A 57,671-nucleotide genomic window follows, 5' to 3' on the forward strand; every position below is an offset into this window, starting at 1 on the left:
GCGAGGAAGATCACGTCCTGCTCGCAGCTGGTACCCGAGTCTGGGCGATGATCTTGCCCGGCGCATCGGATATCGACAGATCGTTCTGCCCGCGCGGCGAGTGCGGCGCCGCATACGGCACCGCCCTCGCTCATCTCCGTTCTTAAACATAAGTTGCGAATTGAGGGCGGGCAGGTGATTTCCAAGCACGACATCGAGCGCATCATGCGCGAGACCGGTATGGACCGACTCCAGGCCTATCGCGCCGCCAAGGCGCAGCACGCGTTGCAATCGCTGTCCGGGCCGGCCACGGCCAATCGGCTCAAATAGGGAGCCGCTTCCTAACTCCTCTGCGGAAGCGCATAGGCGATCACGCTGTCGCCCGCCTTGGTCTCCATGAAGTGATGGCCGCCGGCGAAGATCACCAGATACTCGCGTCCGTTCTGCTCGTACACCGCAGGCGTCGCCTGTCCGCCGGCGGGAAGCGGCGCGCTCCACAACGTCTTGCCGGTCGCGATGTCGATCGCGCGGATCAGGTCGTCGGTGGCGGCGGCGATGAACACCAGCCCGCCCGCCGTCACCACCGATCCGCCGTTGTTGGGCGTGCCGATATGGAAGGGCAGCCCGCTGGCGATGCCGAACGGCCCGTTCTTGCGCGCCGTGCCGAACGGCCGGTCCCACAGGATCCCGCCGGTGGCGATGTCGATCGCGCGGATCCCGCCATAGGGCGGCTGCTTGCAGAGCAGGCCGGTGAACTTGACCCGCCAGCCGGCGTTGACCTTGACCGCATAGGGCGAATCCCACTGCGGATCGATCGAGTGCGCGTTGGCGAGCTGCGCCTTCGACTTCATCGCATAACGCGGCACGATGCCGAGCTTGTCCGCCTCGACGCGCGGCACCAGCCGGACGTAATTGGGCATGTCGTTGTAGTTGGCGACGATGATCCCGCGCGTCGGATCGACCGACACGCCGCCCCAGTCGCTGCCGCCGTTGTAGCCCGGGTACTCCACCGTATATTTGTCGGCGCGCGGCGGCGTGAAGAAGCCGCGATAGTCGGCCCGGCGATACTGGATGCGGCACACCATCTGGTCGATCGGCGACATGCCCCACATGTCGCGCTCGGTGAGCGGCTCCTTGCGCAGCGTATGCCATTTCGAGAAGAGCTGGGTCTTCGCGCGCTGCTCGGGCTCGACGCCGCCCTGGGGCACCGTCATCTGCGCCAGCGGCGTCAGCGAACGGCCGGTGGCGCGGTCGAGGACGTAGATGTCGCCCTGCTTGGAGGGCACCACGATCGCCGGCGTGCCCTTGTAGTCGATCAGCGTCGCCTGGCTGCCGAAGTCATAGTCCCACACGTCGTGCTTGACCGCCTGGAAGCGCCAGCGCGGCTTGCCGGTGGTGACGTCGAGCGCGACCAATGAGGTCGCATAGGCATTCTCCTGCGGCGTGCGCTTGCTCGACCAATAGTCGACCGCGGCATTGCCCATCGGCAGGTAGACCAGGCCGAGCCGCTCGTCGCCGCTGGAGCCGGTCCACATGTTGGGCGTGCCGCGCGCCCAGGTCTGGCCGGCGGGCGGGTAGCCGGTCCATTCGGGGTGCATCATGTCCCATGCCCAGCGCAGCCTGCCGGTGACCGCATCGAAACCCTGGATCACGCCCGAGGGCGCGAGACGCGTCTGACCATCGAGGATCTGGTGCCCGACCACCACCACGCCGCGCACGATCGTCGGCGCGGAGTTGATCGAGGCGAGGCCGGGATAGACCTCGCCCATGCCGATCTTGGTGTCGGTCTGACCGTTGTTGCCGAAGCCGCTGCAGGGCCGGCCGGTCAGCGCGTCGACCGCGATCAGCCGCGAATCGAGCGTGCCCATGATGATCCGCGCGGCGCACTCGCTGCCCGGCGCCGCGCCCGGCACCGCGTAATAATCGACGCCGCGGCAGGCGGTGGTGTAGGGAATCCACTCGTCCGGCACCTGCGGATCGTAGCGCCACGCCTGCTTGCCCGTCGCCGGGTCGAGCGCGACGATCACGTTCTTGGCGGTGCAGGTGTAGAGCAGGTTGCCGATTTTGATTGGCGTGTTCTCGGTCCCGTAGAGCTTGGCATAGGCGGGATCGGTCGGGTTGCCGCCGGTATGCGTCTCCCACACCTTCTCGAGCCTGGCAACGTTGCCCGCGTTGATCTGCGTCAGCGGCGAATAGCGGCGAGCGGCGTAGGTGCCGCCATAGGCGGGCCAGTCGGCGCCGGTCGCCTGGCCGGAGGGATCGCTCATCGCCGCGCCCGGAGCCGGCAACGGCAGCGCGATGTTGCGGTCGCGTCCGATCACGGCGAACAGCACTCCGGTCGCGACTACGACGGCGGCGACCGAACCCAGTGCGACCGCCCATTTGCGCGGCCGTGCGGTCAGCGTCGGCATGACGAGGATGACCGCCACCAGCAGCACGATCGGCGCCACGATCCGCGGGACCAGCGCCCAGGCGTTGTAGCCTACCTCCCAGAAGGCCCAGAAGATCGTCGCGACGACGATCGCCACATAGAGCCACGCGCCACTCATTCGCCCGCGCACCATCAACGTGCCGGCGACGATCATCGCGATGCCGGTGATCGCATAGTAGGACGAGCCGCCGATCGCGACGAGCCAGCCTCCTCCGATCGCCAGCACCAGCCCGATCAGGGCGACGATCAGGCCGACGACGATCGCGGCCCAGCTGCGGCGATGTGGCATGGAGGTGCTCCCGTACGGTTGTTCCGATCGGGCGAAGGAATCCGGCAGGCCCCTAACCTGTCGTCAGGCTCGCTCGTCTGCCAAACACGCTAGCCATGCAGTCGTTCCACCGAACGATTGCACCCGTCCGCCGCACCTGCTTTGGTGCGGCCATGCGCATCGTCCTTCTCGCCACCGCTCTGATCGCCGCTCCCGCCGCTGCACAGGAGCTAACCCCGGACGAAAGCAGCCGTGTCGACAAGATCGTCGCCGACGCGCTCGCCGGCACCGGCACGCCTTCGGCCTCGATCGCGATCGTGCGCGGCGGGCGGATCGTCTATGCCAAGGCTTACGGCAAGGCCGCGGAGACGATCCCGCAGGCGATGCCGGACCTGCCATACCAGATCGCGTCGATCTCCAAGCAGTTCACCGCGATGGCGATGCTGCTGCTGGAGGATGAGGGAAAGCTCAGCCTCGACGACAAGGTTGCGAAATATCTCCCTGAAATCACGGGCGCCGACCGCATCACGCTGCGCCAGCTCCTCGACCATACCTCGGGCATCCGCGATTACTGGCCGCACGACTACAGTCCCGCCAACATGGCGGAACCGACCACGCCGCAGGGCATCGTCGACCGCTGGGCCAAGCAGCCGCTCGACTTCGAACCCGGCACGCAATGGCAATATTCCAACACCGGCTATGTCGTCGCCGGCTTGATCATCGAGAAGGTATCGGGCCAGCCGCTGCTCGACTTCCTGCGCGCCCGCATCTTCAAGCCGCTCGGCATGACCAGCGTGCTCGATCAGGACAAGGCGATCGGTCCCAAATACCCGCAAGGTTACAAGCGTTTCGCGCTCGGTCCTGTGCGCGTCGAGCCGCCGGCGGCGCCCGGCTGGCTCTATGCCGCGGGGGAGCTGTCGATGACCGCGACCGACCTCGCCAAATGGGACATCGCCCGCATCGACCGCACGCTCGTTCCCGCCGAGGACTGGCAGACGCAGGAGACAACCACCAAGCTCAAGGACGGCAAGGACACCAACTACGGCCTCGGCGTATTCGTCGGCAAGCCCGACGGGCGCAAGATGATCGAGCATTCGGGCGAGGCGGTGGGCTTCCTGTCCGAGAACATGGTGTTCCCGGACGACAAGGCGGCGGTGGTGGTGCTCACCAACAGCTGGTTCGGCAACGCGACCGGCACGATCGCGCGGGGCATCGTCCGCGCGGTGATGACGGCGCCGCCGCTCCCGGGACCCGAAGCCGCGGCGGCCGCCAAGGCGCGGCAGGTGTTCGACCAGCTCCGCACCGGCACGCTCGACCGCAAGCTGCTGACCGAGGACGCCAACTATTATTTCGATGCGACCGCCCAGGCCGACTACGAGGCGAGCCTCGGCCCGCTGGGCGAGCCCACCGGTTTCGCGCCGGCGGGCGGCCCCCAGCTGCGCGGCGGTTTCGTGATCCGCAGCTATCGCATCACCTATCCCGACCGGGTGCTTAGGCTCTCGACCTTTGCGGAGCCGGGCGACAACGGGCGGTTCGAGCAGTTCCTGGTCAGTCCGCAGTCATGATGAAGCTGATCCCCAACACGCTCGAACGGTGCCGGAGACGGAAAGCCTCAGTTCGCCCCGATCAGTTCGCGCCCGATCAGCATCCGTCTGATCTCGTTCGTCCCCGCGCCTATGTCGAGCAGCTTGGCATCGCGGGCGAAGCGCTCGACCGGCCAGTCCTTGGTATAGCCGGCGCCGCCCAGCGCCTGGATCGCCTCCAGCGACACGCGCACCGCATTCTCGCTGGCGAGCAGGATCGCCCCGGCCGCGTCGAAGCGGGTGGTGAGGCCGGCGTCGCAGCTCCTGGCCACCGCATAGACATAGGCGCGCGCCGAATTGAGCGCGACGTACATGTCGGCGACCTTGGCCTGCATCAGCTGGAAATGGCCGATCGGCTGGCCGAACTGCCTGCGCTCGCGGACATAGGGCAGCACCACGTCGAGGCCCGCCTGCATGATGCCGAGCTGGATGCCGGCGAGCACGGTGCGCTCGTAATCGAGCCCGCTCATCAGCACGCCGACGCCGCCATTGACCGGGCCCATGACGTTCTCCTCGGGCACCTCGCAGTCGGTAAAGACCAGCTCGGCGGTCGGCGAGCCGCGCATCCCCATCTTATCGATCTTCTGCCCGACGACGAAGCCGGGCATGTCCTTCTCGATGATGAAGGTGGTGATGCCGCGCGCGCCGTCCCCGGTCTTGGCATAGACGACCAGCGTATCGGCATAGGCGGCGTTGGTGATCCAGAACTTAGTGCCGTTGAGGATGTAGCCGCGGTCGGTCTTCTCCGCGCGCAGCTTCATCGAGACGACGTCGGAGCCCGCACCCGCCTCCGACATGGCGAGGCTGCCGACATGCTCTCCGGAGACGAGCTTCGGCAGGTACTTCGCCTTCTGCTCCGGGTTGGCCCAGCGGCGGATCTGGTTGACGCACAGATTCGAATGCGCGCCGTAGCTGAGCCCGATCGAGGCGGAGGCGCGGCTCACCTCCTCGCAAGCGACGACATGCTCGAGATAGCCGAGCCCGAGGCCGCCCCATTCCTCCTCGACGGTGACGCCGTGCAGGCCGAGCTCGCCCATCGCGGGCCACAGCTCCTCACGCGGGAACCAGTCCTCGGCATCGATGCGGGCGGCGAGCGGCTCGATCCGCTCCTTGGCGAAGCGCCGGGTGGTTTCCCGGATCATGTCGGCGGTCTCGCCGAGGCCGAAATCCAGCGTGGCTTCCATGAAACATCCTCCTGCCGCCCCGGATGAGCGCCCGGCGCGAAAAGGGCAAGAGGCGGTACGAAATTATCGAATTTCGAATTAGTAATAAAAAATTATCATTGACACGATCAATCGCGATCGCGGATTAAAACCACGAAAAAGGTCGCCGCTAGAGCGATTCCAGGGAGGCGAGGTCGATGGGAAAAGGTCGGCCGTTCCGCCGTGCATCGACAGACGCCCGAACGGGCGAGGGGAAGGGGGAGGCGGTATGATCGGCATGTTCAGGACATCACGGAACCGGCGCGAGATCGCGCGCGGACTGTCGCTCTCGGCGCTGGCGGGGGCGCTGCTGTGGGCGGGGGCTGCGGAGGCGCAGGTTACGCCGGAAACGGCCGATCCCCGGCAGGATACCGTGCCGGGTGAGCAGATCGATCCCGCCGTCGGCCCCGACGAAGCGACTACGGCGGACATCGTCGTCACCGGCACGCTGCTGCGTGGCGTTGCGCCGACCGGCACCAACGTCATCGGCGTAACGCGCGACGAGGTGGTCGCCACCGGCGCCGCTTCCTCCAACGATCTGCTCGCCTCGATTCCGCAGATCGGCAATTTCGGTACGGTGCCGGCGGGCCTCGGCAATTACAGCAATCCGATCGTGCGCCCCAACATCCGCAATCTCGGCGCGTCGGGCGGCTCGACGACGCTGGTGCTGATGAACGGTCATCGGCTGGTCGGTGCCGGCATCCTCCAGACATCAGTCGATCCGTCGGTGATACCACCCGATGCGATCGATCGCGTGGAGGTGATCCCCGATGGCGGATCGTCGATCTACGGCTCCGATGCGATCGGCGGCGTCATCAACTTCGTCCTGCGCAAGCGCTACGACGGGATCGGCGTCAATGCGCGCTACGGCTTCGCCGACAATTACAAGACGTTCGACGCGAGCGCGATCGCAGGCAAGGATTGGGGATCGGGCTCGATCTACGTCTCCTATGCCTATGCCTGGCATGACAATCTGCTCGGCATCGATCGCGACTATGCGACCGCGAACAACCTCCCGCGCGGCGGCACCGACAATCGGTCGACCGCGTGCCCGCTGGCCAACATCACCATCGGCACCACTACCTATGCCATGCCGGGCAGGGTTCCGGGTACGCTCAATCGGTGCGACCAGACCGATCATGCCGATCTCTATCCGCGGGAGAAGCGGCACAGCGTCTTCGCCAGCCTCATGCAGCGGCTGAGCGACAGCATCAGTTTCTCGACCACGGCCTATTGGTCGCGGCGCGACACGGTGACGCGCACCGCGCAGGGAAGCGCGAGCGGCGCGATCACCGCCGTCAACCCGTATTTCTCGCCGATCGGGACCGAACTCGGGCATTCCGTCGCCTTCGCCTTCGACGACGTTTTCGGGCCGAGCAATGTCAGCCCGGCCTCCTTCACCTCATACGGCGTGACGCCCAAGTTCGATTTCGAGCTGGGCAGCGGCTGGCAGCTGCGCACCCAGGCCAATTTCGGCCGCAGCGAGAATGTCACGACCGAGGATTCGTTCAATGCGACCGCCGTCACCGCCGCGCTCGCGGGGACGAGCACGGCCACGGCGCTGAATCCCTATAATCTCTCCGCGACGGCGCCGGCGGTGCTTGCCGCGATCGACGATTATGTGAACTATGGCGATGCCGACCAGGAGCTGGCCGAGGGCCGGGCGGTCCTCGACGGGCCGCTGTTCGCGCTGCCAGGCGGCGACGTCCGCCTCGCGGTGGGCGCCGAATATCATTACGAGAACATCCGCTCGTTCACCGGCAGCGGCCCCCAGGCGGCGGTCGTGGGCGCCAGCTCCTTCGCGGACCGCGACGTCAAGTCGGTGTTCGGTGAAGTGCTGGTGCCGCTCGTCGGCGCGGACAACCGCAGCGGCGGCTTCTACAGCTTCGAGGTCTCGGGCTCCGTCCGTTACGATCATTACAGCGACGTCGGCGGCACCACCAATCCCAAGATCGGCGTGACCTATCGGCCGTTCCAGGCGCTGACGCTGCGCGGCAACTATGGGACGTCGTTCCATGCGCCGAGCCTCGCCGACCTCGGCAACTCGGTGGATTCGCGCGTTCAGGTCCTGCCGTTCAGCCCGTTCCGCGCGCCGAACAGCTCGCCGTTCGATATCCTGCGGCCGACCATGGCGATCGCCGGCGGCAACGCCGATCTTCGCCCGGAGACCGCCGACACCTGGTCGCTGGGCTTCGATCTCAAGCCGGCGGCGCTGCCTGGCCTGGTTGCCAGCGCGACCTATTACAACGTGAGGTTCAAGGATGCGATCAGCGTCCCGCCGTTCACCTCGCCCATCCTGTTTACCGACCCCAACTACGCGAGCTTCTACATCCTCAATCCGACCCTGGCCCAGGCGACGGCGGCGGCAGGGGATCTGCGGATCGACGGTGTGCCGAGCCTGGCGGCGCTCTACGCGGTCAGCTCCCCCTATGTGCTGTTCCTGGCGCGACGCGCCAATCTGGGCGCGGTGAACACCAGCGGCCTCGACTTCAGTCTCGCCTATGCTCATGACACTTCGTTCGGTTCGGTGAACGCGAGCTTTGCCGGTACCTACACCTTGAAGCGCAGGACGCAGGCGATCCAGGGCGGCGACTTCAGCAATGATCTGAAGAATGGTTACGGGCGCCTTCAATTCGTTGCGACGCTGGGCGGCAAGCTGGGTGATCTGATTGCCCGCGCGGCGCTCAATCATCGCAGCGGATATCCCCTGCTCGGGGTGCTTCCGCAGACGCGCGTCTCCGCCTTCGATACGATCGACCTGTTCTTCGGCTACGACCTCGGCAAGGTGGTGAAGGACACCATGCTGACGGTGAACGTGGATAACCTGTTCGATGAGGATCCTCCGTATCTGAACAACGCCGCCGGCTACACCAACGGCAGTACGCTGGGGCGGCTGGTGTCCTTCGGTATCCGGACCAAGTTCTAGGAGGGGACGGTTGCCGCACTGGTCGATAGCCGGAACGGGAAGGGGCGGCTCGCATATGGACCGTCTTGTCCTGTTGGTGGGAGCAGCGGGGCTGGTGCTCGGCGCGGCGCCTGAGGCGACAGCGCCCTCTGCGCTCGAGGTCGAATATGCCGCGGCACCGCTCGGGATCGACGAGCCGGCGCCGCGGCTTGCGTGGCAGGTGCCGACGGCGCGGCAGACCGCCTATCGCATCCGCGTCGCCGACGGTCCGGAGGCACTCGCGCGGGGACGATTGGTGTGGGACAGCGGCAGGGTCGCTTCCCATGCCAATGCGCAGGTCGCCTATGCCGGGCCGCCGCTCGCGTCGCGCACGCGCTATTGGTGGCAGGTTGCGACCTGGGACGGTGAGGGACACCAGAGCGGATGGAGCACGCCCGGCTGGTGGGAGATGGGGCTGCTGAGGCCGGAGGACTGGTCCGCGCAGTGGATAGGCGGGCCGAAGCGGACCGATCATGACTGGACGGACCTGACCTTCGAGAGCGAACTGACGATGACGGGAGCGTCGCTCGACCTGATCTTCCGCGCACGGCCGATCGGCAAGACCTATGGCGAGGCCTATGTCTGGACGCTCGCCGAGGAGAAGGATGGGCCGGTCCTGATCGAACGGGTACGGCGCTATCCGGGCGGGTCGAGCTCGACGGTGAAGGTGACCGAGCTCAAGCGGGTGCCGCTGGCCGGCGTGACACTGAAGGACGTGCGGCATCGCGTGACGATCACCGCGAAGGGCCTGACGATCACCACTGCGATCGACGGGAAGACCATCGATACCCTCATCGACGGAGCGCAGGCGCGTGGCACCGTCGGCTTCGCGGCGAAGGAGGCGCGCGCGGCGGTGATCCATCGCGTGAGCGTCGCCGGCAACGGGAGTCCGACCTTTGCGACGCGGTTTGAAGCGAACGACAACGCTTTCACCGGTGGCCGCGTCGAGGCCGAAGGGCTGATCGTTTCGAGCGGGCTGCCGACGGTCGACATCGTGCTGCCGATCGAATCCCCAGCGCCGCTGCTGCGCCGCGCCTTCACCCTGCCGGCGAAGAAGATTGCGAGCGCTCGGCTCTATGTCGTTGGAGCGGGCTGGCCGAAACTGCACCTTAACGGCACGACGGTGGGCGCGAGCGCAATGGGCGCGGGCTTCACCGCCTATGACAAGCGCGTCCTCTACTATACCTATGACGTGACCGACCGGCTGCGCCCTGGGGCCAATGTGATCGGCGCGGAGCTTGGGCGCGGCTGGTATGGCCTCACCGATCCCAACGAATGGTATTTCCAGCAGGCGCCGTGGCACGCCGAGCCGGCGCTCAGGGCACAGCTCGAGGTGACCTTCGCCGACGGCGTGCGGCAGGTCGTTGCGACCGATCGGAGCTGGAGGACGATCTCGGGTCCCACGCTGGCGGATTCGATCCACCGCGGCGAACGCTATGACGCGCGGCTGCTCCCGCTGGGGTGGGACAAGCCCGGCTTCTCGGACCGACGTTGGTTGCCGGCGACGCTGGCGGACGGGCCGAAGGGCAAGCTTCGCGCTGCCAATCTGGAACCGATCGCGCCTGTCGAGACCGTCGCTCCCGTATCGCTCAAGGAAGTCAAGCCCGGCCTCTGGGTCTATGATTTCGGCCGTATCTTCGCCGGCTGGGTCGCGCTCGACGTGGCCGGGCCGAGCGGGCGTACCGTCTCGATGGCGGCGAGCGAGCGGATCGGTGACGACGGGCTGATCGTCCCCGCCTCGGGCCTGATCGACGCGCAGCTCCAGACCGATCGCTACACGCTCGCCGGCAAGGGGCGCGAGCGGTGGGAGCCGAGCTTCGGCTACCACGGTTTCCGTTACGTGCAGATCGAGGGCTTCCCCGGCACGCCGATGTTGGCGACGCTGACCGGCAAGGTCGTGCATTCTGCCGTCGCGCGGACCGGCAGCTTCGCCAGCGCCGATCCGCTGCTGGGCGAGATCGACCAGGCGGCGATCCGCACGATCCTCAACAACATGCATGGTTTCCAGACCGACACGCCCACCTATGAAAAGAACGGCTGGACCGGCGATGCCCAGGCTTCGGCCGGCGCAGCGGTGCGGAGCCTCGACGTGGCGCGGGTGTGGAGCAAGTGGCTCGCCGATTTCCCCGACGCGCAGGCGCCGGACGGCGAGCTGCCGGAGATCGTGCCGGCGACACCCTACTACGGCTATGAGAGAACGCCGGGATGGAACCTGGTATGGGGGCCGACGACGCCGTGGGACGTCGCGGCGATGATCCTGCCCTGGGAGCTCTACCAGACCTATGGCGACGCCCGCGCATTGGAGCGGATGCACGAGGTGCAGCGGAGGCTGGTCGACTATACCGCCACCAAGTTCGCCGCGCCCGACTTTCGCGGACCCAGTATCTCGCTCAGCGAGTGGAGCGCGCCGGGCGCGCTCGACTTCATGAACGCGCGCGGCGGCGGGATCGACGCGGTGACCAGCGCCTATTTCTTCCTCGAGACGAAGCTGCTCGCGCAATCGTCGCGGGTGATCGGCAAGGCTGCCGATGCGGAGCGCTACGGCGCGCTCGCCGAGGCGATCCGGGCGGCCTACAACAAGCGCTACTGGGACGACGCGCGTGGCTGGTACCGCACCGTCGGCGACACGGGCACGGCAGGCAAACCGACGCAGATCCAGAACGTGCTCGCGCTCGCCTTCGGCATGGCGCCCGCGGGGCGCGAGCAATCGGTCGCCGATGCGATCGCCGCCGATGTCGCGGCGCAGGGGCTGAAGACCGGAGTGTTCGGCACCCGCTACCTGCTCGACCTGCTCAGCGACTACGGCCATGCCGATCTCGCCTACAAGATCGCCACGCGCACCGACGAGCCGAGCTGGGGCTTCTGGCTCGCCAACGGGCATAAGACGATGCTCGAGAGCTGGAGCCTCGGCTCGCGCTCGCGCGATCATCACTATTTCGGCTCGATCGCCGATTGGCTGCGGCAACGGCTCGCGGGACTGCGGCCGGGGGCACCGGGATATCGCACGGTGCTGGTGCGGCCGGCGATACCGGCAGGGCTCGCCTGGGCCTCGGCGACGATGGCAACGCCGCAGGGTGAGGCGACGTCGGCGTGGAAGGTCGAGGATGGCCGGCTGACGCTGACCGCGACTGTCCCGATGAACAGCGCGGGCGAAGTGTGGGTGCCGACCCGTTTCGGCGCGGTCACCGGCGTCCCGGCGGGCGCGATGCGGATGCGGGAGGAGAAGGGTTCCGTCGTCTACAGCGTCGGCGCCGGCACGTTCGAGTTCACCACGGGAGGAGCGCGATGAGAGCGATGATGCCGGCGCTGGCGGTGCTGCTGATGGCGGCATCCCCGGTCGCGACGACCGACAGCGGTGCGCTGCGCGGCGCCGAGGCGGAGGGAGTCGCGAGCTTCAAGGGGGTTCCCTATGCCGCGGTTCCGATAGGCCCGCTGCGCTGGCACGCCCCCGAGCCTGCTGCGCCATGGCAGGGCGTGCGCGACGCGACCGCGCTCGGCAGCGACTGCTTCCAGGTGCGGCTGCCAGGCGACAAGGCCAACACCAGCCAGCCTATGAGCGAGAACTGCCTGTTCCTCAACGTCTGGACGCCGAAGCCGCGGGCGGGCGCGAAGCTGCCGGTGATGGTGTGGATCCACGGCGGCGGCTTCACCAACGGCAGCGGCGGGGCAGCGATCCTCGACGGCAGCCGGCTCGCAGCGCGCGGCGTGGTGGTGGTGACGTTCAACTACCGGCTCGGCCGCTTCGGCTTCTTCGCGCATCCGGCGCTGACGCGGGAGAGCGGGGCCGGGCCGACCGGCAACTGGGGGCTGATGGACCAGATCGCCGCGCTGCAATGGGTCAAACGCAACATCGCGGCGTTCGGGGGCGACCCCGGCAACGTTACCATCTTCGGCGAATCCGCGGGCGGGGAATCGGTCAACCGGTTGATGACGTCGCCGGCGGCCAAGGGGCTGTTCGCCAAGGGGATCGTCGCATCCGGCGGCGGGCGCAACAGCTGGCCGAGCCTCGCCGAGGCGGAGGCGAAGGGCGTGGCCTTCGCCAGGGACGCGGGCGTGGCAGGGGACGACCTCGCCGCGCTGCGCGCGATCCCCGCCGAGACCGTCCTCGGCAAGATCAACTTCATCAGCCCCGACGAGGCCCGCTATTCGGGCCCGATCACCGACGGACGCATCGTGACGGGCGACGCCGACGTTCTGTTCGCCGCGGGCAAGCAGGCGCGTATCCCCTATGTCGTCGGGTCGAACAGCGACGAGCTGGGCTTCATCCCGGCGCCGTTCCTCGCCGGTTTCAACGCCAAGGCCACCGTGGAACTGGGTGCGGGTGCAGAGGCGGTGCGCGCCGCCTACGGCTCGCCCGCCGCCTATGACCGGCATATCGCCAGCGATTTCGCCTTCACCGAGCCGGCGCTGGCCCTGGCGCGGCGGCACGCCAAGGTGGCGCCGACCTGGCTCTATCGCTTCGGCTATGTCGCGGAGGCCAGGCGCAAGCCCGATTTCGGCGCCTCGCACGCGACCGACGTGGCCTATCAGTTCGACAATCTCGACAAGGCCGGCGAGCCGGCGAGCGCGGCGGATCAGGCCGTCGCCGGCGCATTGGCGGATCGCTGGGTGCGCTTCGCCAGGACCGGCGATCCCGGCTGGCCGCGCTTTGCCGGCGCGGCGCCGGTCAAGCTTTCGATCGGCAACGGCAAGACCGAGCCGGTCCCGGCCGCCGAGCCGCCGATCGCCGCGATCGAGACGGCGCGGGACGCGGCCAAGCATGGAGGCGCGAAATGATGCGGAAATGGGCGGTCGCGCTGTCGGCGCTGACGCTGCTGATCGGCTGCGCGAACGCCAGCGCGAGCGAGGGCGAGCGGATCAAGCTGTCGCCTGCGGGCCCGGCCGGCACGATCGGTGCAGCGAAGCCGGAGACCACGGACGGATCGCTGTTCTTCGGCGCCATTACCCGCAACGTCAGCGAACCTTCGCTCAGCGTGTTCCCGGCCGACCCGGCGACCGCCAACGGCACCGGCGTGGTGATCGCGCCGGGCGGCGGCTTCCACATGCTGTCGATCGACAATGAGGGGATCGGCGTCGCGAAGTGGCTCAATGGCCTGGGCGTCACCGCCTTCGTGCTGCGCTATCGGCTGGTGCCGACCGGCAGCGAGTTTCCCGCCTCGCTGATCAGGCTGCTCGGCAACATCGACCAGCTCAAGGCGACGGTGGCGCCGCTGAAGCCGCTCGACACCGCCGACGGCGAGGCGGCGATGGCCTATGTCCGCGCCAATGCCGCCAAATACGGGATCAGGCCTGGGCGGCTGGGGATGATGGGCTTCTCCGCCGGCGGGGCGGTGACAATGTGGACGACGCTCGCCGACCAGCCGCGGAGCCGGCCGGATTTCGTGATCGCCGTCTATCCGGGCCTTGTCGGCGATAGCATCGCGGTGCCCGCCAAGGCGCCGCCGCTGCTCGCGATCGTGGCGGAGGACGACAAGCTGGCCGGCGAGGACGCCGGCCGCATCGTGAAGGCGTGGACCGACGGCGGCGCCGACGCGACGCTCGTCACCTATCCGGACGGCGGCCACGGCTTCGGCATCGCCAAGAAGGGCAAGGCATCCGACGCCTGGACCGAGCGGACGCAGCAATGGCTGCAAGCGAAGGGGTTGCTGGGCAAATGATCAGGATCGTTCCACCGCTGCTGCTGGGAGCGGCGGCACTCGCTCCGAGCGTCGCCGGCACCGAGACCGTTGCCGCACCGGCGCAGGCGGGTTTCAAGGCGGCGGATTGCGCTGCGCTTACTGGAATGCCGATCGCAAACGGCCGGATCGAGAGCGCTGCGATGGTGGCCAAGGGCACGCCGGTGATAACAGAGGAGGGCAAGCCCGGCCTGCCGGCGCAGGCGAGCTTCTGCCGTGTCCAGGCGGTGCTGACGCCGGTGCCGCGGTCGAACATCAGGATCGAGGTGTGGCTGCCCGAAGCGGCGACGTGGAACGGCAAGATGGTGGGCGCCGGCAACGGCGGGTTCGGCGGCAGCCTGACGCTGTCTTCGCTGACGATGCACGGCGTGCTGGCCAAGGGCTATGCGACGGCGGGCACCGACCTGGGCCATGTCGGCACCGGCGACACCGACGGCAAATGGGCGCTGAACGAGCCCGAGCGGATCACCGACTTCGGCCATCGCGCCAACCATCTCACCGCAAACCTGGCGAAGGCGGTGATCGCCGCCTTCTATCCGCGCCAGCTCAAGGCGGCCTATTTCCAGGGCTGTTCCGACGGCGGGCGTGAGGCGCTGATGGAGGCGCAGCGTTACCCCAACGACTATGACGCGATCATCGCGGGCGCGCCAGCCAACGCCTGGACGCGGATGATGACCGGTTTCATGGCCAATGAGCGCGCGGTGTTCGCCCGGCCCGAGTCCGCGATTCCAAATGCCAAGCTCAAGCTTCTGCAGGACGCGGCGCTCGCGAAGTGCGACGCGGCCGACGGCGTCAAGGACGAGGTGATCGACGATCCCAGAAGCTGCGGCGTCGACCCGGCGGTGCTCCAGTGCAAGGCGGGCGACGCCGCCGACTGCCTGACCGCGCCGCAGGTCGCCGCGGCGCGGGCGCTCTATCGTGGCGCGGTCGACGACAAGGGCAGCGTGTTCTTCCCCGGCACGATGCCCGGCGCCGAAGCCTTTCCCGGCACCTGGGACATGTGGCTGACGGGCCCCAAGGCGCAGCACGGCATCTTCGCGACCGAATTCTTCCGCTACATGGTCCATTCGGACCCGAACTGGCAGCCGGCGCAGTTCGACCTGAGCCGCGACTATGCCTTGGCTAAGACGCGGATGGCGCCGATCCTCGACAGCGACAACCCGGACATGACGCCCTTCATCAAGCGTGGCGGCAAGCTGATCCTCTATCACGGCTGGAACGATGCCGCGATCGCGCCGGAGAACACTATCGAATATTACCAGGCGGTGCTGAAGAAGACGCCGGGCGCGGCGCAATCGGTGCGCCTGTTCATGGTGCCGGGCATGTCGCACTGCCTGGGCGGGCCGGGCGCGAGCATCTTCGACGCGCTGACCCCGCTCGACAGGTGGCGCCAGGGCGGCTCCGCGCCCGAGACGATGGTCGCGACCAAGTACGACAACGACCTGTTCGCCTATCTCGGCCTGCCGGCCAAGCCGGTGCGGACGCGGCCGCTGTGCGCCTATCCGAAGGTCGCGAAGTGGACCGGCAGCGGATCGACCGACGATGCGGCCAACTTCAGCTGCGTGGCGCCGAAATCGTGACCGCGCTCATCCTCAGCCAAGTGCGGGGCGCGTCGGAGCCGCCGCTGATCGAGCATACGATCGGCACGGCGCTGGTGCTCGCCGCCGCGCGTTGGGGGGAGCGGGAGGCGCTGGTCTCGGTGGAGCAGGGGGTGCGGCTGAGCTTCGCCGAGCTGCTGGCGCGGGCCGACGATTTCGCGGCGGGGCTGCTGGCGCTGGGGCTGGAGCCGGGCGACCGTATCGGCATCTGGGCGCCCAATTGCGTCGAATGGACGATTACCCAGTTCGCCGCGGCGCGTGCCGGGCTGGTGCTGGTGACGATCAACCCCGCCTATCGCGTCACCGAAGCGGCGTTCGCGATCAACAAGGTCGGCCTGTCGGCGCTGGTGCTGGCCGAGCGGTTCAGGACCAGCGACTATGGCGCGATGCTGCGCGAGATGGCCCCGGGCGCGCTGCCGGGCGAGCGGCTGCCGACGCTGCGCCATGCGATCCAGATCGGCGGCACGCCGCCCGCAAGCTGGCTGGCATTCGATGAGGTGGCGGCCTCCGCCGGTGCCGCCGATCGCGAGTGGCTCGGCGCGCTCGGCGAGACGCTGCAGAGCACCGATGCGGCCAACATCCAGTTCACCAGCGGCACCACCGGCTTGCCCAAGGGGGCGACGCTCAGCCATCGCAACATCCTCAACAACGGCTATTTCGTCGGCCGCGCACAGGCGCTGACGGCTGAGGATCGCATCTGCATCCCGGTGCCGCTCTACCATTGCTTCGGGATGGTGATGGCCAATCTCGCCAGCATCACTCATGGCGCGGCGATGGTCTATCCGAGCGCCGGGTTCGATCCCGATGCGGCGCTCAGGGCGGTGGAAATGGAGCGCTGCACCGCGCTCTACGGCGTGCCGACGATGTTCATCGCCATGCTCGCGCATCCCGAGTTCGACCGCTTCGACTTCGGCTCGCTGCGCACCGGCGTCATGGCAGGCGCGGTCTGTCCCGAGCCGCTGATGCGGCAGGTGATCGAGCGGCTGCACATGCGCGACGTCACCATCGCCTACGGCATGACCGAGACCAGCCCGGTCAGCTTCCAGACCGCGATCGACGATCCCGTGGAGCGCCGTATCGGCTCGATCGGCCGGGTGCAGCCGCACCTCGAATGCAAGATCGTCGATGAGGCGGGGGAGCTGGTGCCGACCGGCACGCCGGGGGAGCTGTGCACCCGCGGCTATTCGGTGATGCTCGGCTATTGGGACGAGCCCGCGAAGACCGCCGAGGTGATCGATGCGGAGGGCTGGATGCACTCGGGTGACCTCGCGGTGATCGACGCGGAGGGCTACGGCACCGTCGTCGGCCGCCTCAAGGACATGGTGATCCGCGGCGGCGAGAACATCTACCCGCGCGAGATCGAGGAGTATCTCTACGGCCATCCCGCAGTCGAGGACGTGACCGTAGTCGGCGTGCCCGACGAGAGGATGGGCGAGGAACTGTGCGCCTGGATTCGCCTCCGCCTCGGCGCAGTCGGCGACGCGGAGGACATCCGCGCTTTCTGCCGTGGCCGTATCGCCCACTACAAGATTCCCCGCCACATCCGTTTCGTCGACGCCTTTCCGACGACGGTGACCGGCAAGATCCAGAAATACCTGATCCGCGAGGCGATGATCGCCGAACTCGAAAGCGCCACTTCCAACGAAGGATGAATGCCATGAAGCGCCTGATTGCGACCGTATTGCTCGTCTCTGCTGCTCCGCTAGCCGCGCAGACCACACCGGCGCCCGCTGCGCCGGTCCCGGCCGCACCGGCAGCGGCTGCACCGGCGACGACGGCCAAATTCTCGACCCAGACGCCGATCCAGGACCTCGCCGCCGACGCGGCAGCCAAGGCGGTGCTGGAGAAGGACGTGCCGGGCCTCACCGCGCGGCCCGAATATGAGATGTTCAAGGGAATGAGCCTCAGGCAGCTCCAGGCCTATTCGGACGGCAAGCTCACCGACGAGCTGCTGGCCAAGGTCGACGCCGATCTCGCGGCGATCAAGTAGGATGGCGCTAACTCGGGGGCCGGGCGGCATCGCTCTCTCCGCGCTTGCGCTTGCGCTCGGCGGGCCGGCGGCGGCACAGTCGGATGCGCGGTCGATCTATCGCGACAAGGCTGCGCCTGTCGACGGGCGCGTCGACGACCTGGTGGCGCGACTGACGCTCGACGAGAAGGTGTCGTTGCTCGCGGGCGCCTCGGGAATGACATTGCACGCGATACCGCGGCTCGGCATCCCTGAATTCCGCATGACCGACGGGCCGACCGGCGTGCGCTCGCCCGAGGGCAAACCGGCGACGGTGTTCCCGACCGCGGTCTCGCTGGCGGCGACCTGGAATCCGGAGGTCACCCGCGCGGTCGGCGATGCGATTGCGGAGGAGGCGCGCGGCTATGGCGCGTCGCTGCTGCTTGCGCCGACGGTCAACATCGTCCGCACGCCGCGCTGGGGGCGCAACTTCGAGACCTATTCGGAGGACCCGCTGCTCGCGGGCAGGCTGGCGCTCGGCTATGTCGAGGGCGTGCAGGCGCAGGGCGTCGGCGTCTCGATCAAGCACTTCGCCGCCAACAACCAGGAGACCAACCGCTTCGTCGTCGATTCGATCGTCGACGAGCGGCCGCTTCGCGAAATCTACCTACCCGCGTTCGAGACGGTGATGAAGGCGGCCGACCCCTGGTCGGTGATGGCATCGTACAACAAGCTCGGCGGCACCTATGCCAGCGAGAACCGCTGGCTGCTGACCGACCTGCTCAAGAAGGAATGGGGCTTCAAGGGATTCGTCGTGTCCGACTGGGGCGCGACGCATTCGACCGTGGCGGCGGCGAACGCCGGGCTCGACGTCGAGATGCCGGGACCGCCCAGATATTTCGGCGAGAAGCTGATAGCGGCAGTGAAGGCGGGCGAGGTCAGCCAGATGCAGCTCGACGACAATGTCCGACGCGTCGTGCGGGCAATCGTGCGGAGCGGCATCCTCGACGGCGGCCCGGCCAAGGGCGAGATCGGCGGGAAGCGGCACGAAGCGGTGGCGCGTGCGGCGGCGGACGAGGCGGTCGTGCTGCTCAAGAACGCGGGCGTGCTGCCGCTGAAGCCGGGCATCAAGACGCTGGCGGTGATCGGGCCCAACGCTGCGGTCGCGCGCATCCAGGGCGGCGGCAGCTCGGCGGTGGTGCCTTTCGCCAGGCTCCAGACTCCGCTCGACGCGATCAGGGCAGCGCTGCCAGGCGTCGAGGTGATCTACGAAAAGGGCGTCGACAACGAAGAGGTGCCGCCTGCCGCCGATCCGAAATTGTTCAGCCCGGTTGCAGATCGCGCCGAACCGGGGCTCAAGGCCAGCTATTTCGCCACCAACGACTTCGCGGGCCTGCCCACGCGCACTGAGCTCGCGACCGATTTCAGCAAGCGGATCAGCGGCAATGTCGCCGGGCCGCAGGCGGCCGGCTACGCGGCGCTGCGCTGGGAAGGGCTGTTCTGGCCGCCAGAGACCGGCCCCTATGAGTTCAGCGTGCGCGGCACCGGTTCGGCGACGCTGACGCTCGACGGCAGGACGATCATCGACAAGGCGACGCCGAGCACGCCCGACAATCGCGACGTGATCGGCTTCCCGGTGCCGCGGCGGACGGTGACGGTCGAGCTGGAGGCGGGGAAATCCTATCCGGTGCGGCTCGACTATGTGACCGGGCGCACGCCCTACGAGCTGCTGGCGTTCGGCGTGCGCACGCCGCGGCCGAGCTTCGACGCGGCGGTGGCGGCGGCGAAGCGGGCCGATGCGGCGGTGGTGATCGTCGGGTCCTCGTCGCTGACCGAGGGCGAAGGCTACGACCGGGCGACGATCGACCTGCCGGGCGAGCAGGACAGGCTGGTCGAGGCGATCGCGGCCGCCAATCCGAGCGCGGCGGTGGTGATCAATGCCGGCGCGGCGATGACGATGCCTTGGATCGACCGGGTTCCGGCGGTGGTCGACATGTTCCTGCCGGGACAGGGCGGCGCGGCCGCGCTTGCCGGCGTGCTGACCGGCAAGGTCAACCCGTCGGGCAAGCTGCCGGTGACCTTTCCGGCCAGGAGCAGCGACGACGCGATCGACCTCAAGAGCGCCAAGAGCCAATATGCCGAGGGCCTGCTGGTCGGCTATCGCGGCTATGAGGCGCGTGGCGTGAAGCCGCTGTTCGCCTTCGGCCATGGCCTCTCGTACACCAGCTTCGCCTATTCGGGGCTGAGCGGACCGGCGAGGGTGAAGGCAGGCGCATCGGTGAAGGTGCGATTCACGCTGCGCAACACGGGCAGGATTGCGGGCAAGGAAGTCGTCCAGATCTACGTCGCTCCGGAGGAGCGAGCGGAGAACGAGCCGGTCAAACAACTCAAGGGCTTCACCAAGGTCGCACTGGCGCCGGGCGAGAGCCGGCCGGTCGAGCTGATGCTCGATCCGCGCGCCTTCGCGGGTTGGGACATGGAGACGCACCGCTGGGTGGCGAGGGGCGGAGCGTACCAGCTGCTTGTCGGCGGTGCTTCGGACGACATCCGGCTCCGCAAGCCGATCCAGATCATCGATTCGGCACCGGTGCCCTGATCCTCCCGCGAGGGAGAAGCTGCCGTTCGAGGAGCTCGGCGCGGCGCTTTCCCCGTGTTCCACAGCCCATCAGCGGTTGAGGACGGCGGCCATTGATGAGATGAGGGCGCGATGGCCACGCTCCTCCACGCCAATGACGCCGCCGTGCCCGCGGCGCAGCAGCTTCCGCAGAATGTGGAGGCGGAGGCGGCGCTGCTCGGCGCGATGATGATCGACAACCGTCTCGCGGACGACATCGTCGACCGGCTGGAGCCGCAGCATTTCTACGAGCCGCTCCACGGCCGCGTCTTCGAGGCGATCCGGCGGCTGCGCTCGACCGACCAGCTCGCCACGCCCGTGACGCTCCGCCCGCTGTTCGACGGCGACGAGGCGATGCGCGAGCTCGGCGGCCCCGCCTATCTCGCCAAGCTGACCGGCAGCGGGGCGGGGCTGATCGGCGCGCGGCAGTTCGCGCAGCAGATCTACGACCTCGCCATGCTGCGCGCGCTGGTGACGGTCGGGCGCGAGTTGGTCGGCCGCGCGATGGACACCAGCGAGGAGGTTAATCCGCGCGCCCAGATCGAGGCGGCGGAAGCGGCGCTGTTCAACGTCGCGAGCGAGGGCAACGCCGACGGCGCGGTCAAGACCTTCGCCCAGGCGACCACCCTGGCGGTCAGGATGGCCGAGAAGGCGCTCAACGCCGGCGGCGGCCTCTCCGGCGTCACCACCGGCTTCGATTCGATCAACGCACGCACGGGCGGCCTGCACCATTCGGACCTGATGATCCTCGCCGGCCGTCCGGGTATGGGCAAGACCTCGCTCGCCACCAACATCGCCTTCAACACTGCGCGGCGCTGGATGGACGACATGCGCATCGGCATCCCGCCCGAGCGCTCGACCGGCGCCAAGGTCGCCTTCTTCAGCCTGGAAATGTCGGCCGACCAGCTGGCGACGCGCATCCTGTCGGAACAGGCGCGGATCAGCTCGGAGGCGCTGCGCATGGGCAAGATCAGCAAGGCCGAGTTCCACCAGCTCGCTGACGCTGCGGCGGACCTCGAGACCCTGCCCCTGTTCATCGACGACACCGCCGGCCTGTCGATCAGCGGACTGCACACGCGCGTGCGGCGGCTCCAGCGCCGGCAGAACAACGAGATCGGGCTGGTCGTGGTCGACTATCTCCAGCTGCTGTCGGGCAGTGGTCGCGGATCGAACGACAACCGCGTGCAGGAGATTTCAGAAATCTCGCGCGGTCTCAAGACCTTGGCCAAGGACTTGAACGTACCGGTGCTGGCGCTGTCGCAGCTCAGCCGCGCGGTCGAGCAGCGCGAGGACAAGCGGCCGCAGCTCTCGGACCTGCGCGAGTCGGGCTCGATCGAGCAGGACGCCGACATGGTATGGTTCGTCTATCGCGAGGACTATTACGTCGCCTCGCGCGAGCCCAAGCGGCCGCGGGACGGCGACGACCCCAAGGTCTTCGACGACCATGCCAAATGGGCGCTCGACATGGAGCGCGTGTTCGGTCTCGCCGAGCTGATCATCGCGAAGCAGCGCCACGGCGCGACCGGCAAGGTGACGCTGAAGTTCGAGCCGAACATCACCCGCTTCAGCGATTATGCGGGCGAGAACTACGCGCCGATGGATTGAGTCATAGCTCCTCCCCGTGCCGGGGAGGAGCTAGCTAGAACGACGGCTGCTCAGGATCGCCGTCCTCGACCGGGGTGTGGATGCCGCACTCGGTCTTTTCCCAACCCCGCCAGCGGCCGGCGCGCGGGTCCTCGCCCGGCTTCACCTTGCTGGTGCAGGGGGCACAGCCGATCGAGGCATAGCCTTCGGCCTCCAGCGGATGGCGAGGGAGGTCGTGTTCGGCGAAATAGGTGTCGATGTCGGCCTTGGTCCAGCTTGCGAGCGGATTCACCTTCAGCTGGTCGCCGTCGAGCTCGAAGCGGGGCAGGGCGGCGCGGGTGCTCGCCTGGAAGGCCTTGCGGCCGGTGATGCTGGCGTCGAAACGGCCAAGCGCCTTCTCCAGCGGCTTGACCTTGCGCAGCTCGCAGCAGCCGTCGGGATCGTAGGACCAGCGCAGGCCGGCATCGTCCCGGGCGGCCAGATCGGCCGCGTCGGGCGTGAGGATGCGAAGATCGGTCAGGCCCAGGCGCCCGGCGAGCTCGTCACGATAGGCGAGCGTTTCCGGGAAATGCTTGCCGGTATCGAGGAACAGCACCGGTACCGACGGATCGATGCTGGCGACGAGGTGCAGCAGCACCGCCGATTCGGTGCCGAAGGACGAGACCAGCGCGACCTCGCCCAGCATGTGCTCGGAAAGCAGCGTACGCAGCATCGCCGGCGTGTCGGTGCCGCGGAACATGTTGTTGAGCCGCACCGCATCGGCCGCGGTCCAGCGCGGCGTCAGGTCGATGCGGTCGAGCTTGCGCGCGGCTTCAGCCATGACGGAGCTTCCACACCGGCACCGCGTCGTCGGCGGCGTGCTGATAGACATAGCCGTAGCGGTTGAGCGCGGCGTCGAGCACCTCGGGATCGATCGGCGCGTTGGGCGCGAAGCTGTCGAAGCCGCAGCGGCGCATGAACAGCATCTGATCGACCAGCACGTCGCCCGACGCACGGATCTCGCCCGTGTACCCGGCCTCGCGCAGGATTCGCGCCGAGCTGTAGCCGCGCCCGTCGCGGAAGCGGGGGAAGTCGATCTCGACCAGCGCCAGCCGATCGAGATGCGGAATCAGCAGTCGCGCGTCCTCGCCCGCCTCGATGCGGACGGCGGTAGCATTGGACTGACCGAGGAAAGCGTCGATCGAGACCGCGGGCTCCTCGTGCACGGGATCGTCGCGGAAGCGGAGGTTGTTCTCAACCATAGATCGCCTCCTTGAACGGTTCCAGGCCGATGCGACGGTAGGTGTCGAGGAAACGCTCGCCCTCGGTGCGCTCGCGGAGGTAGACGCTGGTCGCCCGCTCCACCGCGTCCACCACCCCGTCCTCGTCGAAGCCGGGACCAGTGATCTTGGCCTGCGACGTATCCTCTGCGCCGGAGCCGCCGAGCAGCAGCTGGTAGTTCTCGGTGCCCTTACGATCCACGCCGAGGATGCCGATGTGGCCGGCATGGTGGTGGCCGCAGGCGTTGATGCAGCCCGAGATCTTGATCTTGAGCTCGCCCAGCTCGAGCTGGCGGTCCATGTCGACGAAACGCTGCGCGATCTTCTGCGCGACCGGGATCGAGCGGGCGTTGGCGAGGCTGCAATAGTCGAGCCCGGGGCAGGCGATGATGTCGGTCACCAGGTCGAGGTTGACGTTCGCCAGCCCAGCCGCGTCGAGCGCCTGCCAGACGGTATGGAGGTCGGTCTTGCGGACGTGCGGCAGCACCAGGTTCTGCGCGTGGGTCGCGCGGAGCTCGTCGAAGCTGTAGCGCTCGGCGAGGTCGGCGACGACCTCCATCTGCTCGGCCGAGATGTCGCCGGGGATGCCGCCGATCGGCTTCAGGCTGATGTTGACGATGGCATAGCCCGGCGCCTTGTGGCGGATGGTCTGGCGATCGGCCCAGAGCGCGAACTCGGGGTCGGAACGGTCGATCTCGTCCGACAGCCCGGTCTCGAACGGCGGCGGCGCGAAATAGGCGGCGATCCGGTCGTACTCGGCCTGGGGGAAATCGGTGGCGAGCGTCAGGAAGTGCCGGAACTCCTCCTCGACCTGGCGGCGGAATTCCTCCTCGCCGAGCTCGTGGACGAGGATCTTCATCCGCTGCTTGTGGATGTTGTCGCGGCGGGCGTGGCGGTTCCAGACGCGCAGCACCGCCTGGAGATAGGAGAAGATCTGTCCGGCCGGCAGGAATTCGCGGATGCGATAGGCGATGATTGGCGTGCGGCCCATGCCGCCGCCGGCGAACACCTCGAAGCCCTGCTCGCCCGCCTCGTTCCGGACGATGCGCAGCGCGAAGTCGTGCCAGCGCAGCGCTGCGCGGTCCTCGTCGGCGGCGATCACCGCGATCTTGAACTTGCGCGGCAGATAGCTGAACTCGGGATGGAAGGTGCTCGCCTGGCGCAGCAGCTCGGCCCAGGGGCGGGGATCGCAGATCTCGTCCGCGGCGGCGCCGGCGTACTGGTCGGCCGAGATGTTGCGGATGCTCTCGCCCGAGGTCTGGATCGCGTGCATCTCGACCGTGGCGAGCTCGGCGAGGATGTCGGGCGCTTCCTCCAGCTTGATCCAGTTGTACTGGATGTTCTGGCGCGTCGTGAAATGCCCGTAGCCGCGGTCGTAGCGCCGCGCGACGTGCGCGAGCTTGCGCATCTGGCGCGAGTCGAGCGTGCCATAGGGGATGGCGACGCGCAGCATATAGGCGTGGAGCTGGAGGTAGAGGCCGTTCTTGAGCCGGAGCGGCTTGAACTGGTCGTCGTTCATCGCCCCGGCGATGCGGCGGGCGACCTGGTCGCGGAACTCCTCGACGCGCGCGTCGACGATCGCCTGGTCGTACTGGTCGTAGCGGTACATGGCTTACCTCGTCATCCCGGCGAAGGCCGGGATCTCGTGCCGCAAGCGTACGGCGTGTGGAGGGAGACCCCGGCTTTCGCCGGGGTGACGGATGGAGTTCATATCACCCAACTCCCGGCATTCGGATCGGCGGGTTTGAGCGTGAGATCGGGGCGGACGGTCGGGCCGAGCGCGCGGATGCGGTCCTTGATGTGCGCGGGGCGGGGACCCTCCGGCGTCATCGTGCCGTCGATGACCGCTGGGGCGTTGACGCGGCGTGCGGCGTCCTCCTCGCCGGCGATCGCCTCGCCATGCTCGCCGACGTCGACGGCGTCCTCGACATGGATCGACCAGCCTTCGCCGGTCCACCAGATCACCGCGCCGGTACGCAGGTCGTTTCCGGTCAGGATCTTCACGCAAGCGCCTCCGCGGCCTTGGACCAGGCGGCCATCTTGTCCTCTGCGTCCGCGAGCATCACCACCTCGCCGACGACGATGATCGCCGGGCTCTTGACCTTCTCGCGCGCGACCATCGCGCCGAGGTCCGCGAGCAGGGTCCGCAGCGCGCGGTGCCCGTCGAGCGTACCCTTCTCGAGCACCGCTACCGGCATGTCGGGCGCGACGCCGTCGGCCATCAGCTTGTCCGCGATGTCGGGGCAGGTCGCGACGCCCATGTAGATGACGAGCGTGCGCCCCTTGCCGGCCAGACCCGACCAGTCCTGGTCCTTGAGCCCCTTGCACTGGCCGGCGACGAAGCTGACCGCGCTCGACCAGTCGCGATGGGTGAGCGGCAGCATCGCCTCGGCCGCGCAGCCGAGCGCTGCGGAGACGCCGGGGATCACCTCGACAGGCAGGCCGGCGGCGCGCACCGCCTCCACTTCCTCGCCGCCGCGGCCGAAGACGAAGGGGTCGCCGCCCTTCAGGCGCACGACGATCGCGCCGGCTTTCACATGGGCGATGATCAGCGCGTTGATCGATTCCTGCGGCAGCGTGTGCCGGGCGCGGCGCTTGGCGACCGAGATGCGGTGCGCGTGGGGCGGCGCCATGTCGAGCACGCGCAGGTCGATGAGGCCGTCGTGCACGACGACGTCGGCCTGGCGCAGCGCCTGGACGGCGCGAATGGTGAGCAGCCCCGGGTCGCCGGGGCCGGCACCGACGAGGATCACGCGCCCGCGCGCGTTGGGGTCGAGTAGCGTCGCCATATGGCGGGCAGATGGGCCGACGCGGCGCCGGCGGCAACGCAGGGATGCTTGAGGTCAGCCTAGCCGAGCTTTGCGCTATGCGTCCCTGAGGCCGATCCCGATCGCGGCGCGTGCCTGATCGGCCTCGTTCGACGCCACCGGATAGGCGCAATAGTCGGCGGCGTAATAGGCGCTGGGGCGGTGATTGCCCGACCAGCCGATGCCGCCGAACGGCGCGGCCGAGCTGGCGCCGTTGGTCGGCTTGTTCCAGTTGACGATGCCGGCGCGGATATTGGCCCAGAAACGGTCGTAGAGCGCCGGGTCCTGACTGATCAGCGACGCGGAGAGGCCGTAGCGGGTGGCGTTGGCCTCGGCGATCGCTTCGTCGAAGTCGGTCGCGCGGATCACCTGCAGGACCGGGCCGAACAGCTCGACGTCGGGCCGCTCCTTCGCCTCGGTCGTGTCGACGATGCCGGGGGTCAGGAACGGACGCCCCTCGATCGGCCGCTCCATGTAGCGCAGCGGCCGCCCGCCCATCGCCGAGAGCGCGAGGAAACTCTCGGTCAGCATGTCGGCGGTGTCATTGTCGATCACCGGACCCATGAAGGGCTGCGGATCGGCGTGCGGCTCGCCGATGATCAGGCGGCCGGCGAGCTTCGTGAGCTCGGCGAGCAGCGGCTCCGCAAGCTTCTCGTCGACGATCAGCCGGCGCGCGGCGGTGCATCGCTGGCCGGCGGTGGTGAAGGCGGACTGTACCACCAGCACCGCGGCGGAATAGAGGTCGGGCGTGTCCCACACCAGGATCGGGTTGTTGCCCCCCATCTCCAGCGCCAGGATCTTCTCGGGCTTGTCGGCGAAGGCGCGGTTGAGCGCCAGGCCGGTGCGCGCCGAGCCGGTGAACAGCAGCCCGTCGATGCCGTCGTGCGCGGCGAGCGCCTTGCCCTCGTCCGGCCCGCCGATCACCAGCCGCGCGCAGCCTTCGGGCACGCCCGCGGCGTGATAGCATCCGACCAGGAACTCGCCTGTAGCGGGCGTCTTCTCCGACGGCTTGAACACCACCGCGTTGCCTGCGAGCAAGGCCGGGACGATGTGGCCGTTGGGCAGGTGTGCCGGAAAATTATAGGGGCCGAGCACCGCCAGCACGCCATGCGGCTTGTGGCGCAGCGCGGTGCGGGCGCCCATCGCGCCCTCGCTGCGGCGCTGGCCGGTGCGCTCGGAATAGGCGTTGATCGAGATGTCTACCTTGTTGATCACGGTCTCGACCTCGGTGCGCGCCTCCCACAGCGGCTTGCCGGTCTCGCGGGCGATCAGATCGGCAAAGGCGTCAAGCCTGCCGCGCACGACGTTGGCGAAGCGGCGCAGCGTCTCGACGCGGTAGGCGTGCGGACGCGCCGCCCATTCGGCCCAGCTCGCGCGGGCGCGTTCCACTTCGGCATCGACATCGCTCGGGGTGCGCCGCCACAACACGGCGCCGGTTGCGGGTTCGGTGGAGACGATCTCTTGGCCGGCCATCACCGTCTCCTGCCGGGAATCGGCGGAATTGCCAAGGGTCACGCAAGCGCCTCGCCGAACGCCCGGACCTCGGCGATCTTGGCATGAAGCGGCGTCCAGTCGTCGCGCTGGTCGATCGCGGACCAGATCGTCTCGACCTCATCGATCAGCATCGAGCAGGGCTCACCATCCCAATAGGCGGTGCGCGGCTTGCGCGGTTCATAGCCGGCGATAGCGGCACGTGCTTCATCGAAGGCGGCGCCGGAGGGCACCTCTCCGCCGAAGCTGTGGTGAAAGAAGGTGTCGATACCCATATCGGACGCGCGAAGGCCACGCTCGATCGCCTCGACCAGCGCGTGATCCTCGCCCGAATTGCGCGGCTTGATTCCAAGCCGCCACAACATCGCCCGCGTCACCTCGGCCTGATAGCGTTCGGGAAAGGTCTCCAGCGCCGCGATCATCGGCTCAGCATCGCAGATCGTGCGCAGCGCCACGGCGAGCTGCATCGCATCCCAATGGATCGCCTCGGGCTGGCGGCCGAAGGCATAGAGGCCGGCATGGTCGAAATAGGCGGCGGTGAAGGCCGGGTCCCAGGTCGCCGCGAACCGCCACGGGCCATAGTCGAAGCTCTCACCGGTGACGTTGATGTTGTCGGAGTTGAGCACGCCATGCACGAATCCCGCCGCCATGTAGCTCGCCGCCAGCCGCGCGGTGCGGGCGACGACATTGTCGAGCAGGCGCACCGGATCGCCGGGCGATTCGCCGTGGAGATGGACCAGCACATAATCGACCAGCCGCCGCATGTTGTCCGCATCGCGGAGATAGGCGAGCCGCTGGAAGGTGCCGATGCGGACATGGCCGTGGCTGAGCCGTACCAGCACCGCCGAGCGGGTGGGGGAGGGTTCGTCGCCCCGGGTCAGCGCCTCGCCGGTCTCGACCAGTGAGAAGCTGCGCGAGGTTTCCACGCCAAGGGCCTGCAGCATCTCGGTCGCCAGGATCTCGCGCACGCCGCCCTTGAGCGTCAGCCGCCCGTCGCCGAAGCGGCTCCACGGCGTCTGCCCCGAGCCCTTGGTGCCGAGGTCCATCAGCCGCCCCGCCGAATCGCGCAGCTGCGCGAAGGTGAAGCCCCGCCCGTCGCCGATGTCGGGATTGTACACGCGGAACTGATGCCCGTGATAGCGCAGCGCCAGCGGTTCGGTCAGGCTGCCGGGAATCGGCTCGAACCGGCCGAAATGGGCGATCCATTGCTCGTCGGTGAGTGATTCCAATCCCACCGCCGCGGCGGCCCGGTCGTTGCGGAAGCGCAGGATCGTCTCGGGGAAGCGCGCCGGCACGACACGGTCGTAGAATGCGTCCCCGAGCTCGAGGATCGTCGCTTCCGGTTGCGGGAGGGCGGTCATGCGGCGATATGGGGAACGATGGCGGATCGGCGCAACCTCGGTGGGTATCGGGACGGCTATTGGTGGTCGAAGGACGGGGTGCGGCTGCACTACCGCGACTATGGCCAGGCGAATGCGGCGAGCGGTCGCCCGCCGATCCTCTGCTTCGCCGGCCTCACGCGCAACGCGCGCGACTATGCCAATGTCGCCGAGCGACTCGCGGACGAGTGGCGCGTGATCGCGGTCGATTTCCGCGGCCGCGGCGAGAGCGGCTACGCCGCCGACCCGATGAGCTACGTCCCGCTCACCTATCTCCAGGATGTCGAGGCGCTGCTCGAGCATCTTTCGATCGAGCGGTTCGTCGCCTTCGGCACCTCCCTCGGCGGCATCGTCACCATGCTGCTCGCCAGCGCCGAGCGTCATCGCCTCGCCGGGGCGCTGCTCAACGACGTGGGGCCGGAGCTCGATCCGGCCGGCCTTGCGCGCATCCGTGGCTATGTCGGCAAGGCCGCCTGGCACCCGACCTGGATGCACGCGGCGCGTGCGCTCGCCGAGGCCAATGCCGATGTCCACCCGCGCTTCACGATCGAGGACTGGCTGGCGATGGCCAAGCGGCTGTTCCGGCTCAACAATGCCGGTCGCATCGTGCTCGATTACGACATGAAGATCGCCGAGCCGTTCCGCGTGCCGGGGAACGAGGCGGGGCCGGACATGTGGCGCACGCTCGATGCGCTCGCGGGCCGTCCGGTGCTGGTGGTGCGCGGCGAGACCTCCGACATCCTGAGTGCGAGGACGGCCGACGAGATGATCCTGCGGCTCGGCCGGTGCGCCGAGCTGGTGACGGTGCCCGAATGCGGCCACGCCCCCACGCTCGACGAGCCGGAGGTGACCGCCGCGATCGATCGCCTGCTCGACAAGATTTCCGCGGAACCGGTCGCCGCCTGAACCGTCGTTGCGGGTATTCCAAGGAGTTCCCTCAATGACCAGCCTGTCCGACGCACACACCGCCGTCACCAGCCTCAAGGGCAAGCGCGTGCTCGTCACCGGCGGGAGCAAGGGCATCGGCCGCGCCATTGCCGTGCTGCTCGCCTCCGAAGGCGCGCGCGTCCACATCTGCGGACGCAACGAGGAGCATCTGCACGATGCCTTGAAGCGCATCAACGAAGTGGGGGAGGGCGAAGGCATCGCCATCGACCTCGCCGAGCGCGGCGCGCCGGCGCGCTATGTCGACGAGGCGGTGAAATGGCTCGGCGGGCTCGACATCGCCGTGATCAACGCCGCGATCGCCGCCGAAGGTCTGGTCGACACCGCGCCCGAGGAGCTCGACTATATCGTCGCGACCGACTTCGCCGCCTATTACGCCGCCGCGCGCGCCGCGGTCCGCCACATCGGCGAGGGCGACGTCATCCTGATCGGCTCGACCTCGGCGCATTCGCTCGAGCCGACCTCCACCGTCTATGCCGGCATCAAGGCGGGCATCGCGGGTTTCGCGGAAGCCTTGACCAAGGAAGTGGGGAAGAAAGGCATTCGCGTGTCGCTGATCGAGCCGGGCATGACCGGTTCCGACATGCAGAGCCCGGACATCCCGCCCGACGAGCAGGTGAGGATGATCAACGAGGAGAAGATGCTGCGTGCCGAGGACATCGCGGTCGCGGCCCATTTCATGCTGACCCAGCCGCGGCGCGCGGTGGTGATGCAGATGGCGGTGGTGCCGAGGTTGCAGGAGGCATGAGCTTTCCCGTCGACCGGCTGGTCCTGACCCCGGCCGATATCGATCTCGCCCGTTCCCCGCTCGCTGGCCATCTCGAAGCCGAGACCTATGTCCTCGGCGCCTTCAACCCCGGCCTGACGCGGCTCGCCAACGGCAATTTGCTGATGGTGGTGCGGATCGCCGAGGCGCTGCGCGAGCCGATCCGCGCCGGCAACATCCACGCGATCCGCTGGGTCGAGGGTCGCTATGTCCTCGACGCCTGGCCGCTCGACCTCGTCGACACGCGCGACCCGCGCAAGTTCATGATGCGCGGCGGCGGGTGGAAGGTGATGGCGCTGACCTCGCTGTCCTGGCTGCTGCCGGTCGAGCTGTCGTCAGACGGCCTCGCGGTCGAGGCGATCCATTACGACCGCGCGATCCACCCGCGCGAGCCCTATCAATGCTATGGCGTGGAGGACGCGCGGATCAGCAAGGTCGGCGATCGCTACCTGATGACCACCTGCTCGGTCAGTCCCGAGCGGCATTCGACCACGCTCTACACCTCCGCCGACGCGCTCGACTGGACGCTGGAGGGCATCGTCCTCGACCATCAGAACAAGGACATGCTGATCTTCGAGGGCCTGATCGACGGCAGATACTGGGCGCAGACGCGGCCGCTCGGCGATCTCTATTTCGCCTATCCGCCGGGCAGCGAATGGCGGGCGGGACCGTCGATCAACCTGTCGACCTCGCCCGACGCCCTGCATTGGAAGCCCTACGACAAGCCCGGTATCCGCCCGCATTCCGGCACCGTCGCCACGGCACGGATGGGCGGGGGCACGCCGCCGATCCTCACCGACCGCGGCTGGCTGAGCCTGTGGCACGGGGTCGAGCCGCTCGGCGTGGTCGGCATCTATCGCACCTATTGGTCGCTGATGGACAAGGACGATCCTTCGCAGATGCTCGCGTCCGAGCATACGCCGCTGCTGGAGGCCGCGCCGGCGCTCACCGAACCGCTCAAGACGCTGATGTACCTCGACAATGTCGTGTTCACGACAGGTATCGTCGATGGGGGCGACCATTATGTCGTCGCCAGCGGAGAGGCGGACCTCGCGTGCCGGATCACGCACATCCCGAAGCGCGCGTTCGGTCTTTAGCGCGGGACGACGTGACGACGCTGGCTCCGATCATCGTCACCGCCGTCTTCGGTACGCAGGATTTCGCCTGGCTGGATGATCTCCGCCGCCGCCATTATCCGGCGGACCGCAATCGGGTACCGGCGCATCTGACGCTCTTCCGTCATCTCGCGCCCGATCTGGCGCCGGAGCTCAAGCGGCGCCTCGCCGCGGTCACCCGTGGCCAAAGCGCGCCTCGTGGCTGGATCGCAGGCGTGCTCGCCATGGACGGCGGCGTGGCCCTCCGCGTCGAATCGCCGGAACTTGAGGCGATCCGAGCGGATCTCGCCGAGGCGTTCGGCGCGATGCTGATCCCGCAGGATCGCGCCGGCTGGCGCCCACACGTCACCGTCCAGAACAAGGCCGCTCCCGCCGACGCACGCGCGCTCCGGGCGCAGCTAGCCGCGGAGATCACCCGCCGGCCGCTCGTGATCACGGGCCTGGCGGCCTGGCATTATCGCGGCGGTCCGTGGGAGCCGTTGTCGCGTCACATGTTCGCTTGACCGAGCCGATGCCCCCGCCTATGTCGCGCGGCCTGCCCTGGGCGGAGTAGCTCAGCTGGTTAGAGCAGCGGAATCATAATCCGCGTGTCGGGGGTTCAAGTCCCTCCTCCGCTACCAGGGCCGAATCTTCGGTTTGTTCCGGTTCGTCTCACGACGTACTATTCTGCAAAATCAAATGATTTTGCGGTCCGGTTCAGATTGAGTCTATTGGAGCAAGTTGAAATGCGCGCCGGTGAGCAGCAGCGGCACGCGCATGCCGACCTGGTGGCGTGACTGCTCGGTGATTCCCTGCGCCACGTCGCGCGCGGCCACATGGAACTGTTGTCCGGTCACGGCGGTGATCGCCGCGATCACCCGGTCCTCCTGGTCGGTGCCGATCGTAACGCCGCTGCCGACAAAGACGCCGGCTTGGTCGAGCGCCAAGCGAACGCGCGCATAGTCACCGATGCGGTTGATCGCGTGCAGCACGCAGCGGATGTAGCAGGTCCATTGCGAGCCGTTGACGACAAGCACCGGCCGACCCGGATCGTAGCGATGCTCATCGAGGAAATCGACGACGCTATTGACGAGCGCCTGGTCGACACCGTGCTCGCCTGCCACCTGGAGCCGCGCCGCCCAAGCCGGCGGCGGATTGCGCTCGGCTGGCTTGGCCTTGATCTCGCGATCCTTGCTGTCGAACGCTCGGATGCTGACGATATGGGCGTCGAGCTGCTGACGCCGACGCTCGCCGATGCCGTAGGCGCCGCTCTCGTTCAGCTTCCACAGCGTATAGTCGGGATGTTGCGCCTCGCCGCGCCAAGGCTCGGGATTCTCGTCGACGAAATCGCCGCTGGCGCAGAGCAGATACTCCTCCATCAGGCTTTTCGCGCCCTCCGCGGTAAAGGTATATTCCATCCGCACCTTGCCGTTGGCGCTGCTCAACTTGTAGCGCGTGGGATCGGCGACCCACATCGCCTTCCGCTTGATGTAGGCGGCCTCGCTCAGCCTCTGCGAGCGAAGCGCCTGCTGGATGGTGGCTGCGTCCTCGGGCACATATTGATGAAAGGTAACGGTCTTCGAGCTGCTGGGTCCGCCCTTCACCTCACTCCATTTGCCGCCGGTACTGGTGCCCGACAGCGGCTTGCGCGCTTGTTGCGAGCGCAGCGCCTCGTCCTGTTCGGTCCGGGCCCGGGTGAGTGCAGCGAAGGAATCGTTGAGCATGGTGCGCAAACCAGCGTAGATTTTGATCGCCTTCCTCATCTGCGTGTTCTGCGCGCGTCGAGCATCGTCGGTCGGGTTGCGAATAGCGGCGATCGTTGCGGGATCCTCCGGGCTGGCGATCCGGCGAAGCGGTGTCAGCGCCGCCTCCAGCGCCTCGCGCTGCTCGATCACCTCGCCAGCCATGAGAAACCCCGCGTCGAGCTCCTCGGGCTCAAGGTTGAGATCGTCGATCTGGGCGAGCAGCGTGTTGCAAGCGGCGAAGAAGTTGTCCAAGGTCGTCAACTTGCCCTGCGGATCGAGCTCGCGGCGCACGCGCTGGGCGACCGATGCGGTAGCGATGGCCGCCGGCGCAGCCACCGATGCCGCCGTGCCGTGATCGGGTAACGCTATGGCGCGCGCACCCATTACGTCGGCCTCGCGTTCCAGCCCGGTATCGTCGTTTACCGGTGTGCCGCCGATCGACAGCGTCGGGCGCACGCGGCCTTGCTTCTGCTGCACGACGTGCCATGCCTCGTGTGCGAGATGATGCTCCGCGCCAGGAGCGAGGTGGATTTCCGATCCGCAGGTATAGGCCTCAGCCTGGATCGCCGCGGGCTGCCGCGACCCTCGATGCACGCGAACGTCGTCGAGCGCGATGCCCGACAGTGTCTCGATGCCGCTCTTCAGCCGATTGGGAAGTCCCGTGCGGTTGGACGCTGCGGCCGTGCGCGCCAGGGCCGAGGCGTGCGACTGAGCATAATCGGCAACCGTTTCCCACACGGGCAAGGCGTGCGGCCCAAAGCCCTGAAGGCTCGGCACGGCGCGCTGTGCTGCTTCGGCCCCGGGCTTATATCCCCCGGGTGCGGCCGCCCTGGGCCTGGGCTGTAGATGGGCACGCATCCGCGCTCCTCCTCTGGGCCGGTTCGCCCAGCATTATGGTCCCACAATGCCTAGAATGGAACCGGGCGACCGGTTCGATGAGGTCGTGTCCTCGTCATCATTCAATAGAATCGTGCCTGCTTCGGTGCGTTGCCGATGGAGATGAAAGCGGTTGAGACTTGGCCCCGTCGCGTGCACTGCGATATCGGATCGATCTTGCCGGCAGCCGAAGCAGACATATAGTATCGGTGCGTTCTCCTCAGGCAGGTGGATGAGCATGACCCAGCCGGCGGAAATACTCTATGCGGTGCCTGTCGGGACGGTCATCGCCTGGTACCCTCTGCCGGACGCGCAGCTGCCACCGGGTTTCGCCTATTGCGACGGCAAGCGGATCACCGACGACGACAGCCCCTACAACGGAATGACCACGCCGGACTTGGTCAACCGGTTCGTGCTGGGCACCGGCAACGACGTGGTCGTGAACCAGGCGGGCGGCAGCTCGGACTATAATGTCGGCGGCTGGCAGAGCGGTACGATCGAGACCAGTCCCACCCAGGTCTCGCTTCCGCAGGACGACGTGCAGAACAACATCGTCCTGCGCGAGGGCAGCACGGACGGCTATCGCTACGATCTGACCGGCGATAACGACGAGTGGAACGACGGCAACCATCATCACCAGGTCGCGAGCCTCACCGTGCCGGCTCCCGGGTGGTGCGCGCTGGTCTATCTCATGCGGATCAAATAGGCGCGCCATGCGCTCCCGCCTCCTGCGCGCTGCTGCACGCGATGCCGGACGGGCCGCAGCAATTGCGCGCGTCGAGCCGAAGCGCCCGGCGGTGGTGCAGCGGATGGCGGCACCCCTCCCGGCGTACGATATCGCCGGCGTGCCGATCGCCGATGCGGCGCGTCGCCGCGCACTCGACCGGACCGGGCTGCCCGGTACGCTCAAGGCCGGGATCGAGGCATTGTCGGGCATGTCGATGGATGCGGTCCGCGTTCACTATCGCTCGCCCGAGCCGGCGCGGATCGGCGCGCAGGCTTTCACCCGCGGGAGCGACATCCACGTCGCGCCGGGCCGGGAACGGCACCTGCCGCACGAGGCATGGCACGCGGTGCAGCAGGCGCAGGGGAAGGTGGTGCCGACGACGAGGGCAGCGGACGTACCGATCAACGACGAGGAGAGGCTGGAGCGGGAAGCGGACGTGATGGGCGCGCGGGCGATGCAGGCCGGTGCGACGGCGACCATATCGGCGCCCCCGTCCAGGCCCGCGCCACCGCCGGCCGCTGCCGGCACGCCGGCGGTCGCGCAATGCGTCCTCGACATCGGCGGCAAGCGCGCAACGTCCGCAAGCAAGGCGGCGCTGGTGAGCGCCCTCAAGACGGAGGCGTCCAGCGGCAGCCTGGTGTGGAAGCCACAATACGAGACGCTGCTCGACACTGAGTTGGGATCAGACAAGACGCGCGTCTACGGCGATGTCGTGGGCCTGCTCGCCGATCTGATTACTGTGGAGCAAGGGGGGAGCTGGGCGGTCGCCCAGCAGGATCTGCCGCGCAGCCAGACCCAGGGCCGGGCACTGCGGCAAGCCGTCAAGTTCCACAAGACCCATGCGCCCAATCCATCGCAGCCCAATCCGATCGCGAAGGGGTTTCACACCTATCCGTCGGATAGCCTGCTCAAGCCGCCTTCAGGCGTGCAGATCCTGCAGGAAGGGGGCAGATATCACTATTTCCGCGAGTCCGGGTCGAGCAACACCGCCGATTTCCAGATCTTCACCACGGGCGACCCGAACAAGCCCGGCTATATCTACGTCGATCAGGAGCAGTTCGCCGGAAATTACGATACCCGGGACACGACCGGAACCTGGAGCGAACAGGGGCGCGACGAGAGCCAGCGTGAATATATGGACCTCGGGACGCACCACAAATATCCGAACCATACGGTCGGCCACGTCCTGCCGTTCGAGCATTCACCCTTGGTCCACGATACCGCCACGACGTCGGGCGGCACCACCACCTACCAGAATACCGATCAGTTCAAGTACAATGTCGTGATCGAGAATCCGCCTGTCGGCGAGCAGATCAAACGCGCCCAGGTCGAGCATCCGATGATGAGCAGTGGCGGCGGCTTTTTCTACCAGTATCCGGTTTATCCCGGCACGCCGGTCGCAATCGACACGACTTACAACAGCAAGCCGATCGTCCCAGGTCAGCTCGACACCAGCGGCAATCCAATCGTCAGCAAGAAACGCGAGCGCCCGGACGAGCTCCAGTTCGGCCGCCCCGACGGCAGCGGGGGCGTGGAATGGGCCGCTTTCGACAATACCGGCATGACACGATACGATACGGACAGCAGTAAGCTGAAGAAGAAGAAGGTTTTCGACACGCGATCGGACCCGAACTGGTGGAAGAAGAAGAAAAAGAAGAACGAGAAGCGCGTTAAGAAAGGCATGGATACCGCGCTGGCCTGGAAGAGGGCGAAGAAATTGAAGCCGGTCACTCCGCCGCTCGCGCAGGTGCTCACCATGGCGGACGACATCGCGACCTATGATGCCAGGATCGAAGCGCTCAAAGCCGACGTGACCGGCTACATGACGCCGCCGGGAAGCCCTCTCTACATGGGTACGCCGAATCCCGTTCTCACCAAGCAGGTGACCGGCCTTGTCTTCCGCGGCCAAGCGGTGACAACGACCGACGGGATCGCCGGCGTGGTGATCACCCGTACCGCTTTCGACGAAGCGACCAACGAGTCGACGGTCGAGCTCGAACCCACGCTCGATCCCTTCGTGTAGGCGGCGAAGGACCAATGCGCAGCTCCATTCCCAAACGTGCGAAGCCCGCGCTGGAACCATTGCCGGCACCACGTCCGGCGAAGGGTAGGGCCGTTCCATCGATGCCCGCCCACCGCCTGCCGGCTCACGACATCGACGGGATCCCGGTCGCCGATGTCTCGGGCCGCCGCGCGGTTGCACAGCTTCGCGCCGGGGAGCGGGGAGCCGCCCCGATCTATCATGCGCCGTGTTCGACCGGGCTACCGGGCGGGCTCAAGGCAGGGATCGAGGCGGCGTCGGGATTGTCGATGGACGGGGTGCGCGTCCATTACGGATCGCCGGAGCCGGCGCGGCTCAACGCCCATGCCTTCGCGCGGGGCGCCGACATCCATCTAGCTCCCGGCCAGGAGCGCCATCTCGCGCACGAAGCATGGCATGTCGTGCAGCAGGCCAAAGGTCGCGTGCGCCCGACCACAGCGGTCGGCGGCATCGCGGTGAACGACGATCCCGTGCTCGAGCACGAGGCGGACGTGCAGGGCGAAGCGAGCGCGAGGCGCGCGGCGAGTCCGATCCCGGTGGATGCGCCCCGGTCGGCGGACCCGATTGCCGCGCCAATGCAACTCCGATCGACCGATGGTTGCGTCCAGCGCGTGATCAAGATCAGCAGCGGCGACCACAAAGGTTTGTATGTGACGAAGGGCGGGGCGTTCACCAAGCAAATGATCAGTGACATCGAAGGCGAGATCGGCGACGAGCTGGCGCGGGGGTGGAAGAGCTGGGTCGCGGAGCTGGCGGGCGACAAGAAGAAGACCTACAAATATACGAGCGACGAATTCCTCGACGAGCTCAGGACGCAGTTTCCGAAGAAAAGCAGCAGCGGTTCCAAGATACGGCCAAATTTCTTTAAATCCGCCTACTGGCTAGGCGCGATCACCCGCGAGATCCAGACCGGAGAGGACCAGTCGGACCTCAAGCCCTCCGAGGAGAATCTCGCGCTCCCGCATCGGCATCCCTACAAGGCGATCGAGACCAGCACCGACCTGTTCCTGACCGGCAAGGAGGACGCCGACGACCTCTACCGCTGGAGCGATCGGCTGATCGATGCGACAAAGAAGCGGCGGGATATCAACCTCAAGCAAATCAAGAACAAGAAGAAGCGCAAGAGGTACGAAGATACTGTCGAAGATCAGCTCGACGGCATGAACAAAGCTCGCAAGAAACTGAAGAGGGAGGTGGAGTCGGGCAAGAAACTCGACCTCTCATCCGGAACGGTGCAGGAATTCCTGAAATATACCAACTCGTTGCACGGGAACGTCCCTGACTACGGCCCGCACGCGGGGGTCAATATCCAGGTCAGCGACCGCACGCACCTCAACGTCGAGGAGGACGGAACCTTGACGCCGGGCAGCTTCGCAGCCGGGAGCATGTCGCCGCATCGCGGCCGGGGCGTCGCGCGCACCAGCGACGGGCAGTACATCGTCACCACCGGTGGCCATAAATTCGACCCGACCGAGCTCAGCAAGAAGCTTCAGAAGCTGCTCGATACGAGGGGCTATAGCGATACGACGATCGATGAGGACGATCTGGAAGAATACGAAAGCTGAGGTCGCCGCCTCAGCTTTCGTAGCGTTGGTCGAGCCGCACGCCGAGCAGCAGCCCGGATTTGATCGCTGCCTCGAACTGGCGGAACCGCGCGGTGGGGACCGCGAGATTATAGGCGCCGAGCACGTCGCGGTTGCCAGCGCCGGCGAGGATAGTCGGGGGATTGTCTTCGGACAGCCGCGCGAAATCGGGGAGCGGATAGGCGTTCGGCTCCATGAAGCGTGGCGGCTCGCGCACCGGCTCCCATGATTGGCCCGCGGTACGCAACGGACAGGTCGCGGCGCAGGCGGGGTCAGCGCAGGTCGCGCAATCGCGCACAGGAGCGTCGGCGGGAGCCTCGCAACCGCAGGAGCCGCCGCCCGGCGCCAGCGTGATCTGGCGCAGCAGACAATTCGACAGCCGCATTGCACGGACTTTACCGCAGCCGCCGCACCGGCTCACCGCGGCCGCCATCCCGGACGAGGCGCCGTCGGTCACGGCCGGGGGATATTGCAGCTCGGACACGTAGCAATCGGTGAAACGCGCATCGCCGGAGCAGGCGAGCACGCCGTCGAAGAGCGAATCCGTCGCGTAGATCTCCCCGGCAACCTCGCCGCCGCCGATGAGGGTCAGCCGGGTGAATGTCGCCGTCACCGTGCTGGGGAGTGTCAATACCTTCAACCTCGACTCCGGCACCGGAAAATTGCTCACCACGCTGCTGTCGATCGTGATGCTGCCGGTGACGAGGCTGAGGTCGATCGGGCCGAGCAGGCAGCGTTCCAGGTCGATTGTCGTGGTTCCCGGCAAAGCCGACGACTGATCCGACTGCGGCGGTACCGTGGCGATCGCGAGCGGCGCCGATCCGGGATAGAGCGTGGTGTCGAGCAAGGTGAGGGCGAGGTTGCCGCCGAGCAGGCCGATCGCCGCCTCGAGCGTCACGCCGCTCATGGCGATCGTGCCGAACCGGGCTGGAGCTGGCGGCCCGAGCAGCGTGAGCGCGCCCGGGCTGCCGGTCACGATGCAGGGCTGGCTTCCCGCCGCGCCGGCGATCCAGAGCGTCTGGCCGGCCGCCGGTGCGAGCTGCTGGCTGATGACGACGCGTGTCGCGCTCGTCTGCAGCGTGAGCAGGGTGCAAGCAGCCTTGGACTGCGCCCAGGTGCCGAGCTGCTGCTGGAGCCAGGCGGGATCGCCGCCATCCTCAAGCACGACCGCGGTCGCAGGCACGGCCAACGGTGACCGCAGCCCAACGCCGCCGATCGCTCCCGGCAGCGCCATGCCGTGGTCGACGCTGAACGCGTCCGGCTTCGTCCACGCGGTCGGCCAGCTGAACAGCCCGAGTTCGGGATCGATCGCGACCGCGGGCACCAGCCCGAGCGCCGACGCCGGCGCTGTCGCCGGCACCGGCTTCTGCGGCGCGCTGGAAGGCGGAACGACAACCACCTGATCCCCGCCATCGCACACGAAACAGTCTGATAGCGCCGCGGCGAAGGCCCGTACGACCGCCGCAACGGTCGGCGACTTCAGGGTGAACGGCAGCGGAACCTTGAGTACCTGTCCGGCGGGTGCGGTGAAGGACATCACGCTGGCCGGCGGCGCCCCGGTGAGGAGGGCGATCAGCTCCGGCGTCAGCGGCAGGGTCGCGGCGGCGATCCCTATGCCCGCCGATCCGGCGAGCTGCAGTGGATTTGGGCCGCCCGGATCGGTCGGGCCGATCGACAGTGGTTCCGAGGGGCACATGCGCGGCACGATCACCAGCGCGTTGCCGACCGCGCCGGCCTTGAGTGCCTTGACCGCGGCCTTGGTGACCTGCTTGCCGGGCGTGATCGTCGCGGCCGCGATCGCGTTCTGCAGAAGCGTCGCCAGGCCGGGCATGGTCGGTGTCGCAGGCACATCGACCGAGAGCGTGGCGGTCGCGTCGCCGAACGTTATCGTGAGGTCGGTGGTGCACGCGACGACCGACGCGAGATCGATCGCCCCGCCCTCGAGCACAGGATAGTCCGGCGGGACCGGTGGAGAGCCGGCGAGCGACATGGCACGCAGCGATCCGGGTTGCAGCGCCGTCCAGTTCCCCGAACCCTTCCTGGTGCGGATCACCAGCCCGCGCGCGGGACCATAGAGCAGCGAGCTGGCCGGCCCATCGCTCGGATCTGGCCAGATCGCGCCGTAGCGCGTGAGATCGGCCGCCAGCATCGCCGTGGTGAGGGGCACGGGAAGTGCCGTCACCGGCGGCGCCGCGACCCAGTCGAGCGGGGTGTTGGGAAGGTTGAACAGGGGCTGGTCCAGGCCCAGCGGGTTGAAATGATAATAGTTGGACGTGGCAGCGGGGGCGGGTGTGGCGCCGATTACGGCGAATACGGGTAGGCGCCAGATGCGCAGCAGTCCGACACTCGCGGCATCGGGATCGGTGGCGGCATCGGCGAGCGGCCAGGCCGGCCATGGCGTGCTCGCGCCGGGCGAGTAGAGCGAGAACCAGCCCGCGTTGTCGCGCGCGAGCTTGGGCAAGGCCGCCGCGATCCCCTTGCGGCGCCGAAAGGCGAGCGTGTCGGCGACCAGCGCACGATGCTCGGAGCGGACGGGCTTGGCGATCTCCAGCCCGAGCAGCCCGCCGATCAGCGGGACATATTCGAGAGGACAGGTCTCGATGAACCAGTCCTGCTCGAGCTCGGAGATTCCGTCCGCGAGCTCGGTGCGGACCTGGTCGAACACCTTCATCAGCGCCAGCAGCGGATAGCCCTGCGCGATGTCCTGCTGACGGAAAGCCACAGGAAGCAGCGCGTAAAGCGCGTTCTCGATCGGGCCGTCGCTCGATGCGGTCATGATGCGGGCTCCCCGGAAGCGGGCGCGGGTGGCGGGGAGACTCGAGCCGGTGTCTGCGGCGGGGAATCGAGGGTGAACGCGACCGCGTCCGCGTCGGTGCTGAGGCAGAGGATCTGCGCGCCGGTCGCCGGATCGAGCCTGGCCTCCTTCGGATAGAGTGCCGGCTGCGAGATCCGCGCAGCCGCGATCACGCCGACGGCCTCGCCCGTCGGCAGCGGGACGGCAGTCTCGGTGGGAGCCCAGAGATCGGTCACGGTGACGGTCTCGACCTCGAGAACGTTCTCCTTGATCACCCGGCAGATCTCGTCCGCGCGTACTGCCTCGCCAAAGCCCATCACCGTGATGTCATAGGTCGATTGCAGCACCGCGGCGATCGCGCTCTCGACTTGCTGGAGGTCGGGCGAGCCCGTGACGGTGAAATTGCCCTTCACCTTGAACGGCAGCGGATCATAGGGAAGCAGCCGGTGCTGCAGCGCCGTGCCGCTCGCCAGCGCGAGATCGAACGCCCGTTGCAGGGAAACGAAGGTCGGCGACGCCATGTCGGGTACGGCATTGTCGATTCCCGCGAGCGTGATCAGGCTGACCTGTTCGCTCTTCGCACGCGCGGTCGAGAGCGTCGCGGCGCTGACCTCCGGGCGGTTGAGGACGAAGGTCCGCATGTCGTCCTGGGCCACGATCCGGCCGAGGTCGGCGACGCCGATCGGGATCTGGCCGCGCAGGCTGCTGCGCGGGGGGGCACCGATCCCACCGGTCGCGGCAACCGGGTTGAGCGCGCCCTTGATCCCCGCGACGTTGTTCGGCGGGCGCGTCAGGCTGCCGGCCGGGACGTTGCCGCTGGTGCCGGCGCCGACGCGATAGGTGGCGGTGATGTTGTTCTGCCCCGTCGGCGGTCGAAGGCCGTGGTCGCCGTCGCCGAACTGGATCTGGGCGCGGCCCTGGGCATCCTGGATCAGCTGAAAGGCGCGGTCGTTGGGGCCGCAGTCGCCAAGCGCCTCCACATATCGCCAGGCAGTGCCGTTGACCATCACGGTGAGCTGCGGCGCGATCGTGCCGTCGGCCTGCTCGAGCCAGGTCAGCGGGGCCTGCTTGAGGATGAACTGAAGGAACGGCCTTTGCCCGTCGCCGCTGCCGAGCACCTCATTGACCGTGGTCCCCTGCGTCACTTCGGCGACGTTGCCGTACACGGAGGTGGTGGTGCGATCGTAGAGGTAGCGGAGCGGCTGATCGAGCGTCAGCACGGTCGTGTTGGTTTCGGCGACCTGCTTCACCGATTTGACCGTGATCGCCTCGCTCTGCACCGGCCGGTTGAACAGCTGCAGCTGCTGCGCAGTGACGTTCCCGATCGTGCTGCCGTTGCCCGAGAGGAAGGAGAGCGTCGACGGCGGATCCCCGAGCGGATCGGCTTCGATCGAGAGCTCCCCCGTGTCGGGCACGTCGACGCGCCACCAATTGCTCGTGTCCGGTGGGACCGGTGCCAGCACCATGACGATCGTTCCGGGCTCGAGCTTGGGCGTGCCGCCGATGCCTGTGACATTGCCGAGCGTCTTGGCGAGCGGCGGATTGCCGGCGATCAGCAGAGTATGGCCGACCGCGATCTCGTCGATCAGCCCGGTCAGGACGAGCTTCGCGCCGGTGAGCGGCTGATCGTCGATCGGCGGCGCGAGATGGAGCTGACGGCTCTGCGTATAGACCATCGCCTGGCGGCGCGCGTCCGATGCTGGCGAAGGTGGTGCATCGACGTAGAGGATTGCCGAACAGCTGCTCATGCCGTTCGAATCTATCTGGCCGCCGAACGCGTAGACGCCGCGCCCGGCGATGGGAATCGGCGTCACGGTCTCGGTCAACGACACGAAGATCGGATAGTTGGGCGAAGGCAGCTGGAACGGCAGCGGATAGGCGGTCTCACCGCCGGTGCCGTTCGCCGGGACCAGCTCGTAGCTCGGCGCAGCAGCCCCGCCGATCAGCAGCAGTCCCTCGGGCACCAGGATCGCGCCCTGCGACCGTCGTGGTTCGGTGATCGGCTGGGCGGGGGCGAAGGTGTAGCTGCCGGGGTTGAACAGCTCGGTGGTGGCGGTCGCCTGCATGTCGGACGTCACCACGCCGCCGACGACGAGCACCTCGCCCGAGCTCAGCAATGTCGCGCTGTGCATTGCGCGCGCCGTGGACAAGGGAGCGATCACCGCGAAGGCCTGCGCGGCGACGCTGAACACCGCGGCCTGGGTCGAAGGGAAAACCGTCACCGTGGTGAAGTCGCGCTCGGTATAGAAATCGGTGATGCCGCCGGCGATCAGCACGTCGCCGTTGGCGAGCAGGGTCGCGCTGTGGAAGGCGAAGGCGTCGGGCAGGGTCGTCGCGATCGCCGTGAAGGCCTGCTGGGCGACGCTGAACGTCTCGGCGCTGTTGAGCGCCGGTACCCAGGTGGCGAGCACGCCGGGCGGCTCGTAGGTGACGGCGGGATAGGAATAGCCGCCGGCCAGCAACACGGTCCCGTCGGCGAGCACCGTCGCGCTATGGCCGCAGCGCGGCACGGTCATCCTATTGTGGACCGGCCGGAACGTGCGGCTCTTGGGATCATAGATTTCGGCGGTGTCGAGCGTGGCGTAGCCGTCGTCGGTCACGCCCATGCCGCCCGCGACGAGAACGGTGCCGTTGGCAAGGAGCGACAGCGTTGCGCCCAGGCGCGCCGTTCCGGGCGAGCCGGTGATCGTCGAGAGATTGGTGACGGGATCGAAGGTCCAGGCGAACCCGTTCATGCTCTTGGGCGAGAAGGGGAAGGGGGCGGGCGTGGTCGAGCCGAGAATCAGGATCGTTCCGTCGGGAAGCGCAATCGAGCCGACCGGCGCGAGCGTATAGGGCGTGGTGAGGATCGGCCCCGGGAAGGTCACGAAGGTGCCGACATCGGCATCATAGGCGACCACCGCATTGAGGTAGCCGCCCGGGATCGATTCCAGCCCGCCCGCCACCAGCAGTTCGTCGCCGGGTAGCGCGAGGAAGGCGGCATAGGCCTGCGCCTGCGGCAGCGCGGCACCGGCCAGGCTCGGGCCGAGCACATCGGTGCCGTCGAACGGAATGCTCGTGCCCGCGCTCACCGAAAATATCTCGACCGACGCAAGCACCATACTGTTCGACATGCCGCCCGCGACCACGACCTTACCGCCCTGGAGCAGCGCGGCCGCCTGGTTCGAGCGCGCGGTGAGCAGCGGCGGCGCGGGGACGAACACCGGCACACCGGCGAAGTCACCCGAGTCCCCATCGGCATATTGGGCGAAGGCGCCGACCAGCCAGTTATCGCCGGCCGGTCCGGACGACGACTGGCCGCCGCTGACGAGGAAGCCGTTGTTGCCGGGAAGCGAGGTGGCGACATGGTCGTAGCGCGCGCTGCCGTCTGTGCCGCCGGTGGCGGGCTTGATCGTGTAGAGGCCGGGAACCGGCTTCCAGGAGCCGGGATCGGTGACTTCGGCATCGTTCCAGATCGTGCCCGTCGCGCTGCTGGCAAAACCGGGAGGCATCGCCCCGCCGTCGTGCCCACCCAGGAACACGACGATCTGCCCGACCGGCGGAACGCTCGCCGATCCGCCGTCGGCGGCGGTCTTCACCACCGGGCAGAGGGTCGCGCTGTGTCCGGCGCGCGCGCGCTGCATCTTCGCTTCCCATGCCCAGGCATTCTGCTGCGGCGCGAACACCGCGACCGAATCCGTGGCGGTGGAGTTTCCGAGCAGTGCCTGGAGCGTCGGATAGGTCGCGCCCGCATCGCCGGTGAGCCCGCCGCTCAGCATCAGCGTGCCGTCGGGCAGGGCGGTGGCGGCGTGGCCGACGCGCGGAATCGCGAGCGTGACGCCAGACACCGCCGAGAAGGTCAGCGTCGCCGGATCGAGCTGGAGGATGTCGGTGGCGAACGTCCAATCGCCGCTGGCCCCGCCGGTGACCCCGCCGACAATGTAGACAACGCCATTGATCGTCGTCGCGGTGTGCAGCCCGCGTTTGGACGGCAGCGTCGCGACCTGGCTCACCAGCCCGGTGCTGGGATCGAATATCTCGACGCTGTCGAGCGCTCCCGCTTCGCCGATCCCGCCCACGAGCAGCACGCGCCCGTCGCCGAGCAGGCTGGCGGTGACGCCGCTGCGCGCGGGGATCAGCGCGACGCCGGAAGGCAGCACCGCAGGCTCCGGCTCAAGCGTGACTTGCGTGACCTGTCCGGTAAGCCCGAACTCGGAGATGTTCTGACGCGAGACCGAGGCGATCACGCCGAGCGTGTTGTCCTCGGGCGTCTCGAGCAGGAATTGGCTGCCCGGCAGCACCTTGGAATAGACCGCCTGGAGATCGAGGTCGTCGAGGTCGATGCCGAACCCCGGCCATTCGGTGAATTCCGCCGGCGACATGCCGGTGGGCGTATTCGCGCGCTGCACCGCCGCCGATTGCGACGACCAGGATGGCGCATTGTAGCCGAACAGACGGCAGGTGAGGTCGAGCGCGTAGAGTTCGAGCCCGTCCTTGGCATCGTGCGGCAGCGGTTCGGTAGCGCCGCTGGCGGTCCACTGCGCTTGCAGGCTCGAACCGATGCCGACCGTCGTGGTCGAGAGCACATGGTTCTCGCTCACCGAGAACACCGTCAGGCGCACCCATTGGGTCGGGCTGCCGCGACGCACGAGCAACAGGAAGTCACCCACGGCGAGCCCCAGCCCCGTTCCCGCGATCAACAGGCTGTCGGTGTCGGGATCGAGATAGATCGGCCTGGTCTGGAGCGGCGTGAGCTGGTTGAGCGCGGGATCGACGACGACCTCGGCCGCGGTCTCGAAGATCGGGGACATGGCGGTCGAGGCGGCGTCGCTCGCACCCGCCGCGGCAGCGGTGTTGCTGCCCGAGCCACCACCGCTCGGCTTGGGCGGATTGGCCTGGATCGCGGCACCCGCCGGAACCGTCACCGGCGCTCCCGGCTGAGCGAACAGCGCGACCTCGGCGGTCGCGCCGATATAGGCGCCGGGTGTCTCCCCGATGCTGCGCCCGAGCAGAGCGAGGCTCGAATAATCGATCGCGGTGCCGAGATAACCCTCGTTGAGCACCCGATCCTGGTAGAAGGAGACGATATCGGCGAGCGCGGCGAAGGCATCGACCATCGCCAGCGTCGGATCGGTCGGCACGTTCCGGTCGAGTCGTGCGAGCGGGCGGGTGAGCGCCCCGCCGCCGGTGTCGATCACCACCCGCGGGATCAGCGCCAGCATCTCGGCCTTGAAGGTCGCATAGTCGCCGAGCTTCGCGGAGATCTGCGCGTCGTTGGCGTCGTCGGTCATGATCCGGCCGCCACGTAGAGACGGACGCTGCCGAGCGCCGGCCGGAAATTGTCATTGCCGACGCGTGCGCGCTGATGCGCCTCGATCGCGATATGACCGCGCGCGATGTTGGCGATCGTGTCGTCGCTGCCGACCGTCCCGAATGCGATCCGCGGATCGCTTCGCGGATCGGAAACCACGAAGGATACCGAGGGATCGGCGCGGATCGCGCGCATCAACTCGTCGAGCCGCACCTGACGGCCGAGCGGCCAGTTGATCGGGTGGAAGAAGGCGGGCGAGCCGTCGGGGAGCATCCCGGTGCCGACGCGCTGCTCCAGCCGTTTGCGTGCGGCCGTGATGTTGGTGCCGGGAACGCAATAGGCGACGAGCGCGATCTCCAGCCCGACATCGGCGCCTTCGGTGATCGTCGGCGGCGCGCCGAGCACCGCGTGATCCATCAGCCGCGCGCGTGCGACCTCGAAGGCGACGCCGTCGGGTACGGTCGTTCGCGTGGCCAGCCCGACGCGGCAGGGCGCCTGACCGTCCGGACCGAGAACCGCGTTGACCTCAGTGACTAGCGGGTCGGCGTCGGCGAGACGTGTCCAGTCGGCGGCTTCGATGCCGCGAAGATTGGTGCGGAAGCCGCTGGCGGCGAACAGCCGGATCGCCTCCGTATCCTCGGCGGCGAACGGTGAGGCGGGAAGAGGATTGGTCACCCAGGTGATCAGCGGCGCGGGCCCTACGACCTGCAGCAGCGAGTTGGCGCGCACCCGCCCGCTTTGCCCGCCGCCGCTCCGCGCGGTCGCAGTGAAGACGGTGTCCGGCGGCGGGGCGCAGCCGAGCGTTCCCTCGCCGAAGCGCAGATGGAGCTGGCGCGGCTCGCTGCCGGACCCATCCTCGATCGACGCGGCGAACGCGCGCTCGGTCGAGGAGGCCGAGAGCAGGTCCTGGCGAGCGCTCCAATCGTCGGTGACGCCCGCCATGCCCGGCCGCGCGCCGCTCAATGAGATGCATGGCGCCGCGTTGCGGGGATCGGGACTGAGGCTCGCCTTGGCCGATTCGACCATCAGGCTGGCAACGGCGAGGTCCTGGGTTCCGTCGAGGGCCGCGGCGATGCGCGGCGGTGGCGCAGCGGATACCACGTCGTCGACCTGTACGACCGGCGCATAGGCAACCGCCGCGGTAACGGTGTCCGGCGTGAGCGGCGCGGGCAGGGTCCTGCCGTGATCGGCGAGAACGACGTTGCCATAGAGCGACACCGCACCGTCGACATCGACAGGGGGAACGGTGAGCGGACCGACCAGCGCATCCTCGGGATGCCAGCTGAGCACGGTGGTGAGCACGTCATTCGCGGCCTTGACCTCCTCGACCTTGAGGAGGCGCAGCACCTGTGCGCCGAAGGGTGTGGTCACGCCGGCTGGCGCGATCAACTGGCGGAGTACGACCAGCTGGCCCGGCATCAGGCCGGAGTTGCCGACCTGGAGCGTGAGCGTGATGGAGCCCGCCGGGATCGTGTAGGCGGCGCTCTGCGCCAGCGCCGGCCCGAGATCGTTGAGCTGCTGCGAGACCGGCTGGGCGTGCATCGTCTCGAACACGGTCGTGCTCGCGGCGAGCGCGGGGTCGGCGGGCAGGATCACGTCGACCTCGCCCGGCTGCAGCGTCACCACCTGCAGGCCGGCCGGCAGAGTGCCGTTGCCGTTGACCGCGAAGACCAGCGCGGTGCGCGCATTGCAGCCGTCGTTGACCGCATAGTCGCGCAGCCGTGCATGGCGGCGCAGAGACAGGCGGTGGCGCGCCGTCGTCAGGTAGGATTCGGTGCCCGCCGCGTCCTGGCGGAACGATAGATGGTCGCCGGCATAGGCGAGCACCTCGATGATCGTCGTCATCGGATCGGCGGGATGATCGAGCGCCCAGGCCGAATCGTCCTCGACGATCTGCGACACGCGCGAGCGCATCATCTCGGTCAGCGCAGTATAGTCGCGCGCGAGATAGTCGATTGACGGGGCGCCGGGGGGCGGCTGGTCCCCCGTCGCGTCGGATGAGAGCGAGCGCGGGGAGGAGAGTGCGAACCAGGTCGCGTGCTGGCCGATGGAGAGCAGGTAGGAGGGTGGATCGGCCTCGGGATCGACGCGGAGCAAGGTCGCCTCGACCGCCAGCGCGGCTGTGCCGTCGTCGGAGGGACGCTTCACCTCGCTGACGGGCACCGGCTTGCCGAGGAAGTCGGTGATCGTGACGTCGACGACGGCGTTCATTGCGTTCGTCGCGATATGCTCCGGACACGCCACCACGACGTAAAGCGTGGTGCCGGACTGGTGCGATCGGACGACGGTGACCGGCGTGATGCTCATGCCGCCGCGATTCGCGCGACCGCGCGTCCCGAGCCGCCCGTCGCCGAGGCCGAGCCGCCCAGCAGCGGCAGGGTGATCGATGTCTCGGCGAGCTCACCGGAATGGGTGACGAAATAGGTCAGGTCGACCTCGACCTCCTCGCCTTTCAGCGAAACGGTGAGCGTATGGATGGTGATCGCGTCGCCGAGGAACTGAAGCAGCTTGCTGCGCACCAGCGATTCCGCTGCGCTGGCGAGTCCGTTGTCCATGCCGGCGAAGACCAGGGACTTGAGCCCCGCGCCGAAATTGGGACGGTTCACCCTTTCCCCCGGATCGGTCTCGAGCACGAGCAGGATCAGATTCTGGACATAGGTCGAGAGATCGGTGGTAGCGGTCTGCCCCGAAGCGTCGATCTGGTAGGGAAAGCTCAGATAGCCGGTCATCGATCGATGTCGCATCCCTCTTCAACGGGAGATCCTATCCCGAAACTTGCCAAGCCTTTCTTGCCTGCGCCGCGTCGCACCCGCTTGCTCACAGCACCGTCAGCGATCCCTCGTTGATCGAAACCTCGGGTTCGACGGCATTGACCATTGCCGAACCATGGGCGAGCGTGACGCCGGCGACCTCGAGCGCCAGCGTCGCGGGCTCGGCGGTGATGGTGACGCCGGTTTCCGTCATGCCGATGCGCACGTCGGCGAGCGTGATCGACACGCCGGTGCTCGAGGCGCTGATCGTGATCGGCACCGCCACCGCCGGATCGATCACGCTGAGCGTGAACCCGCCCTCACCGGGAAGATCGTTGAACACGAGCTTGCTCGAGGTGGTCTGTATCATCCGCATCGTCTGCAGCTCGGCTTCGATCGGTCGCTCGCCCTCGCGCCAGAAGCAGCCCGCCCAGATCGGATAGTCGAGGTTGCCGCCCTCGAACTCGACCCACACCGCGGCGCCGACCGGTGGCATCATGTAGAAACCGACCTGGAGACCGGCATAGGGCACGCAGGGCATCGCCCAGGCCGTCAGCACCTCGCCCAGGGCCCGCGGCACCGAGACCTGGAGCCTTCCGAGCATCAGCGGGTCCTCGTTGTCGATCACGATCCCGCGATATTTGCCCCAGAACTGCTTCATCGCTCCTCCTCCGGCCGGCCGGCGATCATGGCAGCACCACCGGCTCGACCGGATCGATGCCGTCGCGGCCCAGCACGAACTGCTGTTTGTATTCGTTGCGCCGAAGCTTGTGGGTCACCTTCTCCACGCTCCACATGCCGTCGAAGCTCGTCCCCGCGCCACGCACCCCGACCAGTCCGCCGCTTCGCAGGATCGATCCGTAGCGTTTGACGTCGAGCTCGCCCTCGGCGCGGGCGACCTGCGTCGAGGAGGTGTTGACCCGCCCCTGCGCGAAACCCATGGCGCGAATCTCGTCGAACCCGTCCGATCCCGTCGGCAGCTTCTGACCGAGCAACGAACTCATCGGAAATGGGCTCTTGAGCGCGAGTGGCGGGAGCAGCGTGGGCTCCAGCGCGGCGATCGGCAACGCCGGCGTTTCCTCGAGCGGCCCGGGGATCAGCCCCATCACCTGGAAGGCCGCACGTCCGTTCTGACTGAAGGTGAGCTGGTCGACGTTCGCGAAGGTGCTGTCGCCGACGGTCAGCGCTGGCGCGGGGATGCCGACACGCTTGGGCGGTCCCCAATAGGCGGTGTTGGTGAACGGCACAGGCCCGGCGCGCATCGTGAAGACGTAACCGTAGCGGTTGGCGAGATCGTAGATGTACTCGAGATCGGTGCCGTACTGGATGGGCGTGCGCTGGAGCACGGTCGGGAAATCCGATTCGCTCGGCGGGATCGTCTCGGGAACGATCGCGAACCGCTCATACTGGGCGATGATCTCGAGGACGATCATCTCGTCGTCCATGTCGGGATAGCCCTTGATCTGCTCCTTGAGGTCCATCGCGACGCTGAGGTCGGCGCCGCTGACGACGATCCGGCTCGCGCCCGGGTTGGTGCCCGGATCGAGCCAGATGTCGGTGACGAGCCCGTCGATCAGCACGGTCGGCAGCGCCGCTTCCATCGCGATGACCAGCACGCGGTTGCCGGCCGAAAGGCGCCCGTCCGAGAGCACCTCGACCTCGGCCCCGGTCCCGTCCGAATCGCGCTGCGCGCCGAAGGTCAGGCGGAACAGGCCCTGGCCATCGGCGACCTCGACCACCTCGGCCTCGATCAGGAGATCGGCGAGCAGGGGGCCGATCGGGGTCGGCACTTCCTGGTTGCCCGCAAGGACCGCGAGCTGGATGCCGACCGGGAAGCTCATGGCTGCTCCCTGGCGTCGTCGGTGTGCGTGGCCGGCGCGGCCGCGGTGCTGCGCCGGGCGGCGACGGGCTCGTCAAAGGGATCGTTCCCTTGCCCTACCGCCGCCGGAACGATGATCTTGCGGCCGGGGATCGCGCAGAGCAGCGCCGGATCGCTCGTGCCGTTGGCTTCGAGCAGCATCCAATAGAGCAGCGGATTGCCGAGCAGCTTGGCGGAGACGTTATCGAGCCGGTCCCCGGCCTGGATCGTGTAGCTCGACTGCTGCTTGACCGTGCTGGGGAGCGGCAGCAGCGTACGGCCGAGGTAGGTCACAGGATCGGACGTGCTGCCGTCATTGCCGGAAACGGATGCGTTGCCGGCCGCGCTGTTGGTCGCCGCGCGGCTCCGCGTACGGACCAGCTTGCCGGGCGCGGCATCCTCGATCGAAAGCGGATAGCGGCTCAGCCCCTTCATCATCCGAGCGCTCCCGAAATGATGCTCGCACCGCTCTGCACCGTGCCGAGTGCCGACATCACCTCGCGTGCCGCCAGATTGGCGAGGTAGAGGTAGAAACCGGTCTGGCTGGGTTCGAAATCCTGATAGGTCAGCACCTTCATGTGGATCGTCACCTCGGCGTCGATCGGGTTGAGCTGGGTGTCGTGCATCGTCTCATTGACGCTGTAGTTGATGATCTGCACCGGCAGCACGCGTTGCGGCCCCCAGACGAATATGGTCAGCGGGGTCTCCGGCGGGACGATCTCGAGCACGCCGAGCGCCATCTCGGTCAGTCCCTGAATGATCGAGCTGGTGCTCGGGAACAGCATCAGCTCGAGCGTGGCGAGCTGCGGATGGATGCCGAACATGATCGCGGTCGCGTCGTTGGCCTGGAGCTGGTCGACCGCGCTGATCCGTGCGGTCATCTGGATCGTCTCGGTCGCGGGGCCGGCGAGCAGATTGGTGCCGGTGGGGGTGTCGCCGATCTTCTCGAAATCGGGTTCGAGCTGACGGGAGAGCTCGGCGGGATTGTACTGCAGCATGATCAATCGCGGCACGGGAATGGTCCCGCCCATGCTGATCAGCGCGGCTTTGAGGACGTTGGGGCTGTTGGGATAGGGGCTGTTGCTCATTCCGACCATCCTCCACGGCGGAGTCGCGCGGCGATGGCATGGGCGATAGCCCGGTTTGCGTGCGCGCGATCGGCGGGATGCAATCTGGCGAGCGCTGCGCGGACCGCAGGGCTCTCGCGCATGGCAGCATGGATGGAGCTGGCATGCGGCGTGGGATTGATCGGCGCTTTGGGCTTCATGTCGGCCATCCCTCGAGTTCGGCAGGCGGCACGCGGCGGCGCTGCTTGCTGTATTCGCTGACCAGCGCGCGCGCGACATGCGACATGCCGATGGCATTGCCCTCGTCGGCCGCGAGCATCGCTGCGTTGACCACGACGACGCGGATCTGTCCGCCCGACAGCGAGAGCTTCGCGAGTCGATCCCAGTCGAGCTCGGCGGTCGGCGCGCGGGCGGGGAAGGCGCGGCGCCAGATCTCGCGCCGCTCCGCGACGGTCGGGAACTCGAAGTGAAGGCTGAAGGCGAAACGGCGCGAGAAGGCGTCGTCGATGGCATTCGGCAGGTTGGTGGTCAGGATCGCGATGCCGCGGAAGGTCTCAATCCGCTGGAGCAGATAACCGACCTCGAGATTGGAATAATGATCGTGACTATCGCGCACCTCGGTTCGACGCCCGAACAGTACGTCGGCTTCGTCGAACAACAGGATCGCGTCGGTCGAATCTGCGGCATCGAACAGCGCGGCGAGGCGCTTCTCGGTCTCGCCGATGTATTTGTCGACGATCCGCGAGAGGTCGACACGGAACAGGCCGAGCTGGAGCGCATGCGCGAGCGCCTCCGCCGCCATCGTCTTGCCGGTGCCGCTTGGCCCCGCGAACAGCACGCTCATCCCCTGCGGACCGCCGCCCGAGCGGCGGAAGCCCCATTCGTCGAGCACGAGGGGGCGGTTGCGCTGGCGCGCGATGATCTGGTCGAGCACCAATCGCGCGGAATCGGGCACCACCAGGTCGTCGAGCGACATGCGCACCTCGAGCGGATCGGCGAGCCCGGCCATCGCCTCCCGCACCTGGTCGCGCAGCAGCGGCAGCATGTGCGGCAGGATCGCGTCGATCGGCGCCGGGGATTGCGCCTCTTCGGCGCGCGTACGTGCGATCGCGGCGCAGCTGTCGAGCGTCGAAATCGGCAGCCGGAATCGCTTGACCGCTTCGCGCAGCGCTGGCGTGGCCGGCAGCCCGAGGCCGGCGGCGACATGATCGGCGACCTCGTCGGGTTCGTTCGGGGGCAACGGCACGCGGATCACGGCATGTGGTGCGCGCTCGGCGACGACCTGGCCTCCTTCGCCGACCAAGATGGCGGGTCCGGCCCCCTCGCCGAGCAGCCGGCCGAGCGCTGTGAGCTGGAACTCCGTGGGCTGCTCCTCGAAGGAGATGAGCAACGCGCCGCCGAGTGCGAGCCGATCGCGTTGCCAGAGGCGAGCGAATCCCTGGCGTTCGGCATCCGCGGTCAGCCGTCCGAGCGGCAGGTGGAAGGGCGCGAAGCCGAGTTCGTTCGCGGTCGCTGCTGCGACGGCAAGCGCGCGCCTCGTGGGTGCCGTGGCGAGATGGATCGCGGCGTCGTCGTGCGCGTTCGCGAGCGTCGCGGTAAGCTGGCTGGCGAGCGCGGCATCGGAAGGGAGCAGCGGCGCGGGCTCGATCCGATGAATCAGCTCGGTCAATTCCTGGTCGAGCACCGGTTGGCCGATCAGGAACGAGAGCACTGCGTCAGGCACGCTCAGATGGAGCTGGAGACGCCCGCCTGGCCGCATCGCCTCGGCGGTGACGAGCTGCCAGTAACGCAGCGGCGCCGATGGCGCGAACACAGCCTGCGATGCGCCGTTGAGACCAGCGAACACCGCAAGCGCGAGCAGCGTCGTCGGATAGGGGATTGCCGGATCACCCTGAGCGAGCGCGCAGAGGTTGGCCACGTCGGGCGAAATCTCCACCCCCGCGGCAAGCGCCACGGTCGCTAGCTCGAACTCGGTCAGCCCGAACCAAACCCCCATCGCATCGAGGGCGGAGCCCTCAATCGGCGAGCCCAGCCCTGCCGGCGCCGGCTCGCGGACGAAAGCGGCGCCGGCGCGCGTGCGCTGCCGTACATGGAGCTCAAGCATCCGCGAGACCGCGTCGACGGCGCTCTGCAATCGTTCGACGTGCGGTGAAGCCATGGCTCAGCTCGCCGCCGGCACGTCGACGACCGGGCCGGTATAGGCCTCGTCCGAGAAATCGAGCAGGGTCGCTACGCCGTTGATCTCGACGCTGACTAGATACTTGCCGGCGACCAGGCCACCGAGCGGTGCGGCGAGGCTCACGGAAGGCGCAGTGCGCGGCAGGCAGGGAAGGCGACGGGACGGCAGCTGCGGCGCGCCGCGCGGGAACAGCAGCACGGCCGCCGCCGCCTCGGGCGCGACCGGCAGTGCCATGGCGACGGCGAGCCGATCATTCGCGACCGTGGGTGGTGCGGCGAACGCAGGGACGATCGCGGACTTCACGATCTGTGATTCGGCGACGATTCCCTTTTTGTCCGGCCGAGTGCGGATCACCTGTATCTCGAGCGGTCCCGCGGTGAGCGGCGCCGGCTGACTCGCGGTGAGCTCGACGAGCAGCACGGCGAAGCCCTCGGCGTCAAAACCGGCCTTGGCACCCGTGGCGGCGACTCCGTTCAATCGAACGACGAGGTCGGGCTGGCCCGGATTGACCAAGCGGATTCCCATGAGCCCGCCGGCCAGCAGTGGCAGGCTGGGATCGACCGCGTTGACGATCGAGGTGATCGCGATCAGCCGCGAAGGCACCGCCTGCAGCCCGATGCGTCGCGCCGGCAGCACCGGCTCCACGGGCAGCGCCATCTCGAGCGTCACCGGCGTCGCGGTGTAGAGTTGCGTCAGCTGGTAGGGGACGTTGACGAACTCGGACCAGAGCCGCGCCATGGCGTCGGGTGGCATATTGAGCGGCGTCACGCAGATTTGCGCGCTCGATGGCTCGGGATCGCCGCCGCCGAGCCAGGGCGTCGACGCGATGGCTGAGCGCAGCGCGTCGCGTCGGATATAGGGCTCGGCATTGAGCCCGCCGACCACCAACCCGAGCAGCCGCTGCGGGTCCAGCTTCGCATCGTCGCCGAAGAAGGTGATCATATAGTCGAGATCGAGCTTCAGCACCGGGGAGGTGAACGGCTTGCCGGCCGGACCGCGCGTCGGCAGGTCGTCGTTCGAGACGAAGCCATTCCGTATGGTGCGGAACAGGTAGAGGTTCACGATCGGATCGCCGCTGCGCAGCGACTCGGCGCTGGGATTGAGCGTGGTCACGCGCGCACCCGGTACTGTATCGCCGATGAGCGCGTGCAGCCGGTCGGCGAGGGCGACGGTCGCGGCGGCGATGGGGAAGCCCGAACTCATCCGTCCGGCCCTCCGCGCGGCTTGCCCTGGAGCGGCGGCGGTTCGGGCCGTGACCGTTGCCGCCTGACGCGCGGCAACTCGATCTGGATGCGGCCGATCTCGATATGGATCTCCTTCGAGACCGGCGGCGGCATCTGCGGCGGTGCGGACACGGCATCCGGGCCGCGTCGGCCTCGCGAGTCGGGGAAACCGCGCGACGACACTGCATCATCCCCGGCCATCGGCCGCAATGCGACCGCGCGAGAGGAGGCTCCATCCCCGGCCATCGGCCGCAATGCGACCGCGCGAGAGGAGGCTCCTTGGCCGGCAGTGCCTTTGGACACAGGTGGAGAATGCGAGGCCGGATTCGGGGGGGCGGATTCAGGATGCTCGGCAATGTATCCGCGACGATCCGAAGCTCGATCGTGCGCCATCGGACGCACCGATGCCAACCGTTCGATTCCGTCTGAAGGCAGTGATTGATTGGCTGAGGAGGACGTGGTGATCCGCCCCGTCTGGGCGGACGCGGGACTTCGATCCGACCGTATCGATGGTGGCGACAGATGCCGGGGCGCGGAGATTTCGCGTTGTTGAACGACGGGGGCAGCGGTATCGCGAACCATCGGCGAAGGTTGTCGCAATACCCCCCGGCCGAGCACGGGCTCGGCCGACCTGCCAGGCTGTCGATCGGTCCCGATTGTCTCGAAGGGCTCCGCCGTATGCCGTGTCTCGGACGATGCTCTACTCTCTTCACGCTCTTCAGCGGCGCGTCGCGTGCGGAGCAAGCGTGTCGCGGGCGAGACGAACTCGGCCTCCAATGCCGATGCATCCGCTACGGCAGCTAGTCGTGCCCGGTCATCGGCCGCTGTGCGATCCTTTGACAAAGGCCGACTCTCATGGGCGGCCTCGGTCTGAAACGGCGCGTTTGCCTGGTCGGCGGAATGAGGGACACGGGCGTGCGGACCATCGGTCACGGTGGCGGTTATCGAAGCTTCCGGACCGAGAGGTCCGCCATGTCGCGTCGTCACAGCGAAGCCGCTTTCCGTGGCCGGCCTGGCGGCCCTGGGTGGAGACGAACTGGCGGACGCGGGCGACGCATCGGTCGACGCCGGGCCGGCGCGCCGCTGTACGACGGGCACTGCGCCTGCCGGTTCGGAGATGGCCCTCGCCGGCGTCGCGGACGCCGGCCGCGTCCGGGTATCGACCGGAGCCGTCGCTTCTGCGTCGGCAATGCTTGGGACGGAGGGACGCGATGCAGATCGGGCGGCTGGCGGCGATCTTTCGATGTTGGCGCCGGCGAGGTTTCGCTGCACCGAACCGCGGAAGGTCTCTCGTCCCGACGGTGCCGCAGGGGGCGCCTCGACCGGCTGCCAGTGCCCCGTCACGGAAACGGAGTCGCCCGGCTTGGGGGCGGACTCACCCTCATGCGACTCCGCGCGCAAAGGCTCTGCATTGAGCTCGTCCGCGCGACCGGCGGCGCGTAATTGGGCGTAACCCGGCTCTGAGAGCCGTGTCTCTGGCACCTCGCGGCGCGCATCGCCTCGCTCATGCGGAGACCAGGCCTCGGCATGGTCGTCGACGGGGGCGAAACGATAGCGGACGCGCCGCGTGAGGCTGATCGGGCTGTCCTGCGCGCGCGCGACCAGACGGGAGAGAATGTCGCTCATGCCCGCAGCCGCTGGAGGTAGGCCCGGCGACGTGCCGGCGCGAGCGCGAGGATCGCCTCCTCGCTCCAATGATAGGCGAGCGCGAGGTCGTGGATGTCGTCCATCAGCGCATCAGCCGCGCCCTCGATCTCGCTCGCGAGGATACGCGCGATATCGATCGGCGCCTCCCATGTCGCCTCGCATTCGAAGCAGGTGAGCGAGACATAGGGATCGCTCGCCGGATCTACCTTCGCGAGCGCCGCGGCCACGGCACCGAGGTCGATCTCGGAAAGTGTCGCGGGCGCACTCTCCCCCTTGGCCGGCATCAGGCAGCGGATCGCGAGCAGCTCGCGCGCAACCTCCACA

General features: G+C 67.9%; 41 protein-coding genes and 1 tRNA gene (2 of these 42 cut by a window edge). 20 read left to right on the plus strand and 22 right to left on the minus strand.

Annotated elements, in window-relative coordinates:
* Positions 1 to 51: the 3' portion of a PepSY-associated TM helix domain-containing protein gene (locus ACMGER_RS08610; RefSeq protein WP_436811743.1), read on the plus strand. The gene continues 1,341 nt to the left of window position 1, outside the view; the window shows 51 of its 1,392 coding nt (coding positions 1,342–1,392); its start codon lies beyond the left edge, outside the window; it ends in the stop codon at positions 49 to 51.
* A 123-nt stretch (positions 52 to 174) separates the two neighbouring features.
* Positions 175 to 309 carry a hypothetical protein gene (locus tag ACMGER_RS08615; RefSeq protein WP_436811744.1) on the plus strand — a complete coding sequence of 45 codons (135 nt, stop codon included), beginning with the start codon at positions 175 to 177 and terminating at the stop codon, positions 307 to 309.
* A gap of 11 nt (positions 310 to 320) precedes the next feature.
* On the opposite strand, the gene ACMGER_RS08620 is transcribed toward ACMGER_RS08615, so the two are convergent.
* Positions 321 to 2,699, minus strand: coding sequence for a membrane-bound PQQ-dependent dehydrogenase, glucose/quinate/shikimate family (locus tag ACMGER_RS08620; protein WP_436811745.1), 2,379 nt, complete (start codon positions 2,697 to 2,699; stop codon positions 321 to 323).
* A 152-nt stretch (positions 2,700 to 2,851) separates the two neighbouring features.
* Here ACMGER_RS08620 and ACMGER_RS08625 point away from each other — a divergent pair, with 152 nt between their 5' ends.
* Entirely contained in the window at positions 2,852 to 4,243 is a 1,392-nt protein-coding gene (locus ACMGER_RS08625) for a serine hydrolase domain-containing protein (RefSeq protein ID WP_436811746.1), read from the plus strand.
* 47 nt (positions 4,244 to 4,290) lie between these two features.
* Here the strand turns inward: ACMGER_RS08625 and ACMGER_RS08630 are convergent, their stop codons facing one another.
* Positions 4,291 to 5,445, minus strand: a complete 1,155-nt coding sequence (locus ACMGER_RS08630; RefSeq protein ID WP_436811747.1) for an isovaleryl-CoA dehydrogenase — start codon at positions 5,443 to 5,445, stop codon at positions 4,291 to 4,293.
* A 247-nt stretch (positions 5,446 to 5,692) separates the two neighbouring features.
* Between ACMGER_RS08630 and ACMGER_RS08635 the strand changes: the two genes are divergently transcribed.
* The 9 genes from ACMGER_RS08635 (at position 5,693) to ACMGER_RS08675 (ending at position 21,847) form a co-directional block, all read left to right on the plus strand.
* On the plus strand, positions 5,693 to 8,389 hold the full coding sequence (locus ACMGER_RS08635) for a TonB-dependent receptor domain-containing protein (RefSeq protein ID WP_436811748.1): 2,697 nt from the start codon (positions 5,693 to 5,695) through the stop codon (positions 8,387 to 8,389).
* A 55-nt stretch (positions 8,390 to 8,444) separates the two neighbouring features.
* A complete protein-coding gene (locus tag ACMGER_RS08640) occupies positions 8,445 to 11,696 on the plus strand; it encodes a family 78 glycoside hydrolase catalytic domain (protein ID WP_436811749.1) in 3,252 nt (1,083 codons plus the stop codon).
* Positions 11,693 to 13,183 (plus strand): carboxylesterase/lipase family protein, encoded by a 1,491-nt coding sequence (locus ACMGER_RS08645; RefSeq protein ID WP_436811750.1) that lies wholly within the window; start codon positions 11,693 to 11,695, stop codon positions 13,181 to 13,183. The genes ACMGER_RS08640 and ACMGER_RS08645 overlap by 4 nt, the downstream gene beginning before the upstream one ends.
* Positions 13,180 to 14,064, plus strand: coding sequence for an alpha/beta hydrolase (locus ACMGER_RS08650; RefSeq protein WP_436811751.1), 885 nt, complete (start codon positions 13,180 to 13,182; stop codon positions 14,062 to 14,064). The genes ACMGER_RS08645 and ACMGER_RS08650 overlap by 4 nt, the downstream gene beginning before the upstream one ends.
* Positions 14,061 to 15,662, plus strand: coding sequence for a tannase/feruloyl esterase family alpha/beta hydrolase (locus tag ACMGER_RS08655; RefSeq protein ID WP_436811752.1), 1,602 nt, complete (start codon positions 14,061 to 14,063; stop codon positions 15,660 to 15,662). The genes ACMGER_RS08650 and ACMGER_RS08655 overlap by 4 nt, the downstream gene beginning before the upstream one ends.
* Positions 15,659 to 17,332, plus strand: coding sequence for an AMP-binding protein (locus ACMGER_RS08660; RefSeq protein WP_436811753.1), 1,674 nt, complete (start codon positions 15,659 to 15,661; stop codon positions 17,330 to 17,332). The genes ACMGER_RS08655 and ACMGER_RS08660 overlap by 4 nt, the downstream gene beginning before the upstream one ends.
* Before the next feature lie 5 nt (positions 17,333 to 17,337).
* The gene (locus tag ACMGER_RS08665; protein ID WP_436811754.1) at positions 17,338 to 17,670 is read left to right on the plus strand and encodes a hypothetical protein; all 333 of its coding nucleotides are present in this window, start codon (positions 17,338 to 17,340) and stop codon (positions 17,668 to 17,670) included.
* Between the two features lies 1 nt (position 17,671).
* A complete protein-coding gene (locus tag ACMGER_RS08670) occupies positions 17,672 to 20,224 on the plus strand; it encodes a glycoside hydrolase family 3 C-terminal domain-containing protein (protein ID WP_436811755.1) in 2,553 nt (850 codons plus the stop codon).
* Between the two features lie 111 nt (positions 20,225 to 20,335).
* The gene (locus ACMGER_RS08675; protein WP_436811756.1) at positions 20,336 to 21,847 is read left to right on the plus strand and encodes a replicative DNA helicase; all 1,512 of its coding nucleotides are present in this window, start codon (positions 20,336 to 20,338) and stop codon (positions 21,845 to 21,847) included.
* Between the two features lie 34 nt (positions 21,848 to 21,881).
* On the opposite strand, the gene ACMGER_RS08680 is transcribed toward ACMGER_RS08675, so the two are convergent.
* The 7 genes from ACMGER_RS08680 to ACMGER_RS08710 form a co-directional block, all read right to left on the minus strand.
* Complete coding sequence (locus ACMGER_RS08680) at positions 21,882 to 22,646, minus strand: phosphoadenylyl-sulfate reductase (RefSeq protein ID WP_436811757.1); 765 nt, start codon at positions 22,644 to 22,646, stop codon at positions 21,882 to 21,884.
* Positions 22,639 to 23,067, minus strand: coding sequence for a DUF934 domain-containing protein (locus tag ACMGER_RS08685; RefSeq protein WP_436811758.1), 429 nt, complete (start codon positions 23,065 to 23,067; stop codon positions 22,639 to 22,641). The genes ACMGER_RS08680 and ACMGER_RS08685 overlap by 8 nt, the downstream gene beginning before the upstream one ends.
* Positions 23,060 to 24,694 (minus strand): nitrite/sulfite reductase, encoded by a 1,635-nt coding sequence (locus tag ACMGER_RS08690; protein ID WP_436811759.1) that lies wholly within the window; start codon positions 24,692 to 24,694, stop codon positions 23,060 to 23,062. The genes ACMGER_RS08685 and ACMGER_RS08690 overlap by 8 nt, the downstream gene beginning before the upstream one ends.
* A 98-nt stretch (positions 24,695 to 24,792) precedes the next feature.
* Positions 24,793 to 25,089: a DUF2849 domain-containing protein gene (locus ACMGER_RS08695; protein ID WP_436811760.1), complete on the minus strand. Its 297-nt coding sequence runs from the start codon at positions 25,087 to 25,089 to the stop codon at positions 24,793 to 24,795.
* Positions 25,086 to 25,874, minus strand: a complete 789-nt coding sequence (cobA, locus tag ACMGER_RS08700) for a uroporphyrinogen-III C-methyltransferase (protein WP_436811761.1) — start codon at positions 25,872 to 25,874, stop codon at positions 25,086 to 25,088. Before cobA ends, ACMGER_RS08695 begins: the two co-directional genes overlap by 4 nt.
* Positions 25,875 to 25,949: 75 nt before the next feature.
* Positions 25,950 to 27,365, minus strand: a complete 1,416-nt coding sequence (gene astD / locus ACMGER_RS08705) for a succinylglutamate-semialdehyde dehydrogenase (RefSeq protein WP_436811762.1) — start codon at positions 27,363 to 27,365, stop codon at positions 25,950 to 25,952.
* Positions 27,366 to 27,403: 38 nt separating this feature from the next.
* The gene (locus ACMGER_RS08710; RefSeq protein WP_436811763.1) at positions 27,404 to 28,744 is read right to left on the minus strand and encodes a protein adenylyltransferase SelO family protein; all 1,341 of its coding nucleotides are present in this window, start codon (positions 28,742 to 28,744) and stop codon (positions 27,404 to 27,406) included.
* A gap of 18 nt (positions 28,745 to 28,762) precedes the next feature.
* Here ACMGER_RS08710 and ACMGER_RS08715 point away from each other — a divergent pair, with 18 nt between their 5' ends.
* From ACMGER_RS08715 to ACMGER_RS08735, 5 genes are all read left to right on the plus strand, one after another.
* Positions 28,763 to 29,668, plus strand: coding sequence for an alpha/beta fold hydrolase (locus tag ACMGER_RS08715; protein ID WP_436811764.1), 906 nt, complete (start codon positions 28,763 to 28,765; stop codon positions 29,666 to 29,668).
* A 34-nt stretch (positions 29,669 to 29,702) separates the two neighbouring features.
* The gene (locus ACMGER_RS08720) at positions 29,703 to 30,455 is read left to right on the plus strand and encodes an SDR family oxidoreductase (RefSeq protein ID WP_436811765.1); all 753 of its coding nucleotides are present in this window, start codon (positions 29,703 to 29,705) and stop codon (positions 30,453 to 30,455) included.
* On the plus strand, positions 30,452 to 31,570 hold the full coding sequence (locus ACMGER_RS08725) for a glycoside hydrolase family 130 protein (protein WP_436811766.1): 1,119 nt from the start codon (positions 30,452 to 30,454) through the stop codon (positions 31,568 to 31,570). Before ACMGER_RS08720 ends, ACMGER_RS08725 begins: the two co-directional genes overlap by 4 nt.
* Positions 31,571 to 31,581: 11 nt before the next feature.
* Positions 31,582 to 32,091, plus strand: coding sequence for a 2'-5' RNA ligase family protein (locus ACMGER_RS08730; RefSeq protein WP_436811767.1), 510 nt, complete (start codon positions 31,582 to 31,584; stop codon positions 32,089 to 32,091).
* 40 nt (positions 32,092 to 32,131) lie between these two features.
* A tRNA-Met gene (locus tag ACMGER_RS08735) sits at positions 32,132 to 32,208 on the plus strand.
* An 87-nt stretch (positions 32,209 to 32,295) separates the two neighbouring features.
* On the opposite strand, the gene ACMGER_RS08740 is transcribed toward ACMGER_RS08735, so the two are convergent.
* Entirely contained in the window at positions 32,296 to 34,089 is a 1,794-nt protein-coding gene (locus ACMGER_RS08740) for an eCIS core domain-containing protein (RefSeq protein ID WP_436811768.1), read from the minus strand.
* Between the two features lie 331 nt (positions 34,090 to 34,420).
* On the opposite strand from ACMGER_RS08740, the gene ACMGER_RS08745 reads away from it, so the two are divergent.
* The 3 genes from ACMGER_RS08745 to ACMGER_RS08755 all read left to right on the plus strand — a co-directional run bounded on the left by ACMGER_RS08745 (position 34,421) and on the right by ACMGER_RS08755 (position 38,521).
* Positions 34,421 to 34,894 carry a hypothetical protein gene (locus ACMGER_RS08745; RefSeq protein ID WP_436811769.1) on the plus strand — a complete coding sequence of 158 codons (474 nt, stop codon included), beginning with the start codon at positions 34,421 to 34,423 and terminating at the stop codon, positions 34,892 to 34,894.
* Positions 34,895 to 34,901: 7 nt separating this feature from the next.
* On the plus strand, positions 34,902 to 36,938 hold the full coding sequence (locus ACMGER_RS08750) for an eCIS core domain-containing protein (RefSeq protein ID WP_436811770.1): 2,037 nt from the start codon (positions 34,902 to 34,904) through the stop codon (positions 36,936 to 36,938).
* Positions 36,939 to 37,039: 101 nt separating this feature from the next.
* On the plus strand, positions 37,040 to 38,521 hold the full coding sequence (locus ACMGER_RS08755) for an eCIS core domain-containing protein (protein ID WP_436811771.1): 1,482 nt from the start codon (positions 37,040 to 37,042) through the stop codon (positions 38,519 to 38,521).
* Between the two features lie 10 nt (positions 38,522 to 38,531).
* On the opposite strand, the gene ACMGER_RS08760 is transcribed toward ACMGER_RS08755, so the two are convergent.
* From ACMGER_RS08760 to ACMGER_RS08815, 12 genes are all read right to left on the minus strand, one after another.
* Positions 38,532 to 41,315: a hypothetical protein gene (locus tag ACMGER_RS08760; RefSeq protein WP_436811772.1), complete on the minus strand. Its 2,784-nt coding sequence runs from the start codon at positions 41,313 to 41,315 to the stop codon at positions 38,532 to 38,534.
* Positions 41,312 to 46,603, minus strand: a complete 5,292-nt coding sequence (locus ACMGER_RS08765; RefSeq protein WP_436811773.1) for a tRNA wybutosine-synthesizing protein 4 beta-propeller domain-containing protein — start codon at positions 46,601 to 46,603, stop codon at positions 41,312 to 41,314. Before ACMGER_RS08765 ends, ACMGER_RS08760 begins: the two co-directional genes overlap by 4 nt.
* Entirely contained in the window at positions 46,600 to 48,930 is a 2,331-nt protein-coding gene (locus tag ACMGER_RS08770) for a baseplate J/gp47 family protein (RefSeq protein ID WP_436811774.1), read from the minus strand. The genes ACMGER_RS08765 and ACMGER_RS08770 overlap by 4 nt, the downstream gene beginning before the upstream one ends.
* Positions 48,927 to 49,352, minus strand: a complete 426-nt coding sequence (locus ACMGER_RS08775; protein WP_436811775.1) for a GPW/gp25 family protein — start codon at positions 49,350 to 49,352, stop codon at positions 48,927 to 48,929. The genes ACMGER_RS08770 and ACMGER_RS08775 overlap by 4 nt, the downstream gene beginning before the upstream one ends.
* 88 nt (positions 49,353 to 49,440) lie before the next feature.
* On the minus strand, positions 49,441 to 50,034 hold the full coding sequence (locus ACMGER_RS08780) for a phage baseplate assembly protein V (protein WP_436811776.1): 594 nt from the start codon (positions 50,032 to 50,034) through the stop codon (positions 49,441 to 49,443).
* Positions 50,035 to 50,059: 25 nt separating this feature from the next.
* Positions 50,060 to 51,214, minus strand: coding sequence for a hypothetical protein (locus tag ACMGER_RS08785; protein ID WP_436811777.1), 1,155 nt, complete (start codon positions 51,212 to 51,214; stop codon positions 50,060 to 50,062).
* Positions 51,211 to 51,669 carry a LysM peptidoglycan-binding domain-containing protein gene (locus ACMGER_RS08790; RefSeq protein WP_436811778.1) on the minus strand — a complete coding sequence of 153 codons (459 nt, stop codon included), beginning with the start codon at positions 51,667 to 51,669 and terminating at the stop codon, positions 51,211 to 51,213. The genes ACMGER_RS08785 and ACMGER_RS08790 overlap by 4 nt, the downstream gene beginning before the upstream one ends.
* Positions 51,666 to 52,319: a hypothetical protein gene (locus ACMGER_RS08795; protein ID WP_436811779.1), complete on the minus strand. Its 654-nt coding sequence runs from the start codon at positions 52,317 to 52,319 to the stop codon at positions 51,666 to 51,668. The genes ACMGER_RS08790 and ACMGER_RS08795 overlap by 4 nt, the downstream gene beginning before the upstream one ends.
* A gap of 175 nt (positions 52,320 to 52,494) precedes the next feature.
* A complete protein-coding gene (locus ACMGER_RS08800; RefSeq protein ID WP_436811780.1) occupies positions 52,495 to 54,456 on the minus strand; it encodes an ATP-binding protein in 1,962 nt (653 codons plus the stop codon).
* Positions 54,457 to 54,459: 3 nt separating this feature from the next.
* Entirely contained in the window at positions 54,460 to 55,680 is a 1,221-nt protein-coding gene (locus ACMGER_RS08805) for a Pvc16 family protein (RefSeq protein WP_436811781.1), read from the minus strand.
* Positions 55,677 to 55,832, minus strand: coding sequence for a hypothetical protein (locus ACMGER_RS08810; RefSeq protein ID WP_436811782.1), 156 nt, complete (start codon positions 55,830 to 55,832; stop codon positions 55,677 to 55,679). Before ACMGER_RS08810 ends, ACMGER_RS08805 begins: the two co-directional genes overlap by 4 nt.
* Before the next feature lie 1,490 nt (positions 55,833 to 57,322).
* A protein-coding gene (locus tag ACMGER_RS08815) for a hypothetical protein (RefSeq protein ID WP_436811783.1) crosses the window boundary here: on the minus strand, positions 57,323 to 57,671 show its 3' portion. The gene runs 377 nt beyond the window's last position; 349 of the gene's 726 nt are visible here — the last part of the coding sequence; its start codon lies beyond the right edge, outside the window; its stop codon occupies positions 57,323 to 57,325.

This window comes from Sphingomonas astragali, from assembly GCF_051400615.1.
Taxonomy (GTDB): domain Bacteria; phylum Pseudomonadota; class Alphaproteobacteria; order Sphingomonadales; family Sphingomonadaceae; genus Sphingomonas.

Excerpts from the sequence above, each read along its gene's own strand:
- ACMGER_RS08620 (WP_436811745.1), bottom strand. The coding sequence starts at position 2,699 with ATGCCACATCGCCGCAGCTGGGCCGCGATCGTCGTCGGCCTGATCGTC.
- ACMGER_RS08625 (WP_436811746.1), top strand. The coding sequence starts at position 2,852 with ATGCGCATCGTCCTTCTCGCCACCGCTCTGATCGCCGCTCCCGCCGCT.
- ACMGER_RS08630 (WP_436811747.1), bottom strand. The coding sequence starts at position 5,445 with ATGGAAGCCACGCTGGATTTCGGCCTCGGCGAGACCGCCGACATGATC.
- ACMGER_RS08635 (WP_436811748.1), top strand. The coding sequence starts at position 5,693 with ATGATCGGCATGTTCAGGACATCACGGAACCGGCGCGAGATCGCGCGC.
- ACMGER_RS08640 (WP_436811749.1), top strand. The coding sequence starts at position 8,445 with ATGGACCGTCTTGTCCTGTTGGTGGGAGCAGCGGGGCTGGTGCTCGGC.
- ACMGER_RS08645 (WP_436811750.1), top strand. The coding sequence starts at position 11,693 with ATGAGAGCGATGATGCCGGCGCTGGCGGTGCTGCTGATGGCGGCATCC.
- ACMGER_RS08650 (WP_436811751.1), top strand. The coding sequence starts at position 13,180 with ATGATGCGGAAATGGGCGGTCGCGCTGTCGGCGCTGACGCTGCTGATC.
- ACMGER_RS08655 (WP_436811752.1), top strand. The coding sequence starts at position 14,061 with ATGATCAGGATCGTTCCACCGCTGCTGCTGGGAGCGGCGGCACTCGCT.
- ACMGER_RS08665 (WP_436811754.1), top strand. The coding sequence starts at position 17,338 with ATGAAGCGCCTGATTGCGACCGTATTGCTCGTCTCTGCTGCTCCGCTA.
- ACMGER_RS08670 (WP_436811755.1), top strand. The coding sequence starts at position 17,672 with ATGGCGCTAACTCGGGGGCCGGGCGGCATCGCTCTCTCCGCGCTTGCG.
- ACMGER_RS08675 (WP_436811756.1), top strand. The coding sequence starts at position 20,336 with ATGGCCACGCTCCTCCACGCCAATGACGCCGCCGTGCCCGCGGCGCAG.
- ACMGER_RS08680 (WP_436811757.1), bottom strand. The coding sequence starts at position 22,646 with ATGGCTGAAGCCGCGCGCAAGCTCGACCGCATCGACCTGACGCCGCGC.
- ACMGER_RS08685 (WP_436811758.1), bottom strand. The coding sequence starts at position 23,067 with ATGGTTGAGAACAACCTCCGCTTCCGCGACGATCCCGTGCACGAGGAG.
- ACMGER_RS08690 (WP_436811759.1), bottom strand. The coding sequence starts at position 24,694 with ATGTACCGCTACGACCAGTACGACCAGGCGATCGTCGACGCGCGCGTC.
- cobA (WP_436811761.1), bottom strand. The coding sequence starts at position 25,874 with ATGGCGACGCTACTCGACCCCAACGCGCGCGGGCGCGTGATCCTCGTC.
- astD (WP_436811762.1), bottom strand. The coding sequence starts at position 27,365 with ATGGCCGGCCAAGAGATCGTCTCCACCGAACCCGCAACCGGCGCCGTG.
- ACMGER_RS08710 (WP_436811763.1), bottom strand. The coding sequence starts at position 28,744 with ATGACCGCCCTCCCGCAACCGGAAGCGACGATCCTCGAGCTCGGGGAC.
- ACMGER_RS08715 (WP_436811764.1), top strand. The coding sequence starts at position 28,763 with ATGGCGGATCGGCGCAACCTCGGTGGGTATCGGGACGGCTATTGGTGG.
- ACMGER_RS08720 (WP_436811765.1), top strand. The coding sequence starts at position 29,703 with ATGACCAGCCTGTCCGACGCACACACCGCCGTCACCAGCCTCAAGGGC.
- ACMGER_RS08725 (WP_436811766.1), top strand. The coding sequence starts at position 30,452 with ATGAGCTTTCCCGTCGACCGGCTGGTCCTGACCCCGGCCGATATCGAT.
- ACMGER_RS08745 (WP_436811769.1), top strand. The coding sequence starts at position 34,421 with ATGAGCATGACCCAGCCGGCGGAAATACTCTATGCGGTGCCTGTCGGG.
- ACMGER_RS08750 (WP_436811770.1), top strand. The coding sequence starts at position 34,902 with ATGCGCTCCCGCCTCCTGCGCGCTGCTGCACGCGATGCCGGACGGGCC.
- ACMGER_RS08755 (WP_436811771.1), top strand. The coding sequence starts at position 37,040 with ATGCCCGCCCACCGCCTGCCGGCTCACGACATCGACGGGATCCCGGTC.
- ACMGER_RS08760 (WP_436811772.1), bottom strand. The coding sequence starts at position 41,315 with ATGACCGCATCGAGCGACGGCCCGATCGAGAACGCGCTTTACGCGCTG.
- ACMGER_RS08765 (WP_436811773.1), bottom strand. The coding sequence starts at position 46,603 with ATGACCGACGACGCCAACGACGCGCAGATCTCCGCGAAGCTCGGCGAC.
- ACMGER_RS08770 (WP_436811774.1), bottom strand. The coding sequence starts at position 48,930 with ATGAGCATCACGCCGGTCACCGTCGTCCGATCGCACCAGTCCGGCACC.
- ACMGER_RS08775 (WP_436811775.1), bottom strand. The coding sequence starts at position 49,352 with ATGACCGGCTATCTGAGCTTTCCCTACCAGATCGACGCTTCGGGGCAG.
- ACMGER_RS08780 (WP_436811776.1), bottom strand. The coding sequence starts at position 50,034 with ATGAAGCAGTTCTGGGGCAAATATCGCGGGATCGTGATCGACAACGAG.
- ACMGER_RS08785 (WP_436811777.1), bottom strand. The coding sequence starts at position 51,214 with ATGAGCTTCCCGGTCGGCATCCAGCTCGCGGTCCTTGCGGGCAACCAG.
- ACMGER_RS08790 (WP_436811778.1), bottom strand. The coding sequence starts at position 51,669 with ATGATGAAGGGGCTGAGCCGCTATCCGCTTTCGATCGAGGATGCCGCG.
- ACMGER_RS08795 (WP_436811779.1), bottom strand. The coding sequence starts at position 52,319 with ATGAGCAACAGCCCCTATCCCAACAGCCCCAACGTCCTCAAAGCCGCG.
- ACMGER_RS08800 (WP_436811780.1), bottom strand. The coding sequence starts at position 54,456 with ATGGCTTCACCGCACGTCGAACGATTGCAGAGCGCCGTCGACGCGGTC.
- ACMGER_RS08805 (WP_436811781.1), bottom strand. The coding sequence starts at position 55,680 with ATGAGTTCGGGCTTCCCCATCGCCGCCGCGACCGTCGCCCTCGCCGAC.